The following is a 57,671-nucleotide window of genomic DNA, read 5'->3' on the forward strand; positions in this document are numbered from 1 at the left end:
TCGACAGGCGGAACCCGTCGAGCACGGGCCGCTCGGGGTCGTACCCGAACCGCACGTCGTCGAACTCGACGGTCGCGGGTGCGTCGGCGGGCAGCTCCTTGCTCCCCTCCCGGATCACCGGCTCGGTGTCGATGAGCTCGAAGACGCGCTCCACGCCGGCGCGGGCCTGCTGGCCGACTGTCAGCACCATGGCGAGCATCCGGACGGGGCCGACGAGCTGCGCGAGATACGTCGAGAAGGCGACGAAGGTACCGAGGGTGACCTGGCCCTTGGTGGCCATCCAGCCGCCCAGCGCCAGCATGGCGACCTGGCCGAGGGCCGGTACGGCCTGCAGCGCCGGGGTGTAGCGCGAGTTCAGCCGGATCCCGCGCATCCGCCCGGCGAACAGCCGGCGGCCGGCGTCTCGCAGCTTGCCGGTCTCCTGCTCCTCCTGGCCGAAGCCCTTGACGACGCGGACGCCGGTGACGGCCCCGTCGACGACGGTGGCGACGGCGGCGGCCTGGCTCTGGGCGTACCAGGTGGCGGGGAAGAGCTTCTTGCGGCTGCGCTTGGCGATGAACCAGAGGGCGGGTGCCATGAGCAGCGCCACGACGGTCAGCAGCGGCGAGAGCCACAGCATGATCCCGAGGGATATCCCGAAGAGCAGGAAGTTGCCGATGGTCATGGGCAGCATGAAGAGCAACCCTTGGATCAGCTGGAGGTCGGTGGTCGCCCGCCCCACGACCTGCCCGGTGGACAGCTCGTCCTGGCGGCGGCCGTCGAGCCGGGCGATGGTGGCGTACATGTCGGTGCGCAGGTCGTGCTGCACGTCGAGGGCGAGCCGCCCGCCGTAGTACCTGCGGATGTAGGTCATCACGTAGACGAGGACCGCGGCGCCTATGAGCATCAGGGCCCAGGGCGTCATGGGCTTGCTCTGGTCGCCTATGACGTCGTCGAGGATCACCTTGGTGACGAGCGGCACGAGCGCCATGACGGCCATGCCGCCGAGCGAGGACCCGAGGGCCAGCAGCACATTGGCCTTGTACCGCCAGGTGTAGGCGGCGAGCCGCCTCCCCCACCCCTGTTTGCTTCCAGCCGCCGTTCCCGCCGTCGCCGTAGCCACGTACTGCCTCCCCGTTCGTCCTGCTCTACCGGAAGCGCCAACGCTCCGACCGGCGGATTTCATCCCGCCGCAACAATTCGAACTGGATTGCGCGGGTTCCGCGCGCGGTGCTGGGCCTACGGGGCGTCGAACTCGTACTCCAGTACGTAGGCGGAGGCATCGAGCACCATCTCGTTGACCTCCACCACCCGCCCGTCGGCGTCGAAGGCGGTACGGACGACCAGCACCACGGGCGTCCCGGCGGCCAGCCCGAGGCTCGCGGCCTCCTCGGCGTTCGGCATCCGCGAACGGACCTCCTCGCGGAACCGCGCCGGCTTGAGCTGCTGCTCTCCGAGCTGGTCAGCAACGCCGTACGGCACTCCCGCGCACCGCAGGGCCGCGACCTCGGCATCCGGCTCGCCCGCTACGAGGGACTGCTGCGCGTGGAGGTCGCCGACGCCGGACCCGCCGTGAAGCTCACGCCACAGGTGGTGCCGGACACGGACGAGCGGGGCCGGGGCCTGGCGATCGTCGCCGCCCTCGCCGAACGCTGGGGCTGCTGTCCCCGACGGCACGGCATCGGCAAGGCGGTCTGGGCCGAGGTCACGACGTAGGCGGCGACTTCACCGCGCACCCCTCAGACGTGGGTGGGTGCGAACATCCTCAGCTTGGCCGGAAGGAGCAGGAGCGAGGGGCCCGGGGTCTTCAGGGACTTGGCCAGGTCCTCGCGGAGGGATTCCGGGGTGGTCGTGGTCGCCGGGATGTCGAAGGAGGCCGCCAGCGCCACGAAGTCGGGGCGGGTCAGGGTCGTGCCCGTCTCGCAGCCGTACTCGCGCAGGATGCCGTAGCCGCCGTCGTCCACGATCAGCCAGGTGACGTCCAGGTCGTGCTGGCGGGCGGTGGCCAGGTCGGCGATCGAGTACATCGCGCCGCCGTCGCCGGAGACCGCGAGGACCGGGGTGTCCGGCTCCGCGACGGCCGCGCCGAGGGCCGCCGGGAAGGCGTAGCCGAGGCCGCCCGCGCCCTGCGCCGAGTGCATGGTGTTGGGGTGCTTGGCGTCGAAGGCCGACCAGGCCCAGTAGGCCAGGATCGTCATGTCCCAGAAGGACGGGGAGCGGGGCGGGAGGGCCTGGCGGATCGAGGTCAGGAGCTGCTGCTCCAGCGTCAGTTCCTGGGAGGCCAGTCGGTCCGCGATGTCGGCGAGGAGCAGGCGGACCCGCTCGGGGGCCTGCGGGTCGGGGCGTTCGGCGACCGTTTCGAGGAGTGCCTGCAGGGCCAGGCGGGCGTCCGCGTGGATGCCGAGGCCCGCGTGGTTGGACTCCAGCTTGCCGAGGTCCGCCTCGATCTGGACGACCCGGCCCTCCGGGAAGAACGTGTGGTAGTTCGAGGACAGTTCGCCCAGGCCCGAGCCGACCACCAGCAGGACGTCGGCGTCCTCCAGGAAGTCAGTCATGTGGCGGTCCTCCAGCCAGGACTGGAGGGAGAGCGGGTGGGTCCAGGGGAAGGCGCCCTTGCCGCCGAAGGTGGTGACGACGGGGGCGTTCAGGCGTTCCGCGAGCTGCTTCAGCTTGCCCGCCGCGTCCGAGCGGATCACCCCGCCGCCCGCGATGATCACCGGGCGCTCGGCGTTCTCCAGCCAGTGCGCCGCCAGCGCGGTCAGCTCCGGGCGCGGCGCCAGTTCGTGCGGGGTCGCGTCCATGCCCGTGACCTGCGGGAGGACGGTTTCCGCGCGCAGGACGTCCTCCGGGATCTCCACCCACACCGGCCCGTGCGGGGCGGTCAGTGCCGACTCCCAGGCCTCGGCGATCACGGACGGGATCTGGGAGGGGGTCCGGGCGGCGTGCACCGACTTGACCACGTCCCGGAAGGAGGCCGACTGGTCGCGCAGCTCGTGCAGGTGACCGCGCCGGCCGCCGCCCAGGCCCGGGGTCGGGACCTGCGAGGAGATCGCCAGAACGGGGGCGGAGGCCGCCGCCGCCTCGGCCAGGGCGGGGAGCGCCATGAGCGCGCCCGGGCCCGTGGACAGGAGGAGCGGGGCCGCCTCGCCGGTCATCCGGCCGTACGCGTCGGCGGCGAACCCGGCGTTGTTCTCCGTACGCAGGCCCACCAGGCGCAGGTCGGAACGGCCGACGGCGTCGAAGAGGCCGAGCGCGTGCTGGCCGGGCAGGCCGAAGACGGTGGTCGCGCCGAGGGAGCGCAGCGTTTCCACGACCAGGTCCCCGCCCGTGCGCCCCGGCGGGGGCGCGAGGGCCGCCGCCTTCTGGGCTTCGGTGGGACGGAGTACCAGGTCGTGGTCGTGCGTCACTTCTTGCTTGCCCTTCGGGTTCGCCTTCGCCTGCGCGCTGTGCCTACTTGGCGCCGCGTGCCGCAGAGATCTGACGGCTCATGATCGTGGTCAGCTCGTACGCGGTGTGCGAGGCCGCGACCGAGGTGATCTCCGCGTGATCGTACGCCGGGGCGACCTCGACGACGTCCGCCGAGACCAGGTTGCAGGAGGAGAGCCCGCGGATGATCTCCAGCAGCTCGCGGGAGGTCATGCCGCCCGCCTCCGGGGTGCCCGTACCGGGCGCGTGCGCCGGGTCCAGCACGTCGATGTCGATGGAGATGTACAGCGGGCGGTCGCCGATGCGCTGGCGGAGCTGGTCCGCGACCTCGTCGGCGCCGCGGCGGTAGACGTCGGCCGAGGTGACGATGCCGAAGCCCATCTTGGCGTCGTCGTCCAGGTCCTGCTTGCCGTACAGCGGGCCGCGCGTACCGACGTGCGACAGGGCCTCGGTGTCGAGGATGCCCTCCTCGACGGCGCGGCGGAACGGAGTGCCGTGCGTGTACTCGGCGCCGAAGTACGTGTCCCAGGTGTCCAGGTGGGCGTCGAAGTGCAGCAGCGCCACCGGGCCGTGCTTCTTCGCCACCGAGCGCAGCAGGGGCAGCGCGATGGTGTGGTCGCCGCCGAGGGTCATCAGGCGGGAGCCGTTGCCGATCAGCTCGTCGGCGGCGGCCTCGATCGTGTCGACGGCCTCGTTGATGTTGAAGGGGTTCGCCGCGATGTCGCCGGCGTCGGCGACCTGCGCGAGCGCGAACGGGGAGGCGTCCTGCGCGGGGTTGTACGGGCGCAGCAGGCGGGAGGCCTCGCGGATCGCGTTGCCGCCGAAGCGGGCGCCGGGGCGGTACGAGACTCCGGAGTCGAACGGCACGCCGACGACGGCCACGTCGGCCTTGCCGCCGACCTCGTCCAGGCGGGGCAGCCGGGCGAAGGTCGCGGGGCCCGCGTAGCGCGGGATGCGGGAGGAGTCGACGGGGCCGCGCGGCTGCGTGCTCATGGGGGGCCTTCCGGGGAGGTGTGCGGTGCGGTCCTTCGAGCGTAAACGGACACCCGGGGTGGGCGAAGTGTACGTTTCATCCATCAGGCTCCCCCGATGTGTACGGAGTATCCACTCATGGAAGCCCCTCCCACCCCGCCGGTCGCGCTCGGCCGGCTGCTCGCCGACCACGAACTGGGGCTGCGCCACCTGGCGGGGCCCGCCGAAGCGGAACTGCACGGGGTCCACGCCTCCGAGATGGCGGACCCGTCCCCGTACCTGCTGGGCGGCGAACTCCTCCTGACGGCGGGCGCGGGCCTCGCGGCGGTGGCCTGGCCGGCCGGGGGGACGGAACCCGCCCCGGGCAGCCGGGCGGAGCCCTCGGGGGCGGAGGCCTCGCCGACCCGGGACACGGACCACGCCGCAGGCGGCCAGGCGGAGCCATCGGGGGTGGGCGGCGGTCCGGCGGGAGTCGGGCTCGCCGACGTTCGCCCCGGCCACGGGGGCGCGGGACACGCGGACAGCGGGCGTGCCCACAGCGGGGCGGGCAGTACGGACCAGGCCGGCACCAGGCGCGCGGATGCCGGGCGCGCGGGTGCCGGACACGCTGGCGCCGGACACGCGGATGCCGGGCTGATCGAGGCCGGACCGTACGTCGCGCGGCTGGTCCGGGCCGGGGTCGGGGCTGTCGGCTTCGGAGTGACACCGGTGCACGAGACCGTGCCGCGGTCCCTCGTCGAGGCCTGTGAGCAGTACGGGCTGCCGCTGATCGAGGTGCCGCCCGGGACCCCCTTCACCGCGGTCGGTCGGAGCGTCTGGCGGCTGATGGCACGGGCCCGCACCGCCGAGCTCCGCCGGGTGACCGAGGCCCAGCAGTCCCTGGCGGCGGCCGCCGCCCGCCCGGACCCGGTCCCGGCCGTCCTGCGCCGCCTGGCGGCGGCCCTGGGCGGCTGGGCCGGCCTCCTCCCCACCACCCGGCCGGACGCCCCGGGGGCCACCATGCCGGGGCCCACGGTGGCAGGACCCGCAGCAGCGGGATCCGGGGCGGCACCCACCGAAGCAGGGACGGGGCCCGCACCCACCGGGGCAAGCGCCGATCGGCCCGCGCCCACCGGGACAGGGGCCGGGCCTGCACTCACCGAAGCAGGGACGGGGCCCGGACCCACCGGGGCAAGCGCCGATCGGTCGGCACCCACCGGGACAGGGGCCGGGCCTGCGCCCACCAGGGCAAGCGCCGATCGGCCCGCGCCCACCGGGACAGGGGCCGTCCGGACCGCACCCGCCGGGACAGGAGTCGGGCCGAAACCCACCACAGCAGGGACCGGGGCCGCGCCCACCGCGCCGGAGGGCCCGGACGCCCGTCAGGAGCAGGGCCTCGGGGCGGGCGCCGCCGGGGCGGAACACGGGCCGATGCCCGCAGGACCGGCGGGACCCTCTGGACCGGCGGGAAAGGTGGGAACGGCGGGACTTTCCGGCACGGCCGGCCCGGCCACCCTCGCCACCCTCACCGCCCCCGGCGCCTCCGCCGGAACGGCGCCCGCGCCCGAGGCGCTCGACGTGCTCACCGAACTCGCCCGACGGGTCGCACCCGGCTCCGCCGTCACCGCCACGGCGACCCACGGCGGCCTCCACCTCAGCGTCCACGCCCTGGGCGACGGGCGGGTCCTCGCCCTCGCGAACCCGACGCGGGCACCCGGGGACCACACCATCGCCTCGGTCGCGGCCGTCCTGCTGACGCTGCTCACCGCCCACCGCCCCGCCGGGTCGGAGGCCGCCCTGACCCGGCTGCTGCTCGACGGGGATCCGGCGACGGCACTGGGCCCCGGGCCCTGGTACGCCGTCCACGCCCGCGGCACCGGGGACCCGCGGGCCCTGGCGGCCGCGCTGGGCACCGTACTGCTGGACCCGCGCGGGTCCTCCGTACCCGGGGATCCCCTGCGCGAGGACGCCGCACGCACAGGCTCCGCACACCCAGGCTCCGTACCCCCCGGCTCCGCACGCGCAGGCTCCGTACCCCCAGGCTCCGTACGCCTACTCACCCGCCGCGAGCCCGCCCCGCAACCCGGCTGGCGGCTCGGGGTGAGCGCCGCGGCCGAGCCCGGCGGCCTGCCCGGCGCCGACGCGCAGGCCGGGCGGGCCCTGGAGCGCGCCGAGGCGGCCCGTACCCGGTTGGTCCGGCACCGGGACCCCGGCTTCTCGGGCCTGGTCGGCGCTGCCGAGGCCCGGGCCCACGCCGAGGCCGTGCTCGCGCCCCTCTCCTCCGCACTCCGGGAGACCCTGCACGCCTGGCTGGCCCACCACGGCAGCTGGGACCGCAGCGCGGCCGCCCTCGGCATCCACCGCAACACCGTCCGCCAGCGCATCTCCCGGATCGCCGGCCTGCTGGGCGAAGCCGACCTGGACGACCCGGACACCCGGATGGAGCTGTGGTTCGCGCTGCGCCACACCGACGGCCCGGACGGCCCGTAGGCCGTGTCGCGGCGTGCGACGGACGGGGAGACGCTGGGGACATGAACCGGCCGGACAGCCCCTCGGACCCCTCGGACCCCCCTCACTGGGGACCGCGCCCACCCCAGCAGCCGCAGCCGCACCCGCCGCCCCGGAGGCGCCGCCGATGGCCATGGGTACTCCTGGGCCTGCTCCTGCTCCTGCTCGGCGGCTGCACCGCCCTCTTCGCCGTCTTCGTCGACGAGGTGTCCGAGGAGGCCGCGCGCCCGGCCCGCATCACGTACGCGGCCACCGGCACCGCCTCGGGCGTGGCCATCACCTACTCGACCTGGCGCGACGGGAACCTGTCCACCAGCCAGGTCAGCGACCGGGCCCTGCCCTGGACCGAGGAGCTCACCACGAAGGGCTTCGTCAAGGGCGGCTCCCTCGTCGTCACCCTGGGCCCCGACGGCGGCACCGCCACCTGCTCGGTGACGGTGGACGACGACCCGCCCGTCACGGCGACGGCCACCGGCCCCCTCGCCTCGGCCGTCTGCGACGGCTTCTGACCGGCCTCCGGACCGACGTGCCCGACCTCACTCTGGACAGCACGACCAACTCGCCGGTAACTTAATCTGAGCAAGCGCTTAGATTGGGCGGCTGACTGCCGCGACGAAGGGAGTCGGCCGTGCGCCGTACGGTGTTCAACGAGGACCACGAGGCGTTCCGCGAGACCATCCGCGCCTTCATCGAGGCCGAGGTCGTCCCGGTCTACGACGAGTGGTTCGCGGCCGGCCAGGCCCCGCGCGAGTTCTACTACAAGCTCGGCGAGCTGGGCATCTTCGGCATCAACGTCCCCGAGGAGTTCGGCGGCGCCGGCCTGGACACCCACAAGTTCGAGGCCGTCCTCTACGAAGAGACCTCCCGCGCGGGCGTCAACTTCGGCGGCTCCGGCGTGCACGTCCTGCTCGCCCTCCCCTACATCAAGATGCTGGCGGGCGACGAGCAGAAGAAGCGCTTCCTGCCCAAGTTCGTCTCCGGCGAGGAGATGTGGGCCCTGGCGATGACCGAGCCGGGCACCGGCTCCGACGTCGCGGGCATGAAGACCACCGCGAAGCTCTCCGAGGACGGCACCCACTACGTCCTCAACGGCTCCAAGACCTTCATCACCGGCGGCGTGCACGCCGACCGCGTGATCGTCTGCGCCCGCACCTCCGCCCCCAGCGAGGACGACCGCCGCTTCGGCATCTCCCTCTTCGCCGTGGACACCAAGTCCGAGGGCTACTCGATCGGCCGCAAGCTCGACAAGCTCGGCCTGCGCACCTCCGACACCGCCGAGCTGGCGTTCGTCGACGTGAAGGTCCCGGTCGAGGACCTGCTCGGCGAGGAGAACAAGGGCTTCTACTACCTCGGCGCCAACCTGCCGTCCGAGCGCTGGGGCATCGCCTTCGGCGCGTACGCGCAGTCCAAGGCCGCCGTCCGGTTCGCCCAGCAGTACGTCACCGACCGCACCGTCTTCGGCAAGCCGGTCGCGCACTTCCAGAACACCAAGTTCGAACTGGCCGCCTGCCAGGCCGAGGTGGACGCCGCCGAGGCCGTCGCCGACCGCGCCCTGGAGGCCCTGGACGCCGGTGAGCTCACCGCCGCCGAGGCCGCTTCCGCGAAGCTGTTCTGCACCGAGGTCGCGCACCGCGTCATCGACAAGTGCCTCCAGCTGCACGGCGGCTACGGCTACATGAACGAGTACCCGATCGCCCGCCTGTACGCCGACAACCGCGTGAACCGCATCTACGGCGGCACCAGCGAGGTCATGAAGTCCATCATCGCCAAGTCGATGGGCCTGTAAGGCATCTAGCCTTCCCCCATGAACGAGGCCCTCACGACTCTCCTCGATCTGCTCGACCTCGAGCAGATCGAGGAGAACATCTTCCGCGGTACCAGTCGTTCCGCGCTGGTACCGCGGGTCTTCGGCGGCCAGGTCGCCGCCCAGGCGCTGGTCGCCGCGGGCCGGACCGTCCCCGCGGACCGCACCGCGCACTCGCTCCACTCGTACTTCCTGCGCGCCGGTGACCCCGGCGCGCCCATCGTGTACTCGGTGGACCGGATCCGCGACGGACGCTCCTTCACCACGCGCCGCGTCGTCGCCGTCCAGCACGGCCAGCCGATCTTCCACCTCTCCGCGTCCTTCCAGACGTACGAGGAGGGCCTCGACCACCAGGCCGCGATGCCCGACGCCCCCGATCCGGAGACCCTCCCGACGGCCGCGGAATCGCTCCCGCTCTTCCGCGGGGTCTTCCGCGACCCGGGCACCGTGGAACGCCTGATCGAGGCGCGCGGCGCGGTCGACCTGCGGTACGCGACGGTCCCGCCCTGGGGCAGCGTCGGCGAACCGGTCGAACCGCGCTCGCAGGTGTGGTTCCGCACCTCCGACAAGCTGGAGAGCGACGACGCGCTCCTGCACACCTGCCTGGCCACCTACGTCTCCGACATGACCCTGCTCGACTCGGTGCTGCTCGCGCACGGGAAGGGCGGATGGGCGGTCGGCGACGTGGTCGGCGCATCGCTCGACCACGCGATGTGGTTCCACCGGCCGTTCCGCGCCGACGAATGGCTGCTCTACGACCAGGAGTCGCCCTCGGCGGCGGCCGGCCGGGGCCTCGGCCAGGCCAGGATCTGGACCCAGGACGGCAGGCTCGCCGTGACGGTCATTCAGGAGGGCGTGGTGCGCGTCCCGCGCGCGTAGTACGGCCGTCCGACGTAACGTCACACCATGACCAGCAGCGATGCGATGGTGGACGGAAACGGAACCGACGGCCAGGCCGAGAACGAGAGCATCGGCACGGTCATCGTCGCCGTGGTCACCAACCTCGGCATCGCCGCGGCCAAGGCCGTGGGCGGCATCCTGAGCGGATCCAGCGCCATGCTCTCCGAGGCGGCGCACTCGGTGGCCGACACGGTGACCGAGGTGATGCTCCTGACCGCGCTGAAGCGGAGCGCGAAGCCGGCGGACGAGGCGCACCCACTGGGCTACGGGCCGGAGCGCTACATCTGGGCACTCCTCGCCTCGGTCGCCACCTTCGTCGGCGGCGCGGTGTTCGCCGTCTACGACGGCATCCACACCCTCCTCCACGGCGAGGACCCCGGAAACCCGACCCTCTCCTACATCATCCTGGCCGTCGCCGCCGCCCTGGAGGGATACTCCCTCCTGGTCGCCTGGCGGCAGGTCAAGAGCGAGGCGGCGCGGATGCGGGCGCCGCTGGGGCTGTACGTGAAACACACCCCGGACACGGCGGTGAAGGCTGTCCTCCTGGAGAACGTAGCCGCGCTGATCGGCCTGGCACTGGCGGCGGGCGGCCTGCTGGGAGCACAGCTCACGGGCTCGGGCGTGTACGACGGGGTCGCCTCGCTCCTCATCGGACTGCTGCTGGTGTGGGTGGCGTGGGAGCTGGGGCGCTCGAACGCGCAGTACCTGATCGGGCGGCCGCTGCCGGAGGGGATGCGGGCGCAGGTACGGGAGGAGCTCCTGTCGGTGCTGCACATCGAGGCCGTGCTGGAGCTGACCACGCTGGTGCAGGGGCCGTCGGAGGTGCTGATCGCGGCGAAGATCGACTTCCACGATCTGGCGTCTGCCGCGCAGGTGGAGGCGGCCTGCGAGATCGCCGAAACGCAGCTCCGCGACCGCTTCCCGGCGATCCGCCGCGTCTACCTGGACCCCACCCCCAGTCCTTCCTGACTCCGGCCTCGCACGGCTGCGCGGCGGCGCCCCGGGGGTTCCCGGGGCGCCGCCGTTGCTGGGTGACCTCCTGGGCTCACTTGCCCAGCTTCGCCTTGAGGTCCTTCTTGACCTGGTTCTTCACCACCTGCTTGTCGACCTTGTTCAGGTTCCCACCCGTACCGGTACCGTCGCCGCCCACGGCGGTGGCGTCACCGCTATTGATGGCATCGGCACTGGAGTCCCCACCCCGGGCATCTCCCGTAGTGATCGTGCACTTGCCCTTACAGCTGCCGACACCACTGTCGGCGTTGCCACCCTGCGAGGTCCCGCCGACGGTCGTGTTCTCGGCATTGGCGTCGCCACCCGTACCGATGCCATCCGCACTGTCGTCCTGAAGGAAGGACACCGCGTGCTGCGGAGCGGGGGCCGCCATCGCCGTGGCGGGAAGGGCTATGCCACCACCCAGCAGGGCGACGGAAGCGGAAGCAAGGACAAGGCGGCGGGTCGAAAGAATCTTGAACATGGCCGTTCTCCATTCGGAAAATCAAGAGAGGGAATTCGGGGTGACTTCCTGCCCTCTGGCTCTTCCGGCGTTTCCCGGTGAGGGCGTACTCCAAATAAACCCTCGGCCGGGATCCGCGTCACGCCACTCGCATTCGGGGCTTGACGCACCTGCCCGATCACGCTATGTCGCGTTCCAGCCCGGTGCGCGGATGCGGCTGGGTGGGCCCTGCGGGGCGGAGTTCCCCTACCCGCCCTTCCACCGTTCCCAGGCCTCCGCCCTGACCCGGTCCTCAAACGCCGGACCGGCTGAAGAGCAGGGGTCCCGGGCTGCGCCCGGACCCCTGGGGCTCCGCCCCAGACCCCGGTCCTCAAACGCCGGACGGCTGAAAGGGCGGGGTCGGTGGGGGCTGCGTGCCGGGGTCGGGGACGGGGGCGGGGTGGGGTGTTGGCCGGGACGTAAAGCGTGATTTGTGGCGCCCTACTCGGCATCACTGTCGAAGCAGAGGACAGGGCGCCTAAATCATGCAGTCCAGGCCGACACCCCACCCCCCCCCCCGCCCCCCCCCCCCCCCCCCCCCCCCCCCCCCCCCCCCCCCCCCCCCCCCCCCACCCGCAGCCAGCCCCCACCCAGGCCACCCCCAGCCCCGCCGGCGCTTGAGGCGCAGGGGCCCGGGGACCGGTCCCCGGCAACGGCGCCGCAGGATTCGGGGGCCGGGGGCGCCCCCGAGAACCCGGGAACGGGCCCCGCGCAGGCGGCCAAGGCTGCGAAACCAGCGGCGCGTATTGGCACTCCGCTTGACCGAGTGCTAATCCCCGGAATAGTCTCGCGTCTGGCACTCGCCCCTGGTGAGTGCCAACACGGCGACAGACGGATCCGGCACCCGCGACGACGGATCGACCTGGTCGCCACCTCAGACAATTAACCCCGGATCTCCGAAGCGGAAGGTCAGATCGTGACGACCACCAGCTCCAAGGTTGCCATCAAGCCGCTCGAGGACCGCATTGTGGTCCAGCCGCTCGACGCCGAGCAGACCACGGCCTCTGGCCTGGTCATCCCGGACACCGCGAAGGAGAAGCCCCAGGAGGGCGTCGTCCTCGCCGTGGGTCCGGGTCGCTTCGAGGACGGCCAGCGTCTCCCGCTGGACGTCACCGTCGGCGACGTCGTCCTGTACTCCAAGTACGGCGGCACCGAAGTGAAGTACAACGGCGAGGAGTACCTCGTCCTCTCGGCCCGCGACGTGCTCGCGATCGTCGAGAAGTAATCACTTCTCCAGTTTTGCTTTGAGCTACGCCCCTGGTCACCCCTGCTGATGCCGGGCGGCGAGGGGCGTAGTTCGTGTCTGACAGGCGGTCGCGGTGAGCGGCCGGGGATAGCAACGAGAGGGCTGAACCGCTCCCATGCCGAAGATTCTCAAGTTTGACGAGGACGCCCGTCGCGCCCTTGAGCGTGGCGTCAACAAGCTCGCCGACACCGTCAAGGTGACGATCGGTCCCAAGGGCCGCAACGTCGTCATCGACAAGAAGTTCGGCGCTCCCACCATCACGAACGACGGCGTCACCATCGCGCGTGAGGTCGAGCTCGACGACCCGTACGAGAACCTTGGCGCGCAGCTCGTCAAGGAGGTCGCGACCAAGACCAACGACGTCGCGGGTGACGGCACCACCACCGCCACCGTCCTGGCGCAGGCGCTGGTCCGCGAGGGTCTGCGCAACGTTGCCGCGGGTGCTTCCCCGGCCGCCCTGAAGAAGGGCATCGACGCCGCGGTCAAGGCCGTGTCCGAGGAGCTCCTCGCGACCGCCCGCCCGATCGAGGACAAGTCCGACATCGCCGCCGTGGCCGCGCTCTCCGCGCAGGACCAGCAGGTCGGCGACCTCATCGCCGAGGCGATGGACAAGGTCGGCAAGGACGGTGTCATCACCGTCGAGGAGTCCAACGCCTTCGGCCTGGAGCTCGAGTTCACCGAGGGCATGGCCTTCGACAAGGGCTACCTGTCCCCGTACATGGTCTCCGACCAGGAGCGTATGGAGGCCATCCTCGATGACCCGTACATCCTGATCAACCAGGGCAAGATCTCCTCCATCCAGGACCTCCTGCCGCTGCTCGAGAAGGTCATCCAGGCCGGCGCCTCCAAGCCGCTCCTGATCATCGCCGAGGACGTCGAGGGCGAGGCGCTCTCCACCCTCGTCGTCAACAAGATCCGTGGCACCTTCAACGCCGTCGCCGTCAAGGCGCCCGGCTTCGGTGACCGCCGCAAGGCGATGCTCCAGGACATGGCCACCCTCACCGGTGCCACCGTCATCGCCGAGGAGGTCGGCCTCAAGCTCGACCAGGCCGGTCTGGACGTACTGGGCTCCGCCCGCCGCGTCACGATCTCCAAGGACAGCACCACCATCGTCGACGGTGGCGGCTCCTCCGAAGAGGTCCTCGGCCGCGTCAACCAGATCAAGGCCGAGATCGAGTCGACCGACTCGGACTGGGACCGCGAGAAGCTGCAGGAGCGCCTGGCGAAGCTCGCCGGCGGCGTCTGCGTCATCAAGGTCGGCGCCGCCACCGAGGTGGAGCTCAAGGAGAAGAAGCACCGTCTCGAGGACGCCATCTCGGCGACCCGCGCCGCGGTCGAGGAGGGCATCGTCTCCGGCGGTGGCTCCGCTCTCGTCCACGCCGTGAAGGTGCTGGAAGGCAACCTCGGCCTGTCGGGCGACGAGGCCACCGGTGTCGCGGTCGTGCGCCGCGCCGCCGTCGAGCCGCTGCGCTGGATCGCCGAGAACGCCGGCCTCGAGGGCTACGTCATCACCGCGAAGGTCGCCGAGCTCGAAAAGGGCCAGGGCTTCAACGCCGCCACGGGCGAGTACGGCGACCTGGTCAAGGCCGGCGTCATCGACCCGGTCAAGGTCACCCGCTCCGCGCTGGAGAACGCCGCTTCCATCGCGTCGCTGCTGCTCACGACCGAGACCCTGGTCGTCGAGAAGCCGGCCGACGACGAGGGCGACGCCGGTCACGGCCACGGTGGCCACGGCCACAGCCACTGACCTCGTCAGCAAGCACGGCAAAGCCCCGGTCACCGCTGCCAAGCGGCGGTGACCGGGGCTTTCCCGTCTGCTGTCCGGTGCTGCGCTGTCCAGTGCTGTGCTGTCCGGTGCTATCCGGGCATCATGCCCATCTGGCGCATCAGGCCCGGTGCGTCGTAGTACCACCAGTCCTCGGCGATCTGACCGTTCTCGATCCGGCAGGTCGTACAGCCCGACATGGTGAATTCCCTGCCGGTCGGCGCGACCCCCATGAACTCGCCCTTGTGGGTGCCCTCCCAGTCCCACAGGGTGGTGACGCAGTCGCCTTCGGCGATCTGCCGCGTCATGTCCATGCTCATCTCGAAGGCGCCCCGCCACATGCCGACGGTCTTGCGGATGCCCTCGCGGCCGTTGCCCTCGCCGGCGCTCTCCATGATGTCGTGGGTGACGTAGTCCGCCGCGATGCACTCCTCGACGACGTCGAAGTTGCCCTTGCCCAAGACCTCTTCGAAGAAGCGGTTCACGACGAGCTTGTTGAGGTACTCGTCGCGGACCACGTCGAGGTTCATGAACTTCGGCATGCCCTCGCAGAGCGCCACCATCTCCTGGAACATCCGGTCGGTTTCCGGGAGTTGAGAGTTCCTCATGGCCTCTTCGTACGAGGGGAATTCGACGAGGTCCACATAGTGGGTCCTGGAGTCGCGGTCCCTGCCGATGAGGGTGTGGGTGACCGTGCGCTTGCCGGCGGTCTGCTCGGCATAGCGGTCGATGAGACTGTTCATCTCGTCGAAGCGCTTGGTCTCGTAATCGATCACTTGTACGAATGTCATCGCGTCGCCTCCCGCGCTGGATGGGACACATCCAGTCTAGGGAGATTTCACCCATATGCCGCGTTTACCCACAGGTCACCACGGGACCGGTGGATGCGGTCACTGGGGCCCGTACTTGCGCCCCGTACGCGAGGACATCCCGCCCAGCAGCCCCCGCGGGGTCAGCTTCACCACGCCCATCAGCGCCTTGTACCGCGGATCCGGGATCGACACCGTCTTGCCCCGCGCCAGATCGGCCAGCGCCGCGGCCACCAGCTTGTCGGCGTCCAGCCACATCCAGCCGGGGATGTTGTCCGTCCCCATGCCCGCCCGCTCGTGGAACTCGGTGCGCACGAAGCCCGGGCACAGCGCCATCATCCGTACGCCCGACCCGGTCAGGTCCTTGGCCGCGCCCTGGGTGAACTGCACGACCCAGGCCTTGCTCGCCCCGTACGTGCCGCGCGGCAGGAAGGCGGCCACCGAGGCCACGTTGATCACGCCGCCGCGCCCGCGCGAGCGCATCGGCTCCACGGCCGCCGAGGTCAGCCGCAGCACGGCCTCGATGTGGACCTTCAGCATGGTCAGCTCGTCGGCCATGGACACTTCGAGGTAGCGGCCCTTGTTGCCGAAGCCCGCGTTGTTCACCAGCAGGTCCACCGGGTGCTTGCGGTCGGCGAGGCGCTCCTCGACCGCCGTGATGCCCTCCTCGGTGGAGAGGTCGGCGGCCAGCACCTCGGCCTCGATGCCGTGCCGGTCGTGCAGCTCGGTGGCCTGCTCGCCGAGGCGCTTGGTGTCCCGCGCCACCAGGACGAGGTTGTGCCCCTGGGCGGCGAGCCGCCGGGCGAAGGCGGCGCCGATGCCCGCCGTGGATCCCGTAATCAACGCAGTCGTCATAGGCGCAACCTAGTCGCCCCGGTTCCCGTACTTCTCCACGTGGGCCAGCGCCTTGTCCCGAGCCTCCGGCTCCAGCGCCTCGCCCGCCGCCAGCGTGCGCGGCAGGAGCTCCCGCTCGGTGGTGAAGGCGCGGAACCAGAACTCCACCGTCACCTCGTGGTCCGGGCGGTGCACGACCTCGACGGTGTCCCCGGGGGAGACCGAGCCTTCCCGCAGGACCCGCAGGTAGGCGCCCGGCCGGGCCTCCCGGGTGAACCGCTTGACCCAGGCCCTCTCGCCGAGCATCCCCTGGAAGGTCCGGCACGGGATGCGGGCCGAGGCCACCTCCAGGAGCAGGTCGGGGCCGACCCGCCAGCGCTCGCCGAGCAGTGCGCCGTTCACGTCGAGGCCGGCGGTGGTGAAGTTCTCGCCGAAGATCCCGCCGGACAGTTCGCGGCCGAGCTCCCGCTCCCACCAGTCCAGGTCCTCGCGGGCGTACGCGTACACGGCCTGGTGGTCACCACCGTGATGGCGCAGATGGCAGACGTCGTCCCCTTCGACGCCGCTCGCGCCGACGCCCTTGGGGCCCGGCGCGAAGACCCGTACGGGGCCGGGCGCGGGGATCTTGCCGTGACCGGTCAGCCCGCCCGGGGCATCGGTGTGGTCGACGGCCGTCGCGCGGCCGAGGTTCACGGAGATCAGATGCATGGCACCACGCTAGCCGATCACCTAAAAGGCGAAGGGGGATTATTCGCATCGGGATCAAAGCACCCCTTATGCTCGAAGGGTGATCGAGGCACGTCATCTCCGAGTTCTGCGCGCTGTCGCCGGAACCGGGTCCTTCTCCGCCGCCGCCCGCGAGCTCGGCTGCACCCAGCCGGCCGTCTCCCAGCAGATGAAGGCGCTGGAGCAGTCCGCCGGCACCCCCCTGCTGATCCGCACCGGGCGCGAGATGCGCCTCACCCAGGCCGGTGAGGCGCTGGTCCGGCACGCCGCCGGGATCCTCGCCGGGCTGACGGCCGCGGAGGAGGAGGTGGCGGCCATCGCCGGGCTGCGCGCCGGGCGGGTCCGGCTGGTCTCCTTCCCCAGCGGCAGTTCCACGCTGGTGCCGACCGCACTGGCGGCCATGCGCGCCGAGCATCCGGGGACCCGGATCTCGCTGGTGGAGGCGGAGCCGCCGCGCTCGGTGGAGATGCTGCGCGAGGGCGACTGCGACCTCGCGCTGGCCTTCCGCTACGGCGGGGCCTCCGGGTCGGCGGCCGAGTGGGAGGACCTGGTGGTCCGGCCGCTGCTGACCGACCGGCTCGTCGGACTGGTTCCCGAAGGGCACCGGCTGGCGGGTGCGGAGCGGGTGGGCATGGCGGAGCTGGCCGACGAGCCCTGGATCGCGGGCTGTCCGCGCTGCCGCCGCCATCTGGTGGAGGTGTGCGAGGCGGCCGGTTTCACCCCGCGCATCGACTTCGCCACCGACGACTACCCGGCCGTGGTCGGCCTGGTCGGGGCCGGGCTCGGGGTCGCGGTGCTGCCGGAGCTCGCGGTGGAGTCCGTACGGGCCAAGGGCGTGAGCACCCTCGTCGTGGAACCGGCCGTCGAGCGGGAGGTCGTTGCCCTGACCCTGCCCGACCTGGCCAGGGTCCCGGCGGTGGCCGCGACCCTGGTTCAGCTGGAGCGGGCCGCCCGGCGCTGACCGCCGGACGGCCCGGGCGCCGAGGGGCCGGGTGGCCGGACCCCGCGCCGGACGGGGCCGCCACGCGAAGGACCGTACGGCGGTACGGCCGGTCGGGTGGCAGCCCGGTCCGGTACGCGGCACGCCGGTGTGCTGCGTACCGATGAGATCGGAGAAACGTTCCTTCGGTCGTTTCGTGTGGAGCCCGGTCAGTGCGGAGCGATCGGCGTGCTCGGTCCGATCGCGGTCGTCGCCGGGATCAGGCGATGGCGGGCGCGGCCCATCAGTTCTTCGCGTTCGTCCTCGGTGAGGCCGCCCCACACCCCGTAGGGCTCGCGGACGGCGAGTGCGTGCGCGGCGCATTCAGAACGCACCGGGCATCGCATGCAGACCTCTTTAGCCGAGGTCTCGCGCGCGCTCCTGGCCGCGCCCCGCTCGCCTTCCGGGTGGAAGAAGAGGGAGCTGTCGACCCCGCGGCAGGCAGCCAGCAGCTGCCAGTCCCAGAGGTCGGCGTTCGGTCCGGGGAGGCGGGAGAAATCTGCCATTGGTAGTCCTCTTGGTGCCGGTACTGAGGCGGATACGGTCCATGTCTCCACACCTACTGTCGTAGTAGATGTAAATATGACTCATTGGGAATCTAGCCTCAGACATGCGCCAAACGGAAGGAAAGCCGCCAAATAGGGCATACCGTCATCTGGAGGACACGCGGTGAGTGGCTCCTGCCTCGTGTTCGCTTCCTCACGTAGAGTGCCGAAGGTGTCCGTCCGACCCGTAACTCTTTCGAGTGACCATCGTTGAGAGTGCGAAGGCGGTTGAACCAAGAAGTTCTCGGACATGTGTCCGGGGGCATCGACCGCACAGGTGACGATACGTACCAGCCTGGAGGCTCAAGGTGACGCGCATCAGCAGCTGCGGAGGGCGGTCATGACATCCGTCCTCGTCTGCGACGACTCCCCGCTTGCCCGAGAGGCGCTCCGTCGCGCGGTTGCCACCGTGCCCGGCGTCGAGCGTGTGACGACGGCTGCCAACGGCGAGGAAGTCCTCCGCCGCTGGGGTGCCGACCGTTCCGACCTGATTCTGATGGATGTACGGATGCCCGGGCTCGGCGGTGTGGAGACGGTGCGCCGGCTGCTCTCGGCCGACCCCGGCGCCCGCATCATCATGCTGACGGTCGCCGAGGACCTGGACGGTGTGGCCCTCGCGGTCGCCGCCGGCGCCCGGGGCTACCTGCACAAGGACGCCTCGCGCGCCGAACTGCGGGCCACGGTCACCCAGGCCCTCGCCGACCCGACCTGGAGGCTGGCCCCGCGCCGGCTCCGCTCGGCCGAGATGGGCGCCGCGCCCACGCTCACCGCACGCGAGATCCAGGTGCTGGAGGGCATGAGCCACGGCCGGTCCAACGCGGAGATCGGGCGCGAGCTCTTCCTCTCCGAGGACACGGTCAAGACGCACGCACGCCGGCTGTTCAAGAAGCTGGGTGCGTCCGACCGGGCGCACGCCGTGGCGCTCGGGTTCCGCTGGGGCCTGGTCCGCTGACCGCAGGTCCGCCGGCCCTCACCGGCCGGCGGTGCCGCGGGCGGGCGGGCCCGCCCGGCCCCGGATTCCACGCGGCCGCGGATCCTGTGGCCCCGGATTCCGCGGCCCCGGATTTCGCGGCGGATTCCGCGGCGCCCGGTTCCGCGGCCCCGGCCGCCCTCCGGAATCTCCCGCCGTCCGATCCGCCGCACCCTGTGCGCCCGGGGGATTGACGGTGCACAATCCGGGGGACGTGTCGCTTCGGGCGCGATGCCGCATGCTTGAGGGTGTGGCGCATCCTGGAGATGTCGCCGCGGGGACGATTCGGCCGAGCGGGAGGGGAGGGCCAGACCATGAGTTCCGGTGCACCCACCCCGCACAACCCGTCGACGCATAACGCTTCGACGCACAACACGGGCCGCGGTGCCGCGAATGCCCCGGCGCCAAGGCACCATGGATTGATGCGCGACGACGAGGCCCCGGGGTCACCCGCGACCACAGGGGGCGGCGGCGCCTCCCGGAACAGCGGCGACGGTACCGTCAGCGCGCTCGTGCGCCGTGCGGTGGAGGGCGACGAGCAGGCCACCCACGATCTGCTGGCCTTCGTGCACCCCCTCGCCATCCGCTACTGCCGCTCCCGCCTGTCGCGACTTCCGGGTGACGCTCGTCACTTCGTGGAGGACCTGGCGCAGGAGGTCTGCGTCGCCGTCCTGATGGCCCTGCCGCGCTACCGCGACACCGGACGCCCCTTCGAGGCCTTCGTCTTCGCCATCGCCGCGCACAAGGTGGCCGATCTCCAGCGGGCCGCCATGCGCCATCCGGGCAGTACGACCGTGCCCTCCGACGAGATGCCGGAGCGGCCCGACGACTCCCTGGGGCCGGAGGAACGCGCGCTGCTGAGCAGTGACGCCGCCTGGGCCAAGAAGCTGCTCGCCAACCTTCCGGAGAACCAGCGCGAGCTCCTCGTCCTGCGCGTGGCCGTCGGGCTGACCGCCGAAGAGACCGGGCAGATGCTCGGGATGTCCCCCGGGGCGGTGCGCGTCGCCCAGCACCGGGCGCTGAGCCGGCTCCGCGCGCTCGCCGAGCAGTAGGCCGTACGAGTTCTCCCGTAGGCCGTACGGGGTTTTTCCCGTAGGAAACTACGAATCTTGCCCTTGATCTTGGTCGTGGAATGAGACGCGTCGGGATCCCGTTAGCATGGACATCCGCGCTGAGCAAGACCATCTTGGAAGGTGTCATGACTGTGAACGCCGACGGAGTGCCCGACAAATTCGCCACGCTCGGCCTCACTTATGACGATGTGCTCCTGCTCCCGGGGTCCTCGGACATGTCCCCGGACGCCATCGACACGTCCTCGCTCATCTCCCGCAACGTGCGCGTGAACGTCCCGCTGCTCTCCGCCGCCATGGACAAGGTCACCGAGGCCCGGATGGCCATCGCGATGGCCCGCCAGGGCGGCGTCGGCGTCCTGCACCGCAACCTCTCCATCGCCGACCAGGCCAACCAGGTCGACCTGGTCAAGCGCTCCGAGTCCGGCATGGTCACCGACCCGATCACGGTGCACCCCGACGCGACCCTGGGCGAGGCCGACGAGCTCTGCGCGAAGTTCCGCATCTCCGGCGTCCCGGTCACCGACCCGGCGGGCAAGCTGCTCGGCATCGTCACCAACCGCGACATGGCCTTCGAGTCGGACCGCAGCCGCCAGGTGCGCGAGGTCATGACCCCGATGCCGCTGGTCACGGGCAAGGTGGGCATCTCCGGCGTGGACGCGATGGAGCTGCTGCGCCGCCACAAGATCGAGAAGCTGCCGCTCGTCGACGAGGCCGGCCTCCTCAAGGGCCTCATCACGGTCAAGGACTTCGTCAAGGCCGAGAAGTACCCGAACGCCGCCAAGGACAAGGACGGCCGGCTGCTCGTCGGCGCGGCCGTCGGTGTCGCGGGCGACGCGTACGAGCGGGCCCAGGCCCTGATCGAGGCGGGCGCCGACTTCATCGTCGTCGACACCGCCCACGGCCACTCCCGCCTCGTGGGTGACATGGTCTCCAAGATCAAGTCGAACTCGGCGGTCGACGTCATCGGCGGCAACATCGCCACCCGCGACGGCGCCCAGGCCCTCATCGACGCCGGCTGCGACGGCATCAAGGTCGGCGTCGGCCCCGGCTCCATCTGCACCACCCGCGTCGTCGCCGGCATCGGCGTTCCGCAGGTCACCGCGATCTACGAGGCCTCGCTGGCCGCCAAGGCGGCCGGTGTACCGGTCATCGGCGACGGCGGCCTGCAGTACTCCGGCGACATCGCCAAGGCCCTCGTGGCGGGCGCCGACACCGTGATGCTCGGCTCGCTGCTCGCGGGCTGCGAGGAGTCCCCGGGCGAGCTGCTCTTCATCAACGGCAAGCAGTTCAAGTCGTACCGCGGCATGGGCTCGCTCGGCGCGATGCAGTCCCGCGGCGACCGCAAGTCCTTCTCCAAGGACCGCTACTTCCAGGAGGGCGTGGGCGGCGACGACAAGCTCATCCCCGAGGGCATCGAGGGCCAGGTCCCGTACCGCGGCCCGCTCTCCGCGGTCGTGCACCAGCTGGTCGGCGGCCTGCGGCAGTCGATGTTCTACGTCGGCGGCCGCACGGTGCCGGAGCTCCAGGACCGGGGCCGGTTCGTCCGGATCACCTCGGCTGGGCTCAAGGAGAGCCACCCGCACGACATCCAGATGACGGTCGAGGCGCCGAACTACAGCCGCAAGGGCTGATCGGAGCAGCACCAGCGCAGTACCGGAGGGGCGGGCCCGCGCGGGCCCGCCCCTCCGTCGTGCCCGGTTCGTGCGTCCGTACAGCGGTGCGTGCCTCCGTACGGCCGGTGCGTGCGTCCGTACGGCCGGTGCGTGCGTCCGTACAGCGGTCACCGGAACGCGGCGCGCCGGGGTTCGGGGATACTGGACGGGCAGACCCACAGGAAAGGCCACCACACGTGACTGAGATCGAGATCGGGCGCGGCAAGCGCGGCCGCCGGGCGTACGCGTTCGATGACATCGCCATCGTCCCCAGCCGCCGTACCCGGGACCCGAAGGAGGTCTCGATCGCCTGGCAGATCGACGCCTACCGCTTCGAGCTCCCGTTCCTGGCCGCCCCCATGGACTCGGTCGTCTCCCCGCAGACCGCCATCCGCATCGGCGAGCTCGGCGGCCTCGGCGTGCTGAACCTCGAAGGTCTGTGGACCCGGTACGAGGACCCGCAGCCGCTGCTCGACGAGATCGCGGAGCTGGACGAGGAGTCCGCCACCCGCCGTCTCCAGGAGATCTACTCCGCTCCGATCCAGGCGGACCTGATCCGTCAGCGGATCAAGGAGGTGCGCGACTCCGGTGTCGTCACCGCCGCCGCCCTCTCCCCGCAGCGCACGGCCGAGTTCTCCAAGGCCGTCGTCGACGCGGGCGTGGACATCTTCGTGATCCGCGGCACCACCGTGTCGGCGGAGCACGTCTCCGGCGCCGCCGAGCCGCTGAACCTCAAGCAGTTCATCTACGAGCTCGACGTCCCGGTCATCGTGGGCGGCTGCGCCACCTACACCGCGGCCCTGCACCTGATGCGCACCGGCGCGGCCGGTGTCCTGGTCGGCTTCGGCGGCGGCGCCGCGCACACCACGCGCAACGTGCTCGGCATCCAGGTCCCGATGGCCACCGCCGTCGCCGACGTGGCCGCGGCCCGCCGCGACTACATGGACGAGTCCGGCGGCCGCTACGTGCACGTCATCGCCGACGGCGGCGTGGGCTGGTCCGGCGACATCCCGAAGGCCGTCGCCTGCGGCGCCGACGCCGTGATGATCGGCTCCCCGCTGGCCCGTGCCACGGACGCGCCCGGCAAGGGCAACCACTGGGGCATGGAGGCCGTCCACGAGGACGTGCCGCGCGGCAAGAAGGTCGACCTCGGCACGGTCGGCACCACCGAGGAGATCCTCACCGGCCCGTCGCACTCCCCGGACGGCTCGATGAACATCTTCGGCGCGCTGCGCCGCTCGATGGCCACCACCGGCTACAGCGAGCTCAAGGAGTTCCAGCGGGTCGAGGTCACGGTCGCGGACTCCCAGCACCGCCGCTGAGGCCCGTACCGCACCACACGCCCGAGGCCCGGCTCCCCTTCGGGGGAGCCGGGCCTCGGGCGTACCGGGGTGTGAGGGACCGGGGTCAGGCGGCCTTGCGGGCCGACTGGAATGCGGTGTAACCGCCGAGGGCGAGGAAGAGGTACGTCATCGGGCCCGAGGTTTCCTTCCAGGCGTCGACGAGCAGGGAGGCGCCGAGGTCGAGCACGTCGAGGGTGCCCACGCCCAGCTCGTCCGCACCGATCATGGCGAGGCCGAAGATCTGGCCCCCGAAGACGGCGGCCAGCGAGAGCACGGCGCTGAGCACCGGCAGCAGGGGGTTGCCCCCGCCGAGCTTGCCGGCGGCGAAGCCGACAGCGGCGCCGACGCCGACGGCCGCGAAGCCGACCTGGTACCCGCTCAGCCCGATGATCGCGCCGTAGACGGCGGCGGTGACCAGGGCGGCGCCCACGGCCGCGGCGATTCCGAGGCCCACGTTGGCGGGGCGCGCCGGGGCCGGGGCCTGGGCCTGGAGGAAGTCGGCGCCGGACGGGCCCGGGTAGGGGGCCGGGACGGCGGCGGCTTCGGGCGCGGGCGTGGCGGGCGTGGCGGAGTCCGGCGCGGACGACGGGAACTGCTGGCTCATGGAGAAATCCCCCCAGGGATCGTGGATCGTGGGGCACACGGGGCCCGCACGGCTGACGTGGGGGTGTATGCGCGAGATAAGTCGCCGCAGGCTAGCAGCAGGCTGCGACATCCGTGGAGGGGTTTCGGAGGGGCGGTCCGCGGCCGGGGCGTCCCTTTCGGATCTGGCCGGCCGAGCCCGCGGTGCGGGTCGCCGCGGGCCCGGCGAGATCCGAAAGAGGCGGCCGACAGGCCCTAGACGTACCAGGCCTTCCGCCCGGTGCGGCGAGAGCACGTGCCGGGCGTCGCGCGGCAGGCGGGAGCTTGCCGACAGGCCCTAGAGGCGGTGCGCGGCGCCCGCCGGGCTGGCGCCGCGGGTGTCCAGGAGCAATTGGGCCTTCACCGCGAGGCCTTGCAGGTCGTAGGTGCGGTGGTGCTGGAGCAGGATCGTCAGATCGGCGTTGGCGGCTGCCTCGTACAACGATTCGGCGCGGGGGACGGGCTGGTCCCTGACGCGCCACCCGGCGATGTACGGGTCGTGGTAGCTGATCAGGGCGCCGAGGTCGATGAGGCGGCTGGCGATCTCGCGTGCCGGGGAGCCCTCCTGGTCGGCGAGGTCCGGCTTGTAGGTGACGCCCAGCAGGAGGACGCGGGCGCCGCGCGCGGACTTGCCGTGCTCGTTGAGCAGGGTGGCGCTGCGCTGGATGACGTACTGCGGCATCCGGTCGTTGATCTCCTGGGCCAGACCGACCATGCGCAGCGGGTGGCCCGGGGTGCGGGTGGTGTGGGGGAGGTAGTTGGGGTCGAGGGGGACTCCGTGGCCGCCGACTCCGGGGCCGGGGCGGAAGGCCTGGAACCCGTACGGCTTGGTCTCGGCGCACCGGATGACGTCCCACAGGTCCACGCCCAGGTCGTGGCAGAGCACAGCCATCTCGTTCATGAGGGCGATGTTGACGTGCCGGTAGTTCGTCTCGAGGAGCTGGACCGTCTCGGCCTCGCGCAGGCCGCGGGCGCGCACCACCTTGTCGGTGAGCCGGGCGTAGAAGGCGTGCGCGGACTCGGTGCAGGCGGGGGTGAGGCCGCCGATGACCTTGGGGGTGTTGGCGATGCCGTGCGTGCGGTTGCCGGGGTCGAGGCGGCTGGGGGAGTAGGCCAGGTGGAAGTCCCGGCCGGCGCGCAGGCGGGAGCCCGATTCGAGGATCGGGCGCAGGTAGTCCTCGGTGACGCCGGGGTGGGCCGCCGATTCGAGGATGACGGTGGTGTGCGGACGCAGCCGGGCGGCGAGCGTACGGCCCGCCTCGCCGACCGCGGACAGGTCGAGTGCACGATCCGCGCCGAGCTGGGTAGGGGCGCAGATGACGGCGGTGCGGACCCGGCCGAGTTCGGCGGGGTTGGTGGTGACCCGGAAGCCGGCCGCCGACATGCGGCGGATCTCGGCGGCGGTGAGGGTGGAGTCCGTCGCCGGACCGCTGTCGTAGCCGACCGTCTCGATCCCGGCGGCCACGGCTGCCTGGGCGAGCGGGAGGCCGAGATGGCCGAGTCCGATGACGGCGAGATCTGCGGGCATGGGGGTGCCGTCCCTTCCCTTCCCTGACATGCATGAGGGGGCGGAGCGCGCAAGTCCTGTGGAGGAGGAGAGCTGGCGCAATGTCAGACTAGGCGTATATATGACAGATATGTCGTATTCGGTGGTCTTGGTCGCCTCCGTGTTATCCACAGGCGGTGGCTGATGTGGGTGCGGCCGGTGAGAATCATGAACGGGCGATGTGAGCGGGATCACCCACGACAGGTGGGATGGCCGCACAGGACGGACGGGGCGACCCGCGTCAACGGGAGGCAGGCAGCCGTGAGCACTGGAACAGGGGCAGGGGCAGGGGCACGGATGGGTACGGGCGCCGGGATGGGTGCCGGGATGGGCGGGGGCGGTGGGAGGGCCTCGCTGGGGCCCGTGCAGCGCGCCGAGGCGCTCGCCGGGATGGCCGAGCGGGAGCTGGACGTGCTGGTGGTCGGGGCCGGCGTGGTGGGCGCCGGTACCGCCCTCGACGCCGTGACCAGGGGCCTCGCGACCGGGCTGGTGGAGGCGAGGGACTGGGCTTCGGGTACTTCCAGCCGTTCCAGCAAGCTCATCCACGGCGGGCTCAGATACCTGGAGATGCTCGACTTCGCCCTCGTGCGGGAGGCGCTCAAGGAGCGCGGCCTGCTGCTGGGGCGGCTCGCCCCGCACCTGGTGAAGCCGGTGCCGTTCCTCTACCCGTTGCAGCACAAGGGGTGGGAGCGGTTCTACGCCGGCTCCGGCGTCGCGCTCTACGACGCCATGTCGCTCTCCAGCGGCCACGGGCGCGGGCTGCCGACGCACCGCCACCTCTCGCGCAAGCGCGCCCTGCGGATCGCGCCGGCGCTGCGCAAGGACGCGCTGGTGGGCGCCCTGCAGTACTACGACGCCCAGATGGACGACGCGCGATACGTGGCCACCCTGGTCCGTACGGCCGCCGCCTACGGGGCGCAGTGCGCCAACCGGGCGAGGGTCGTCGGCTTCCTGCGGGAGGGCGAGCGGGTCGTCGGCGCGCGGGTCCAGGACGTGGAGGGCGGCGGCGAGTACGAGATCCGGGCGAAGCAGATCGTGAACGCCACGGGGGTGTGGACGGACGACACCCAGGCGCTGATCGGGGAGCGCGGGCAGTTCCACGTCCGGGCGTCGAAGGGCATCCACCTCGTCGTTCCCAAGGACCGGATCCACTCCTCGACCGGGCTGATCCTGCGGACCGAGAAGTCGGTGCTCTTCGTCATCCCGTGGGGCCGGCACTGGATCGTGGGCACCACGGACACCGACTGGGACCTGGACAAGGCGCACCCGGCGGCATCGAGCGCGGACATCGACTACCTGCTGGAGCACGTCAACTCGGTGCTGGCGGTCCCGCTCACCCGGGACGACGTCCAGGGGGTCTACGCCGGGCTGCGGCCGCTGCTGGCCGGGGAGTCGGACGCGACGAGCAAGCTCTCGCGCGAGCACACGGTGGCGCACCCGGTGCCGGGGCTGGTGGTCGTGGCCGGCGGCAAGTACACGACGTACCGGGTGATGGCCAAGGACGCCGTGGACGAGGCGGTGCACGGCCTCGACCAGCGGGTCGCGCCGTGCGTGACGGAGGACGTGCCGCTGGTCGGGGCCGAGGGGTACCGGGCCCTGTGGAACGGCCGGGCGCGGATCGCCGCGCGGACGGGACTCCACGTGGTGCGGGTGGAACACCTCTTGAACCGGTACGGCTCGCTGACGGAGGAGCTGCTGTCGCTGATCGCGGAGGACCCCTCGCTCGGGGAACCGCTGACGGGCGCCGACGACTACCTCCGCGCCGAGGTGGTCTACGCGGCCTCGCACGAGGGGGCGCGGCACCTGGACGACGTGCTGACCCGGCGGACGCGGATCTCGATCGAGACCTTCGACCGGGGGACGCGATCGGCCCGCGAATGCGCGGAGTTGATGGCTCCGGTGCTGGGCTGGGACGAGCAGCAGATCGAGAAGGAAGTGGAGCACTACGAGAAGAGGGTGCAGGCGGAACGGGAATCGCAGCGCCAGCCGGACGACCAGACGGCGGACGCGGCACGGCTGGGGGCGCCGGACATCATCCCGTTGTAACTCCGTCACTTCGCGGGAGGAACCGCGGACCCGGGGCTCCCGTCCGTTGCGGAGTAAGGGACAATGAGGGTTCTGCCGGGGCGGGTTACCGGGCACCCCGGCCGCTGCCAGGGCAACCGGAGCAGGCGGCACGAACGCAGAGGGGACGCATGTCGAAGCCGGAGCACACCGAGTCGCCGGAGCCGTCTGTCGGGACGGGATCGCCGGTGCCTCCGGCCGCGCCCCCGACGGACCCGAAGCCTCCGGCCGAGCCGCCCGCGGCGGGAGCCGCGAAGCGGGCTGCCGCGGCGAAGCCCGCCGGGACGGGGGCCGCGAAGGCCACGCCGGCCGCGGCCGAAGCCGCCGGTGAGGCCGGCCGTCGAGACGCGGAGCCGGGTGCTTCCGCGGCGGAGCCGGAGCCCGAGCCGCGGAAGGCGGAGCTGCGGAAGCCGGCTGCGGCGAAGGCCACCGGTGGGGCTGAGCCCCAGGACGCGAAGCCTGCGGGTAAGGGTGTCGGGCCCGCGGACGTGAAGCCCGCGGACGTGAAGCCCGCGGGCGGGGCCGCGCCGAAGTCCGCCGCGGTGAGCAAGGCCGACGAGGTGGCCGCCGCCGTCAAGGCCGCCGCGGCCAAGGCGGAAGAGGGCCCCCACGACGAGGGCCGGCTGCTCGCGGGCCGGTACCGGCTCGGCGACGTCCTCGGCAAGGGCGGCATGGGCACCGTGTGGCGCGCCGAGGACGAGACCCTCGGCCGCACCGTCGCCGTCAAGGAACTCCGCTTCGGCAGCGGCGTCGACGACGACGAGAAGCGCCGCCTCATCACCCGCACCCTGCGCGAGGCCAAGGCCATCGCCCGGATCCGCAGCGGCGGCGCCGTGACCGTCTACGACGTCGTCGACGAGGACGGCCGGCCGTGGATCGTCATGGAGCTCATCGAGGGCCCCTCGCTCGCGGAGTTCATCCGCGAGAGCGGCCCGCTGACCCCCCGCCGCGCCGCGGAAGTCGGCCTCGCCGTGCTCGACGTACTCCGTGCCGCCCACCGTCAGGGCATCCTGCACCGGGACGTGAAGCCCTCCAACGTGCTGCTCGCCGACCACGGCAACGGCCGCGTGGTCCTCACCGACTTCGGCATCGCCCAGGTCGAGGGCGACCCCTCCGTCACCTCCACCGGCATGCTCGTCGGCGCGCCCTCGTACATCTCGCCCGAGCGGGCCCGCGGCCAGCGTCCCGGCCCGCCGGCGGACATGTGGTCGCTCGGCGGCCTGCTGTACGCCGCCGTCGAGGGGGTTCCCCCGTACGACAAGGGGTCGGCCCTCGCGACGCTCACCGCGGTGATGACCGAACCCGTCGAGCCGCCGAAGAACGCGGGCCCGCTGACCGAGGTCATCTACGGTCTTCTCGTCAAGGACCCCGCCCACCGGCTCGACGACGACCGCGCGCGGGCCCTGCTCACCGCCGTCATCGACGCGCCCGAGCCGCCGGCCCCCGTAGCCGGTCCGGGCGCCGAGGAGACCCGCCAGATATCGCTCGCCGAGGCCCGCGACGCCGCCGAGCAGGCGGCGGCCGACAAGGCGGCCAAGGCCGCGGAGAAGGCGGAGAAGAAGGAACGCGAGCGCCGTGAGCGCGAGCAGCGCGAGCGTGCCCGCGCGGCGTTGAAGTCGGCCCGCAAGGCGGCGGCCGCCAGCGCCGTCGCTTCGGCCGCCACGGCCACGGCCGCGACCGCCGCCGAGTCCCCCTCGCCGCGCCCGGCGCCCGTAGCGGCCCCGATCACCGACGTCCTGCCGCGCCGCACCATCGCGCTCGCGATCGCCGGCGTGGTCGTGGCGCTCGCCGTCATCGGCTCGGTCATCGCGTACGTCATCAACGGCGACGACGACAAGGGCGGCTCCCCGAAGGACGGCAAGGGCGGCAGCAAGGCCGCCGCGTCGAGCCCCGCGCCCGGTTCCTCGACCCCGGCCCCGGCTTCGCCCGCGCCCTCGCCCTCTCCCTCGCCGAAGACCGGCGAGTCGCCCGGCGCGGGGGCCGCTTCGCCGGACCCGGGCCAGTCGCCCGGCTCGGGCACCGACCCCGGCCAGGGCAGCACGCCCGGGGGCGCCCTGCCCGGGCTGCCGCCCGGGTACGCCCAGGTCAACGACCCCGGGTTCCACTTCGCGATGGGCATGCCCGAGGACTTCAAGCAGACCGGCGTGATAGGGAAGAACGACGGCGTCATCTACAGCCGCGACGGCGGATTCCCGCGCATCCAGATCGACTTCAACAGTTCGCCGAAGGACGATGCCCGCGCCGCCTGGCTGGCGCTGGCTCCGAGCGTGGCGAGCAGCAGCAGCAACTACAAGCTGCTGCGCCTCGAAAAGGTCGAGTACCGCGGGTACCCGACCGTCGCGGACTGGGAGTTCGAGCGGGACCAGAAGGGCTCGCGGGTCCGGGTGCTCGACCGCGGGTTCAGGATGGACGCGAAGCACGGCTACGCCATCATGATCACCTGCCTCGCGGACCAGTGGGACGCGGCGGAATGTACCCAGCTGCGCACCACGGCGTTCGACACCTTCCAGCCGCTGGGCTGACGCGCGCACCGAGCGGGCTCGGGTCAGCCTCGCCAGGGCCGGGACGCGGGCGCCCTGGGCGTCGTATCGTGTCAGCGGGGCCTGGGGGACGGGTCCCCAGCTCTCGGGGGAGGCGATGTGGAGGACTACTCGGGCCGGATCCTGGCCGAGCGCTACCGTCTGCCGTTGCCGCCGTCCGACGCCTACGAACTGATCGAGACCCGGGCCTTCGACACGCGCAGCGGTCAGGAAGTCCTCGTACGGCAGGTGCCGTTGCCCGAGGTCGTCGACGCGGAGCTGCTGGACGGCACGCGGGGCGGGCCGCCCGTGACCGGGGGCCGGCGCGTCCCGCACGGTGAACTGCCCGCCGTACGCAGGGCGATCGAGGCCGCGCAGGCGGCGGCGTCCGTGCCGGACCATCCGCGGCTGGACCAGGTCTTCGACGTGTTCGCGGAGGGCGGGTCGCTGTGGATAGTGAGCGAACTCGTCCCGGCCCGACCGCTGGCGGCGCTGATCGCCGACGAACCGCTGAGCCCGTACCGGGCGGCGGAGGTGGCGGCGGACGTGCTGACCGCGCTGCGGGTGCTGCACGCGCACGGGTGGACGCACCGGAACATCACCATGAGGACGGTGCTGATCTGCGAGGACGGGCGGGTCGTCCTGACGGGTCTGGCGGCGGGGGCGGCGGAGGACGCCCTGTGCGGGTACGACCCGGTCCCGCCGCGGGACGGTACGGACCCTTCCGCGGAGCACTGGCCCTGGCCGGGCGGTGAACCGGGCGATCGGGGTGGCCCGGGTGGCCCGGGGTTCGCGGCGGGCCGGCCCGAGAGCGGCGGCGGGTACGGCCGCGGCGCCCTGGCCGGGCCGGAGGCGGGCTCGGGGTACGGCGGCGGTTCCCCGGGGGGCTCCTGGAGCGGGCCGGGGGCGGATGCCGGGTACGAGCCGGGGGCCGGGCTCGGTGCGGGCCTCGCCGGCGGGCAGCAGGGCGGGGAGCCTGGCGGGGAGCTGCGCGGTGAGCTGCGCGGGGAGTTCGGCGACCGGTACGACGACTCGTACGACGCACCGTACGGGGGCGGGCCCGGGGAGCGCTCCGGGCGGTACGACGCTGGGACCGGTGCGGACACGGCCGGTGTCCGGCGCGGCGGGAACGCGGCGGAGTACGCGCCGCTCGTGGCTCCCGGCTACGACACCGGGCCGCGCTACCGGGACCACATAAACCCCGGTACCGGGAGCGGCCCCGACGGCCCCTACGGCCCCGGCAGTTCCGGTACCCCCGGGGCTCCGAGTGCGCCCGGCGCCTCCGGTGGCCCTGGCGCGGCCGACACCCATGGCGTCTCCGGAGCCCCCGAAATCTATGGCGCGGCCGGTGCCCCGGGCGTCCCCGGTGCCCCGGGCGCCCGTGCCGTGCCCGGCGTGCCCGGTGCTTCCGGCGCCCTCGAGCCTGCCGGTACCCCCGGGACTTCCTCCACCCCGGGTGCCGCCGGGGAGCGGCCCGACCTGAAGGCCGCAGCCCGGGCGGGGGCCATCGCCGCGTACCGGGCCGGGGCCCAGGCCGCCGCGCGGATCACCGAGCAGCGCAAGACCGGGTCCGGGGCCGGGCCCGCGCCGGAGCCCGAGGCGGAGCCGAGGCCGGAGGGGTCGAAGCTGCCGCAGGGGTACTCGTACCCGTACGGCGGCCCCGACAGCGGAGCGACCTGGCACGGCGCCACCCCGCGCCGCCAGGCCCTGCCGCCGGCCGAAGCGGAGCCGCCGGCCCGTGCGGCGCTGCCGGCGCAGCTCGCCCTTCCCCAGGGCTACCACCAGGCGGACACCCCGGACGGCGGCACGCCCCGGGTCTCCCCCGACGGCCAGCCGCATCCGCAGGGCGGCGGGGAGCACGGGCCCGGCTACGGGCCGACCTCGCCGGGACCGGGCCACCCGGCCCGGGATCAGGCGGGCCTCGGCCGGCCGGCCGGCCGGGACGGCGCCGGGTACGGCGGGCAGCTCCAGCTCGGGCCGGGCCGCCCGGATCCGGCGGACCCCGACCACGGCGGCCCGCAGGCCGGACAGCAGGCCACCGCCGGGAACGCGAACGCTGCCGGGGCAGGCGGCTACGGGCAGCCCGGCCCCCAGACCGGCGCCGGGTACGCAGCGGATCCCGCGGCCCGTGAGTACGGCCAGGGCGGCGGCCCGCAGACCGCTCCGCACGGCGCTGCCGGATACGCGGCGGCCCCCGGGACGGGCGGCTACGGCCAAGGCGGCCCGCAGAGTGCTTCGCAGGCCGAGGGAGCGGGCGGTTACGGCCAGGGCGGCCGGCCGGCCGGTCCGTACGGCGGTGCGGGATACCTGGAGGTTCCCGGCGTCCGTGGCTCCGGCCGGACGGGGCCGCAGGGCGGTTCGCAGGCTGGGCCGCAGGGGCGTCCGCAGGGTGCCCCCGGGTACGCGCCCGCCCCCGGAGCCGGTGGCTCCGGGGCGGGGCGGGGCGGGGGCGGGGCCGGCGGGTGGGGGAGCGGGCCGCGGAGCGGGCTCGATGCCGAGCGGGCCCGGCAGACGCGGATGGCCGTCGTCGGGGCCGTTACCGAGCGGTGGGCTCCCGAGCAGGCGCAGGCCGTGCACGGGCCGTGGCAGTTGGCCGCGCCGGTCGGGCCGGCCACCGACCTCTGGGGGCTCGGCGCGCTGCTGTACCGGGCCGTGCAGGGCCATGCCCCGTACCCCGAGGACAGCGTCGCCGAGCTCGTGGAGATGGTCTGCGCGGAGCCCCCCGCCTTCGCCGAGGAGTGCGGCCCGCTGCGCCCGATCGTGGAGTCCCTGCTGCGCCAGGACCCCACCGAGCGCCCCGACTTCGAGGAGCTCCGCGGCTGGCTGCGCTCCCTCGTGCGCTCCGCCCCGGAGCCCGACGGCGGCTTCGCCATGCTGCCGCCGGTGGTGGAGGATCCGGCCAGGCTCCCCATCGCACGGCGGCGAGCCGATCTGCACGGCCGGCACCGCAGCGCCGAACACCCCCGCAAGCCGCGCTCGCTGGGCCGTTCCCTGTTACTGGGGATCCTCGTCCTCCTCTCGGGAGCCGTGGCCTACGCCCTGTTCTTCATGCCCCGCTCCGCCGATCCGCAGGGCGGCGGGCAGAAGGCGGCCGGAATGAGGCCGCCCGCCGCGCCCCAGTCGCAGAACCCGAATCCGAACCCGAGCCCGAAGCCGAGCCCGAAGCCGAGCGGGTCCGGCCAGGGCCCGAGCCCCTCCGCGAACCCGAGCCCGCCCGCGTCCGGGCCGGCCCCGCAGCCGGGCGTCCCCGCTCCGTCCGGGTACACCACCCAGCAGGACGCCGAGCACTTCTCGATCAACGTTCCGAACGGCTGGGAGCGCCGCGGAATGAACGAGTCCGGTCAGGTCCGCTACACCGAGGGGGACTTCGTCCTGACCGTCGTCCCCGGCCGGGACAAGGTCCAGGGCACCCCCGACCCGGCGACCTACCAGAAGGACAAGGAGCCCGAGCTGGCTCCGTACCGCTCCTCCACCTGGTCCAGCGTGAGCGACATCAGGTCCACCAAGGTCGGCAACCAGCTCCGCGTCACCGGCCGGTACACCTGGATCGACGGCAACGGCCGTTCCGTCGTGGCCCGCAACTTCGTCGTCGCGCTCGGAGGTTCCTACCACGTCGTGATGGTCACCGGCCCGCAGGACCAGGAGGGCAAGGTCACCGAGACCTTCGAGCAGGCGACGGCCAGCTACAAGAGCGGCGGCTGACGCGGTATCAGTACGGCGATTGCGTCACAGTGCGGCCGAACCGCCTCCGAGTGGTTCCGCCGTCACCCGCGATCTCCGTAGTCTGACCGGAAGTGCACAGAGCGGCGGCGGGGATTCGTGGAACAGCAGACAGGTGCGGGTGCGGTGCTCGCGGGCCGGTACCGGCTCGTGGAGCCCATCGGCAGGGGCGGCATGGGCAAGGTGTGGCGCGCGCACGATGAGCTGCTGCACCGGACGGTCGCCGTCAAGGAACTGACGGCCGGGCTGTACGTCGCCCAGGCGGACCGGGACGTCCTGCACGCCCGGACGCAGAAGGAGGCCCGGGCCGCGGCCCGGATCCAGCATCCGGCGGTCGTCACGGTCCACGACGTACTGGAACACGACGACCGGCCCTGGATCGTCATGGAGTACATCGACGGTCCCTCCCTCGCGGACGCGGCGAAGACGGCGGGCCGCATCGAGCCCCGGGAGGCGGCCCGGATCGGGCTGCACGTGCTCGGCGCGCTGCGCGCCGCGCACGCGGTCGGGGTGCTGCACCGGGACGTGAAGCCGGGCAACGTGATGCTCGCCAAGGACGGGCGGGTGATGCTCGCCGACTTCGGCATCGCCGCGATCGAGGGCGACTCCTCCATCACGCGCACCGGTGAACTCATCGGTTCCATCGACTACCTGGCCCCCGAGCGGGTCACCGGCGGTTCCCCCGATCCGGCCTCCGACCTGTGGTCGCTCGGCGCGACGCTGTACACGGCCGTCGAGGCCCGCTCGCCCTTCCGCCGCACCTCGCCCATCTCGAGCCTGCAGGCCGTGGTGAACGAGGAGCCGCCCGCCCCCACGCACGCGGGCGCGCTGGCCCCCGTCATCACGGCGCTGCTGCGCAAGGACCCGGCGCAGCGGCCGTCGGCGGACGAGGCCGAGCAGATGCTGCTGCAGGCGATGGAGGGCCGGGAGCCGAAGTCGGCGCAGGCGTACGTACCCACGCGCGCGATGGGCTCCGAGGAGCTGGGCGCCGCCCGGAGCGAGCCGGCGGACACCGCCGAGCCGTCCGGTGGAGGAGAGCCGGGGCGGGGGGCGGAGCCGGGGCCGGAGCCGGTGTTCGCCGCGCGTTCCGAGGCCGGACCGGGCGGGCGGGGCGGCCGCGACACCGGAGCCCCCGGCCGGATCAGGCGGGCCGCGGCCGTGGCGGTGGTGGCGGCGCTGCTCGGCGGCGGCGGGGTGTTCGGGATCCTGAAGTACACCAGCGACTCGACCACGGACGGCGGGATCCCGGGCCGGACGGCCGGTACGCAGGGCGCGTCGGCGGGCGGTTCGGCCGGCGCGTCGTCTGGTGGGTCGGCCGGCGCGTCGGCCGGTGCCTCGTCCGGCGCCGGGGACGCCAAGGGGCAGGTGGAGAAGGCTCCGCCGCCGGGCTGGGTGAAGGCGGTCGACAGGGCGGGCTTCTCCCTCTTCGTCCCGGACGGCTGGAAGCGCCGCGAGGACGGGACGCAGATCGACTACACCCGGGACGACGGCAAGCACTTCATCCGGATCGCGGTGGACCGCGATCCGAAGTTCAAGGACCCGTACGCGCACCTGCTCGACCTGGAGAAGCAGGTGCAGAAGCGCTCCGACTACGTGCGTCTGACCCTGCACCCGAACACCTTCCGGGGGCAGGTCAAGGCCGCCCTGTGGGAGTTCGTCTGGACGGAGAGGACCGGGGCCTTCACCGGGCCGCGCAAGGCCATCGAGCAGATGTACTACGCGCCGGACGGCACCGAGTACGCGGTGTACATGTCGGGTCCGGTCGCGGACTGGGACATCACCCGGGAACAGTTCGACATCGTGCTCAGCGGCTGGCAGCCGGCCCCGGCCTCCTGAGGCGGCCCCCCCCAGCCTCCTGAGGCGGCCGGCCCCGGCCCCTGAGGCGGCCGCCCTCCCAAGGGCACCGGAGCCCGGATTTCCGCCATCCCGCCAGTGAGCACTGGCAGAAATGGCAAAATCCGGTTACCGGCGGGTACCCAAAGCGCCCCCCGGCGGAATACGCTCACGCCCATGACGGACACGCAGGCCCCGGCCCCCCTCCGCAGCGCCCCGCAGCCCACCAACCCGGTCGCCCCCGCCCCGGCCGGCGCCCGGAGCGCCGCCGACGTGGTGACCCCCGAACTGGTCGCCCGGCTGACCCGCGGAGTGGCCGGCTCCGGCCGCACCGCCAACCACAGCCCCTTCACCGGGGACCGGCTCGCGGAGCTCCCCGAGGCCACCCCCGAGGACGTGGAGGGCGCCTTCGCCGCCGCCCGCGCCGCGCAGCCCGCCTGGGCCGCCGTGCCCGTCCGCGCGCGGGCCGCCGTACTGCTGCGCTTCCACGACCTGGTCCTGTCCCGGCAGGCCGAGGTGCTCGACCTGATCCAGCTGGAGACCGGCAAGGCCCGTCTGCACGCCCACGAGGAGGTCCAGGCCGTCTCGATCGCGGCCCGGCACTACGGCCGCAAGGCCCCCTCGTACCTGCGCCCCAAGGGCCACACGGGCGCCATGCCCACCCTCACCAAGGTCACCGAGCTGCGCCAGCCGCGCGGGGTCATCGGCCAGATCGCCCCCTGGAACTACCCCCTCGAGCTGTCCATCGGCGACGCCCTGCCCGCCTTCGTCGCGGGCAACGCCGTCGTGATGAAGCCCGACACCGAGACCGCGCTCACCGCGCTGTGGGCCCGCGACCTGATGATCGAGGCGGGCCTGCCGGCCGAGGTGTTCCAGATCGTCCTCGGCGAGGGCCCGGTCGTCGGCCCCGAGCTGGTCCGCCGCGCCGACTACGTTTCGTTCACCGGCTCCACGCGTACCGGCCGCGAGGTCGCCCAGGGCGCGGCCGCCCGCCTGATCGGGGTCTCCCTCGAACTCGGCGGCAAGAACGCCATGCTCGTCCTGCGCGACGCCGACGTGGAGAAGGCCGCCGCCGGCGCCGTCCGCGCCTGCTTCTCCTCCGCGGGCCAGCTCTGCATCTCCATCGAGCGGCTGTACGTGCACGCGTCGATCGCCGACGAGTTCGTCGCCCGGTTCGCCGCCCGCACGAAGGCCATGCGCCTCGGCTCCTCCCTCGCCTACGGCGCGGACATGGGCTCCCTGGCAGGCGAGCGCCAGCTGGAGGCCGTACAGCGCCACGTGGACGACGCCGTCGCCAAGGGCGCCACCCTCGTCACCGGCGGCGTCGCCCGCCCCGACATCGGCCCGCTCTTCTACGAGCCGACCATCCTCGACGGCGTCGAGTCCGCGATGGCGGTGTGCGGGGAGGAGACCTTCGGTCCGGTCGTCTCCATCTACCGGTTCACCGACGAAGACGAGGTCATCGAAGAGGCCAACGGCACCTCCTACGGCCTGAACTCCAGCGTGTGGACGAAGGACGCCCGCCGCGGCCACGCCGTCTCGGCCCGCCTGCGCACCGGCACCGTCAACATCAACGAGGGCTACGCCCCGGCCTACGGCAGCGCCCAGGCCCCCATGGGCGGCATGAAGGAATCCGGCCTCGGCCGCCGCCACGGCTCCGAGGGCATCCTCAAGTACACCGAGGCCCAGACCGTCGCCCACCAGCGGCTGCTGCCGATGGGGCCCTCGCTGGGGATGGACGACGAGAAGTACGCGGCCTTCATGACCCGCAGCCTCCAGGTCATGAAGGCCTTCCGGCTCCGCTAGTCAGTTCCGTTCCGTCCGTTCCGTTCCGTTCCGTCCGTTCCGTTCCGTTCGGGGAGGCACCGCAGTGTCGTACGACTACGACGTCATCGTCATCGGATCGGGTTTCGGAGGGTCGGTCTCGGCGCTGCGGCTCTCCGAGAAGGGGTACCGGGTCGGCGTCTTGGAGGCAGGGCGCCGCTTCACCCGCGAGAGCCTGCCGAAGAACAGCTGGGACCTGCGCAACTACCTGTGGGCCCCGGCCCTCGGCCTGTACGGGATCCAGCGCATCCACCTCCTCGGCAACGTGATGGTCCTCGCGGGCGCGGGCGTCGGCGGCGGCTCCCTCAACTACGCCAACACCCTCTACGTGCCCCCCACCGCCTTCTTCGAGGACCGGCAGTGGGCCTCCATCACGGACTGGCGGGACGAGCTCGCCCCCTACTACGACCAGGCCAAGCGGATGCTGGGGGTCCGGCTCAACCCGACGACGACCCCCTCCGACGTCCACCTCAAGGCGGCCGCCGCCAAGATGGGCGTCGCGGACTCCTTCCACATGGCCCCGGTCGGCGTCTTCTTCGGGGACGGCGACGATGCCGAGTGCCAGGACAAGGTCCGCCCCGGTGACGAGGTCGCCGACCCGTACTTCGGCGGCGCCGGACCCGCCCGCAAGGCCTGCACCGAGTGCGGCGAGTGCATGACCGGCTGCCGGCACGGCGCGAAGAACACCCTCAACGAGAATTACCTGCACCTCGCCGAGCGGGCCGGCGCCGTCATCCACCCCATGACCACGGTCACCGCCCTCTCCGACCACCCCGACGGCGGCTACCGCGTCCGCACCGTCCCCACCGAGGGGCGACGCCGCGCCCAGCCCACGGTGCTGCGCGCCCGCTACGTGGTCGTCGCCGCGGGTACGTACGGCACCCAGACCCTCCTGCACACGATGAAGGACCTCGGCGAGCTGCCCCGCCTCTCGGACCGCCTCGGCGATCTGACCCGGACCAACTCCGAAGGCCTCGTAGGAGCGCAGACCACTGACCGCCGCTACCGCAAGCGACACGGCAAGGACAAGCGGGCGGACTTCACGCGGGGCGTGGCCATCACCTCCTCGGTGCACCCGAACGCCGACACGCACATCGAGCCGGTCCGCTACGGCAAGGGCTCCAACGCGATGGGGTTCATGACCATCCTCCAGGTGCCGTACTCGGGCCACCGGGTCCGCGCCTGGCTCGGGCGCACCGCCCGGCACCCGCTCCAGCTGCTGCGGTCCCTCTCCAACCGGCGCTGGTCGGAGCGGACCATCATCGGCCTGGTGATGCAATCCCTCGACAACTCCCTGACCACCTACCGCAAGCCCGGCGGCATAGGGAAGGGGCTACTCACCGCCCGGCAGGGCCACGGCGCGCCCAACCCGGTGCAGATCGCCGAGGCCACGCGGGCGGCGACCCTGCTGGCCGAGGAGATCAACGGGTTCCCGGGCAGCAACATCGGCGAGCTGATGGGCACCCCGCTGACGGCGCACTTCCTCGGCGGCTGCCCGATCGGCGCCTCGCCCGAGGAGGGCGTGGTCGACCCGTACCACCGGCTCTACGGACACCCGGGCATCTCGGTGGTGGACGGCTCGGCGGTCTCCGCGAACCTCGGGGTCAACCCGTCGCTGACGATCACCGCGCAGGCGGAACGCGCGATGTCCTACTGGCCGAACAACGGCGAGCGCGACCCGCGCCCGGAGCAGGGGGCGGCCTACGCCCGTCTGGCGGCCGTGGAACCGGCCCGTCCGGCGGTGCCGAAGGAGGCCTTCGGGGCGCTGCGCCTGCCGTTCCTGGCGGTACCCGAGGTCCCGCCGCGCGCGGCCTCGCCCGCCGAATAGCCGCCGGTGGCCGAAGCCGTTCGGCAGCGCACCGCCGCCGAACGACTTCGGCGGGCACCGCGCTCCCCCTCCGAGCGCGGTACCCGCCGAACTACATACATGACAGCCGTGGGGCCCGGATGGTTGTAGCCGAATCCCGCGACGGAGGTGTGGTGTGCGTCACAGGGTGAAGGGGGCAACCAGGGAGGGTCCTCGCTGGTCAAGGACGGCATGAGAAAGCGCATCTCCCTGCTGGCGGCAGCCGGCCTGGTGGCCGTCGGTCTGGCCGCCACCCCCGCTAACGCGGCGGATCCGGTATTCACGCTCACCAGCCCGGCGGAGATCGGTCTGCACCCGCACCCCGGGGGCGCGGGCAAGCCGCAGACCACGACGGTCGGCTTCGGCGTCGAGAACGAGACCGGCGAGTACTTCGGCGAGCACAGCACCTACACGATCGACCTGACCCCCCTCAAGGGCGTCGCCGACGTGAAGCTCACCCCGGAGCGTTCCGACGACTGCACCCTCACGGCGGCGAAGGTCACCTGCACGGACTGGTCGGTCTGGACGTACGGCAGCGAGGTCGTGTCCCTGGACCTCACCGCCGCCAAGGGCAGCAAGAACGGCACGGTCGTCGACCTGACGATGACCGCCTCGGCGCAGGGCGCCACCTTCACGCCCACCACCACCAAGGTCAGGGTCGGCGGCCCGGACCTGGTGCTGGAGAAGGCCAAGCTGAAGGCGAAGCTCGTGCCGGGCGAGACCCAGCCGCTCCCGATCGTCTTCGCCAACGCGGGCACCGAGTCCGTCAAGGGCGTGGCACTGGAGATGATCACCACGCACGGCGTGGGCCTGGTCGAGCAGTACGACAACTGCGCCTTCAGCCAGAACGAGGACGCGGGCCAGCCCTGGAACGTGAGCTGGGGCACGACGGTCTGCACCTTCGACAACGAGATCAAGCCGGGCGAGGTCTGGGAGATCGCCGGCGCGCTGACCCTCAAGGCCGCCCCGCACGCCTTCCTCGACGGGCTGCTCTACGGCGTGCACGAGGCCGGCTCCGAGCCGAAGACCACGCAGAAGCTCAGCACGCCCCGCACGGGCAAGAAGCTGGGCCTCAAGACGCGCTCGGCCAAGGCCACCCCGCGCGGGGTGGACCTGGACCCGTGGAACAACCGGCACGAGTTCGATTTCTCGGTGAAGAACACCGCCGACCTGGTGGCCGAGCCCCTCTCCGTGAAGGGCAAGGCGGGCGAGACGGTCAAGGCCGCCATCGGCTTCCGCAACGACGGCCCCGCGTGGGTCGCCTACCTCCGCTCGGGCGAGGACGTCGCCATGGCGGACATCGTGATCCCGGCGGGCGCGAAGGTCACCAAGGCGCCGAAGGCCTGCAGCGCCGTCACGGCATCGGGCGGCCACCGCGAGGGTCAGCTGGGCGCACCGCGCTACTTCTGCCCGACCTCGCACGTCATCGGTGAGAAGCAGAAGTTCGCCTTCCCGTTCGAGCTGAAGATCGAGAAGGTCATCGCGGAGGCCACCGGGTCCGTCACCGTCGGCAGCTGGTCCCCCAACGGCGCCGCGCCGATCAGCTGGGACCCGAAGCACGCCAACGACAAGGCCGCCTTCGTGATCAACGGCAAGCAGATCACGCCCACGCCGACCCCGACCACGACGACCCCCGGCCCGAAGCCGACGTCTTCCACGAGCCCGACGGCCACGCCGAGCACGAGCACCACTCCGAGCCCGGGCGCCAGTACCGGTGGCAAGACGCCGAGCGGCGGCCTCGCCGAGACCGGCGCCACCGCCGGTCCGATCCTGATCGCCGGTGCGGTCCTCGTGGCCGCGGGCGGCGCGGTGTTCCTGGCGTTCCGGCGCCGGTCCACCGGCCGCGCGTAACGGCGTAGTCGGGGGAACGACGGGGGATCCACGGGGGACCCGCGGGGGAAGCAGAAGAACGGCCGGTCCGGGGCGTCCCCCGGGCCGGCCGTCCTTTGTGTGGTGACCGGGCTGCTGTCCCCTGCCGTCCGGTCACATAGAAGGAGCGAGGTCCCACGACGCACGCCCCGCAGGGGGTACGTCTCATCGCTCCAGCGGAGCCACGCGTGGTGCTGCGGTCCGCACCTGGCTGGCACGGTCATCCGCATCAACGAAGGGCCGTGGGGGCGGTCACGGTCCGGACGGGTGACGAACAGGCGTCACGGGCACCGCGGCGAGGTTCAGACCCGGCCGCGGCACAGCTCCAGCAAGGTCATCGCGAGCGTGGTGCCGGGCTTGCCGAGGGCGTCGCTCCAGTGGGTCAGGACCTCCATCTCCCGCGACAGGTGCACCCGGCGGCCGCCCGAGCCGATCCGGGCCTCCTGGATGACGGTCGAGACGGCCATCCGTTCCTGGATCAGACCGATGATCCGGTCGTCGATGGCGTCGATCCGCTCGCGGGATCCCGCGATCAGCTGCTCGGGGGCCGTGGCCGTGGCCGTGGCGGTGGTGGCGGTCGCCGTGGTCGTGGTCGTGGCCGTGGCGATCGTGGTCGTGCTCATGTCGGTCTCCTGTGGGTGAGGGCCCGACCGGAGCGGGAACGCCAGAGCGCCCCGGTCCTGTCGGACCGGGGCGCTCTGGGAAGTCAGTGGCTCAAGCGAGCATCACGATGACCCATGGCGACCGGACCGGCCGGTGCCATAGGTAAAGAGGAAGCTCAGCTGCTTGCGCATGGAGGGATTATGACCCTCTGTCCCGCTCCGTGCCAAGCCGGTTCGGACGGTGAGACGAAGAGGGGTATCCGTCCCCCGTTAGAATCGACAAAACAACCCCCTCTTTCCGCCGGAAGGCCTGCCCCGTGCCAGAAGCCACCTTCGCCACCCACGACAGCGCCCCGGACACGGTTCTCGTCGTCGACTTCGGCGCCCAGTACGCGCAGCTGATCGCCCGCCGCGTCCGCGAGGCACGGGTCTACTCCGAGGTCGTGCCCAGCACGATGCCCGTGGCCGAGATGCTCGCCAAGAACCCGAAGGCGATCATCCTCTCCGGTGGCCCGTCCTCCGTGTACGAAGAGGGCGCCCCCCAGCTCGACGGCGCGATCTTCGAGGCCGGCGTCCCCGTCTTCGGCATGTGCTACGGCTTCCAGCTCATGGCGGTCACCCTCGGCGGCACCGTCGACAACACCGGCTCGCGCGAGTACGGCCGCACCCCGCTGGCCGTCTCCAAGGCCGGATCCACCCTCTTCGAGGGCACCCCCGAGAACCAGTCGGTGTGGATGTCCCACGGCGACGCCTGCTCCGCCGCTCCCGAGGGCTTCACCGTCACCGCGTCGACCGACGTGGTCCCGGTCGCGGCCTTCGAGAACGACGAGAAGAAGCTCTACGGCGTGCAGTACCACCCCGAGGTGATGCACTCCACGCACGGCCAGCAGATCCTGGAGCACTTCCTCTACCGCGGCGCCGGCCTCCAGCCCACCTGGACCCCCGGCAACATCGTCGAGGAGCAGGTCGCGCTCATCCGCGAGCAGGTCGGCGACAAGCGCGCCATCTGCGGCCTGTCCGGCGGCGTGGACTCGGCGGTCGCCGCGGCCCTCGTGCAGAAGGCCATCGGCTCGCAGCTCACCTGCGTGTACGTGGACCACGGTCTGATGCGCAAGGGCGAGACCGAGCAGGTCGAGAAGGACTTCGTCGCCGCCACCGGCGTGCAGCTGAAGGTCGTCGACGCGCAGGAGCGGTTCCTGAACGCGCTGGCCGGGGTCTCCGACCCGGAGACCAAGCGCAAGATCATCGGGCGCGAGTTCATCCGCGTCTTCGAGGCGGCCCAGCTGGAGATCCTCCAGGAGGACGGCCCGGCGGTCGCCTTCCTGGTCCAGGGCACCCTGTACCCGGACGTCGTCGAGTCCGGCGGCGGCACCGGCACCGCCAACATCAAGTCCCACCACAACGTGGGCGGGCTCCCCGACGACATCGAGTTCGAGCTCGTCGAGCCGCTGCGCCAGCTGTTCAAGGACGAGGTCCGGATGGTCGGCCAGGAGCTCGGCCTGCCCGCCGAGATCGTCCAGCGCCAGCCGTTCCCCGGCCCCGGCCTCGGCATCCGCATCGTCGGCGAGGTCACCAAGGAGCGCCTGGACCTGCTCCGCGAGGCCGACGCCATCGCCCGCCACGAGCTCACGGCGGCCGGCCTGGACCGCGAGATCTGGCAGTGCCCGGTCGTGCTGCTGGCCGATGTCCGCAGCGTCGGCGTCCAGGGTGACGGCCGCACCTACGGCCACCCGATCGTGCTGCGCCCCGTCTCCTCCGAGGACGCGATGACCGCGGACTGGACGCGCATGCCGTACGAGGTGCTCGCGCGGATCTCCACCCGCATCACCAACGAGGTGCCGGACGTCAACCGCGTGGTCCTGGACTGCACGAGCAAGCCCCCGGGCACCATCGAGTGGGAGTAGGCCCACCCGGAGTGGGAGTAGTCCCGCCCGCCCGCACGTAGGTGACAAGGCCGCCGCTCCCTGCCGGGGAGCGGCGGCCTTGTCGCGTGTATGGCCTCTTGGCCCGCCCGCCGGTACCTTGCGCGCGACCTTGGAGGAGGAGCCATGTCCGAGCAGCCGGCCAGCGTATCCGCACCCGCGCCCGTGCCCGTCGAGCGGCTGGGCTTCGAGATGCCGCCGGTGTTCGCCACCGCCGGGGAGGAGCGCGCGCACCGCAAGGAGCGGCTCGCCGGGGTGCTGCGGCTGCTGGGGCGGCTCGGGTACGAGGACGGGGTGGGCGGGCACGTCAGCGCCCGGGACCCGGAGTTCGAGGACTGCTACTGGGTGAACCCCTTCGGCCGGGCCTTCGGCGCGATCGGCCCCGAGGACCTGCTGCTCGTCGACGGGGAGGGGCGGGTCAGACAGGGCGGGCGCAGGGTCAACCAGCTGGCCTTCGCCGTGCACGCGGCCGTCCACCGGGCCCGGCCCGCCGTGGTGGCCGTCGTGCGCACGCAGGCCCCGTACGGCAGGGCGCTCGCCGCGCTCGGCGAACTGCTCGCCCCCGTCACCCAGGAGGCCTGCGCCTTCTACGAGGACCACGCGCTGCTCGACGAGTTTCTGGGCGGCGGGGCCCTGGGCAGCGGGGCCGCGGGCGGCGGGGACGCCGAGCGGATCGCGGCTGCGCTCGGCCCCTACAAGGCGCTGGTGCTGCGGAACCTCGGGCTGCTGACGGTCGGTGACTCGGTGGAGGCCGCCGCGTGGTGGTTCATCGCGGCGGAGCGGGCCGCGCAGGTCCAGTTGATCGCGCGGGCGGCCGGGAAGACGGTGCTCATCAGCCACCACAGCGCGCTCGCGACCCGGGAGCGGTTCGGATCCGATCTCGCGGCCTGGGTGAACTGCCAGCCGCTGCTGGAGGCCGCCGGACCGGGTGCGTCAACATCATGAACGGTTAATCACCTGCTCTGACATCGTGCGCAATCCGGAACACTGCCGCAGTGGTGCACAATTCGCTGGCATCGCACCGGAGTTCAGAGAGGCGGCACGTTCGTGGCTGTCCAAGAGATGTCCAGAAGCACCCATACCGCGGCCTGTGCCTGCGAGGACTGCACACGAGAGGGGCACCGCCGCGCGGTCGCCGCGTTCCTGGAGAAGCGCGACGAGTTCGCCTCCGGGCACGGGGTGCCGGACGCGGTGGCGCACTCCCTGGGGGCCTCCCGGCAGTGGGTCTCCGACGAGCTGACCCTGTCGGCCCGGACGGTCGCCGACCGGGGCCGGGAGGCGGGCAGCTCCTGGCTCTACCTGTTCTCCCGGCGGGCCGTCCTCGCAGTGTGGATCGCCGCGGGGGTGCTGCTCCTGGTCCAGGTCGGCACCGCGCTCGGCACCGGCTGGTCCACGACGCGCACCGCCGGGCTGCTGGCCGCGCTCGTGCTGGCCGCGCTGCTGACGGTGGCGGCCCGTGCGCAGACGTTCCGGGGCGGCCTGCTGGCCCCGCTCGTCGGCGAGGACAACCGGCTGTCCACCTCGAAGGTGGTGCCGAGCGCCTGGCTGGTGCTCACCGCCTTCGCGACGCTGCTGCCCGCGCTGCGGCTCGCGGCCTCCTCGCCGGGACCCGAGCGCCAGGCGCTGTACGAGGGACTCGCCTTCGACCGGGCGCTGCCGCTGCTGGCGGTGCTCGGGCTGACCTCGGGGGTCGCGGTGCTGGTGCGCCGGGTGGTCTCCGTACGGATCATGGGGCAGCGGCTGCAGAAGCTGCCGGCGGACCGCCCGACCGGGGCGGACCTGCTGACGGACGACGCGGGCCGGGGCTCCTTCCCGGACGCCCAGTACGTGCTGGTCTCCACGGTGGTGCTGGGCTTCGCGGGGGTCTCGCTGGCCCGGTTCCCGGACCGGCTGCCGGCGCTCCCGTGGGCGCTGGCGCTGCTGGTGGCGCTGTCGGCGGCCGTGTACCTGGCGGCGAAGTACGCGGAGGGCAGCCGCCCGCTGGTCCTGTCGGTGGTGCGCAGACGCGAGCCCGGGGATCTGGACGCGGCGATCCGCCCCGGCGACGACATCGAGATCCGCGGAGTGGGCTTCGTCCCGCCGGGGGCGCAGACGCCGGAGATGCTGGCCCGGCTGGTGGTCCGGGTGGGCGCGGTCCATGTGCACGTACCGCTGGTCCCGGTGGCGGGCGGTTTCACCAACCCGTCCGACGCCGTACTGACCGTGCCCGTCCCGGCCGAAGTGGAGCCGGGACGGATCGAGATCCAGGTCGTCACCGCCGCGGGGGTGGAATCAAACCGGTGCACCATCGACGTGGCGGAGTGAAGCGGGTACACATGACGCGTGACCCGAACTGACGTCCCCTCCGGCGCCTCTGACGCACCCACCGGATCCACCGGACCGAACGGCCCGCGCGGCCCGCGCGGCCCGCGCGGCCCGCGCGGTCTGCGTGAGCTCGCCGCCCGCCACGCCCTCCTGCCCCTGCGGATCTTCCTCGGGGTGACCTTCGTCTACGCGGGTCTGGACAAGCTGACCGACTCGGCGTTCCTCTCCGCCACCGGCAGCGGCTCCATCGGCGAGCTGATGCAGGGGGTGCGCGACACCTCGGCGATCCAGGCCATGGTGGACCTGGCCCTGAAGGCACCCGTCGGCTTCGCCGTGGCCCTGGCCATCGGGGAGCTGCTGGTCGGCCTGGGGGTCCTGGCCGGACTGCTGACCCGGATCGCGTCCGTCGGCGGGGCGCTGATCTCGCTCAGCCTGTGGCTCACCGTGTCCTGGGCGGTGACCCCGTACTACTACGGCAACGACTTGGTCTACCTGCTGGCCTGGACCCCGCTGGTCCTCGCCGGGGCGCCCTACCTCTCGCTGGACTCGCTGATCCGCTCGCGCTGGTCGCGGCGCACGGCGTAGGTCACCAGCCCGACGACGGCGGCGAAGACGAGACCGCCCGCGGTCATCATGAGGACGAAGAACCAGGGTGGATCGGCCTCGCCCGCCGCGCCGAGGAGATAGAGCACCCCGGTCGCCATCAGGGCCAGTCCCGCGATCAGCCGGCCCGGCTGGAACTCATGACGCGACACGGGTCACCTCCACCTGTCCCACACCCGCGCTGAGGTGCAGCTCGATCGTGCCTCCGGCCTTGGTGCCCGAGGCGGGGGGCAGCGTCACCCTCCGGGTCTCGTCCTGGCTCTGTATGCGTACGTCCTCGCCGGTGTCGCCCGGCATCTGGATGTCGCCCAGCCTGATCGTCGCCACCGTCTTCGCGGTGACCTCCCTCGGCAGGATCACCCGCAGCCGGCCCGCGTCGATGGAAGCGCGGACGGGCACGGTGGTGCCCTTGGGCACGTCCACGTGGCTGAGGTCCAGGGTGGCGAGCCCGGTACCCGCCTCGTACACCGGGGCCACCTCGGACACCGCCGTCGGATGCCAGTCCACGACGCGCCAGTCGGTACTGATGTCCTTGGGCAGCGCGACCGCCCCGGCCAGCAGGACGGCCGTGATCACCGAGAGCAGGATGGTGCCGAAGCCCGTGCGGCCCTTGACCGAGCTCACCGCGAGCCCCAGGCCGAAGACGGCGAGGCCGGCGGCGAAGCCGACCTGTAGGGCGTGGCTCAGGGTGCTGCCCTCCCAGACCGCGGCGGTGGCGGTGCTCCCGGCCAGCGCGGCCAGGACGAACACCCGGCCGCCGATGCCGCCGCGGGGCTTCCAGGGGAGGCGCTCCCCGGACGGCGGAGCCGCCGCCGGACCGCCGCCGGGGCCGGCGGGCACCGAGTCCTCGGGACCCCACAGGTACCCCGTCGAGCCGACCGGCCCCGTGGTGCCGTCCTTGACCAGCGGATCCCGCCACCACGACGGGCCGCCGGGCGCGGGCGGCGCCTGGGTCTCCGGCGGCGCCGGACTGTGCGCGGTGCGGTGCCCCGTCCGGGTCGCCGCCGGGTACACGAACTCCGCGCCCGCGGCCGCCACCTTCTCCTCGGGCGCAGCGCCGGATCCGCTCCGCCGGCGCTGCGACCAGTACGCCGCGCCGCCCAGGGCCAGGACGGCCAGGACGGAGAAGACCGCCAGCCCGCCGTTGTCCAGCATCGACAGGAACAGGGCGCAGCCCACCAGCGCGGCGAAAACCGCCGCCAGCGTCGAGCCCTCGACCCGGCCGGTCAGCAGCTTCTTCGCCTCGCTGTCCTCCTCGCCCTCCTGGGGCAGCAGCAGCCAGGCGAAGCCGTAGAAGATCAGACCGACGCCGCCGGTGACGGCGAGGACCCCGAGCACGATCCGGAAGATCACCGGGTCGAGACCGAAGTACCGGCCCAGCCCGCCGCACACGCCCGCGAGCACCTTGTCGCGCTTGCCGCGCCGCAGGGGAGGGCGCTCGGCGAGCGTCGAAGCGGAGCCGGCGCCCGCGCCGGCCGCGCTCCTGCCGGCTCCTGCGTCCGGCGGCGGGGAATCGTCTACTTCGGTCATGCGTACATGGTGACGGTCCGGGGTCGCCGCGGGCATCCGGATCTACCCTGGCGCAACCCTGATATCCCCCCGAGAGAACTGGGGGGCTGCCCTGATGTCACGGGCGCCGCAAGCGTGTGACCATCGGTGACATGCCCGTAGCAGCCGCCCCCCGCCCGCCGTACGCACCGGACTCCGACGAGACGCCGCAGCGCAAGCTCTACCGCAGCGCCGACGGCCGGATGCTCGGCGGAGTCGCGCGCGGCCTCGCCGGGCACCTGGGCCTGCCCGTCGTCTGGGTCCGGCTCACCTTCCTCGGCCTGTTCATGTGGGGCGACGGACTCGGTGTGCTGCTCTACGCCGCGTTCTGGGTCTTCGTACCGCTGGGCGTCGGCGGCCGCAGCGGCCACCGCTCCTACTTCGACACCCTCCCCGACGGCACCCGGCGGCTGCGCAAGCCCGAGCGGGGCCAGATCATCGCGCTGATCGCGCTGTGCGTCGGCGCGGGCATCTTCATCTCCAAGGTCCAGGTCGGCGGCAGCTCCGGACGGTACGTATGGCCGACCCTGCTCGTCGGCGCCGGCGTGGTCCTCGTCTGGCGCCAGGCCGACAACGCCCGCCGCGCCCACTGGAACGCGGCCGCCGGCCGGCACGCCCGGCTGCTGCAGGCCGCCCGCGCGCTCGCCGGCGTCGCCCTGGTCGGCGTGGGCCTGACCGTCTTCATCGTGGTCCGCGGTTCCGCCGCCCAGCTGGGCAACGTCCTGACCGCCACCCTCGCCGTCCTCGTCGGCGTCGCCCTCCTGGCGGGACCCTGGCTGATCCGGATGACCCAGGACCTCTCCGAGGAGCGCCTGATGCGCATCCGCGCCCAGGAGCGCGCCGAAGTGGCCGCCCACGTCCACGACTCCGTGCTGCACACCCTCACCCTGATCCAGCGCAACGCCGAGGACCCCGGCGAAGTGCGCCGCCTCGCCCGGGCCCAGGAGCGGGAGCTGCGCAACTGGCTGTACAAGCCCGAGGGCACCGGCAAGGACGAGGGCGAGGAGCCCACGACGCTGGCCGAGGCCGTGAAGAAGACCGCCGCCGAGGTGGAGGACCACCACGGGGTGCAGATCGAGGTGGTCGTCGTCGGCGACTGCCCCCTCGACGAGAAGCTGGCCGCACAGATGCAGGCCGCGCGCGAGGCGATGGTCAATGCCGCCAAGTACGGTGGCGACGGCGGCCCCGTCCAGGTGTACGCCGAGGTGGAGGGCCAGACGGTGTTCGTGTCCGTACGGGACCGCGGACCCGGCTTCGACATCGACGCGGTACCGGACGACCGCATGGGCGTACGAGAATCGATCATCGGCCGGATGCAGCGCAACGGCGGGACCGCTCGACTGCGGTCCGCGCCCGACGGCGGCACGGAAGTCGAGCTGGAGATGGAGAGGGCGGCGAAGGCAGCATGACCGAGGACAGCGCGAGCACCGGCGGCGCGACCAGGAGGGTCCGGGTGGTGCTCGTCGACGACCACCGGATGTTCCGCACCGGGGTACAGGCCGAGATCGGCGAGACCGAGCGGACCGGGGTCGAGGTCGTCGGCGAGGCCGCCGACGTGGACCAGGCCGTCACCGTCATCACCGCCACCCGCCCCGAGGTGGTGCTCCTCGACGTGCACCTGCCCGGTGGCGGCGGCGTCGAGGTACTGCGCCGCTGCGCCCCGCTGATGGGCGCCGTCGAGGACCCGGTACGGTTCCTGGCCCTGTCGGTGTCCGACGCCGCCGAGGACGTCATCGGAGTCATCCGGGGCGGCGCCCGCGGCTACGTCACCAAGACGATCACCGGCACCGACCTGGTGGACTCGGTCTTCCGCGTCCAGGACGGGGACGCGGTGTTCTCGCCGCGCCTCGCCGGCTTCGTGCTCGACGCCTTCGCCTCGACGGACGCCCCGCCGGTAGACGAGGACCTGGACCGCCTCACCCAGCGCGAGCGCGAGGTGCTGCGGCTGATCGCGCGCGGGTACGCGTACAAGGAGATCGCCAAGCAGCTGTTCATCTCGGTCAAGACGGTGGAATCCCACGTCTCGGCCGTGCTGCGCAAGCTCCAGCTCTCCAACCGCCACGAGCTGACCCGCTGGGCGACGGCCCGCCGGCTGATCTGAGCCCGGCAGGGTCTCCATCCGGGGGTCAGGCGGGCCGGGAGGCTCCGGCCCAGGGCATCGAGTCGATCGGCGCGACGCGGACCGTGGAACCGGGGCGCGGGGCGTGGATCATCTGGCCGTTGCCGATGTACATCCCGACGTGCGTGACGCCGGAGTAGAAGAACACCAGGTCGCCGGGGGCCAGCGCGTCGCGCGAGACCCGCTGTCCCGCGTTGATCTGCGTGTAGGTGGTGCGCGGCAGCGACACCCCGGCCGCGCGCCACGCCGCCTGGGTCAGACCGGAGCAGTCGTACGAGCCCGGGCCCGTCGCCCCCCATACGTACGGCTTCCCGATCGCCCCGTACGCGAAGGCCACCGCGCGGGCCGCGCGGGAGCCGTCGGCGGGCAGCGGGGCCCGGGTGGCGGGGCCGCTCGGGGCGGGACCGGCCGAGCGGGCCTCGTAGGCCGCACGCTGCTCGGCCGTCAGCTTGGCCAGCAGCCGCTGCGCGGCGGTCAGCTTCTGCTCGATCTCGGCCTTGTGCCCGGCGAGTTCGCGCTGTTGGGTCCGCAGGTCGGCGAGGCGCCCGGCGGCCTGGTCCTTGAGCTTCCCGACCTCGTCGAGCCCCCGCCGTACGGCCGAGATCTCGGCCGCCCTGCGGTTCCCGGCCCGGGTGATGAGCGCGACCCGGTCCAGGTACTCCTGCGGATCGTCGGACATCGCGAGCTGTACGGCGGCGCCCAGCGTGCCACTGCGGTACTGGGTCGCGGCCAGCGAACCGAGCGCGCTGCGGGCCGTGTTGAGCCGGTCGGTCTTCAGAGCGGTCTGGTCCCGCAGCCCGTCGAGCGCGCGCTGCGCCTCGTCGGCCTTCTCCTTCGCCCCGTTGTACCGCTCCGTCGCGGCCTCGGCCTCCTCGTAGAGCCGGTCCATCTCCGCCTTGACCTGCGAGGGCGTCTGCTGCGGATCGGCGTGGGACGTGCCTTCGAACGCGGTGGCGGTGGCAGCGCCCGCGAGGGCGAGGGTGGCGGCGGTGGTGCGTACGGTGCTCCGTGCCGTGCCGCCGTTGAGCGGGCGCTGCCTGGGCTTTCGATGACTGGCCACGAGGGCCTCACGTCCTTCCTCCGTCGGTGCTTGGGGGAGGACGCTAGACCCGAAGGTTACGACTGGATGACGAGATGATCGAAAGTGGCCGTACGTGACCGGACCTGGTGCGTCGGGTGTCCGTACCGGGGTCGGCTCTATCCGCGGATCTCCGTCAGGCGGGCGAAGACGACCACGTTGCCGTCGTAGCCCTCCTGCTTCGAGAAGCCGCCGCCGCAGGTGATCACGCGCAGTTCCGGAGCGCCCTTGGGTCCGTAGATCCGGGCCGCCGGGAAGTCTTTTTTACCCACGACCTCGATGCCGTACACCGTGAACACGGCGGTACGGCCGTCCCGTCGGTCCACCTCGATGTGCCGGCCCCGCTTGAGCGAGCCGAGGGTGTAGAAGACGGCCGGACCCAGGCTGTTGTCCACGTGACCGTCGATCACCGCCGTGCCCTGGGCGCCGGGGGCGGGGGAACCCCCGTACCAGCCGGCCAGGTTCCCGTCCTGCGGCGGCGGCGCGTCCACCCAGCCCTCGGCGTCGAGTCCGACGCGGGTGACGGGGGCGTCGACCTGTACGGCGGGGATCCGGATCCGGGTCGGCGGTGAGGACTTCAGCGGCCGCGGGGCGGGCGGGAGGCGGCGGGCTGCCTCGTCGTGGGCCGGGTCGCTGACCAGGGAGGCGGCCTGCGCGGGCTGCGGCGGACCGCCGTTGAGGTCGAGCCCGTTGGTGAGGAGGAACGTGCCGCTGAGGGCGACCACGGCAACGACGCCCCAGCCGCCGCGAGGCCTCGTGCGCTCCTGGGGGCGGGGCATGATGCGCGCTCCTTCCGTGGTGCGGTGGCGCCGGGGGCTGTGGGGCGGGGGCTGTGGGGAGGGCGACTGTGGGGAGGGCGCTGGACCGGGCCCGTCCGGTGGCCAGGGGCGGGTCGGGCGGGCCCGGCGGTCAGGGGGTGAGGGGTGAGGTGTCAGGGGCCGGCGGTCAGGCGCTGCCGTCGGCCCGGCGGCGCATGAGGTACACGCCACCGCCGAGTGCACCGGCCAGCAGCGCGGAACCGGCCGCGATCTCGGTGCCGTTCAGGCCGCCGGCGCCGCCGCCGAGGCCGGCCTTGACACCCTTGGAAGGAGTGGTCGTTCCGGTCTCGGTGCCGGTGCCGGTGCCGGTGCCGGTGCCTGTGCCGGTGCCGGTCGAGTGGCCCGCGACCGTGAGGGTGGTCGTGCCCTTCTCGCCCTTGCAGTCGAAGGTGACCTCGTACCGGGCACCCGCCTTGGCATCCGCGTCCACCTTGACGGTGGCGGACTTGCCCTCATTGAGCTCGACCGCGTCGAAGACGCCGGAGGAGACCTTGACCAGGGGTTCCTCGCAAGCGGTGGCGTTCAGGGTGGCGGTGCCACCCGCGGCGACGGTGGTGGGGGAGACGGTGAAACCGAAGGACGTGACGTTCGGCGTGGTCCCGCCGTCGTTGGCCGAGGCCAACGGCGCGGCGAGCGCGCAGGCGGCGGTGGACAGCAGGGTTACGGATGCGACGCGTATCGCACGCATGGTGGATCCTCCGGGTCCCCGAGGCGCAGCCCCGAACATTTTGTCCGCAAAAGGCAGTAAATACTCCTCGATGTGCTCGACGCTAGGTCCGGTTGGCGGAACCTGCGAATCGAGCGGCACAAACGGACCAACGGGGAGGGTGAGTTGGCGGGCGCTCCGCCAACTCCTCTGATACGGACGGTGAGCACCACGCCGGAGGCCCTGCCGCTCGGTGGCGCTGAGTGACGGACACGCCGGGGGCGCGTTCACCCCGGCCGGACGCTCCCGTAGATCGGCTGGTAATAGACCGAGTCCTCGCGGACGGACGACCCCGGCCGCGGGGCGTGGACCATGCGGCCGCCGCCGATGTAGATCCCGACGTGGCTGATGTCCGCATAGAAGAAGACCAGGTCCCCCGGCCGCAGATCCTTGGTCGCGATCCGCGGCGCCGCCTTCACCTGGTCCCAGGTGGTGCGCGGCAGCGTGATCCCGGCCGCCCGCCAGGCGGCCTGGGTCAGGCCGGAACAGTCGTACGAGCGCGGGCCGGTCGCGCCCCAGACGTACGGTTTCCCCAGCTGGGCCCGGGCGAAGGCCACCGCCCTGGCGCCGGACGCCGACGCGGGGGCGTCCCCCGGCCGCGGTCCCGGGGCGGCCGGGGCCCGGGGGGCCAGGGCCCGCGCCCGCTCCGGCGCGGTGAGCTGCGCGAGCAGCGCGTTCGCCTCCGAGAGCCGGGACTGCACCTCCTGCTTGCGCCCGCGCAGCTGCTCCTGCGCCCGCTCCAGCTCCGAGACCACGACGGCCGCCTCCCGGCGCTTGCCCGCCGTCTCCGCCCTGGCCCGGGTGTACTGGGTGAGCAGTGCGTCCTCACGGCCGCCGAGCCGGTTCAGCAGGTGCGTCTGGGCGAAGAAGGCCTGCGGGTCGTCGCCGAGCAGCAGGGTCGCGGTCCCGCCGAGCCCGCCGGCCCCGCGGTACCGGTCGGCGGCGTAGCTGCCGAGCAGCCGCCGGGTCTCGTTCAGCTTCTGGGTGGTGGCGGCCACCTGGTCCATGAGCGCCGAGAGCAGGGCCCGCTGCTCCTCGGTCCGCCCGGCCGCCGCGTCGTAGGCCTGGGTGGCCGTGCCCGCCTGCCGGTGCAGTTCGTCCACCCGGGTCCGTACCTCCTCCACCGAGGGGCGGGGCGCCGGCGCCGCCGCGGCCTGGTGGGGGAGGAGCAGGCCCAAGGAGGAAAGGGCCGCGGTCGTGACGACCGCGGCGGGGGCGTTCGGATGTCTTCGGGTGCGCGGCTTGCGGTGGTGGGGGGAGGGGTGGGACGAGGGGAATCCGTACGTGTACACGGGCCGGCACCTCCTTCCGGTTGGCGGAGCACGCTAGCGGCGCAGGCGTTTCCCCGGAAGGGGGCGGGAGGGTCCGCAGGGCATATGCCGCCGAAATTTCGCGGGGGGCGGGACCGGATCTTCCGGTGGCGGCACCGGATTTTCCCGGGGCGGGACCGGATTTTCCCGGGGCGGGACCGGCTGTCGGTCCCGCCCTCTAAACTCGGAAGGCGATGAGCAGCCTCTTTGACGACAGCTTCCTGGCCGACCTCTCCCCCTCCGAAGAGGTCCCCCCGCCGCCCGAAGACCACGCCGCGCCCGAGTCGGGCGCGGACGATCTCTTCGGGGGCCGGTTCGACGATGCCGACGGCCGAGGGGTGCGCGGGGACGCGTACTACCGGGACGGCGCCCCCAGGCCCGTCATCGACCCGGCGGCCCTCCTGGAGGGGCTGAACGCGGAGCAGCGCGCCGCCGTGGTGCACGCGGGCTCCCCGCTGCTCATCGTGGCCGGAGCCGGCTCCGGCAAGACGCGCGTGCTGACCCACCGCATCGGCCACCTGCTGGGCGCGCGCGGGGTCCACCCCGGCCAGATCCTGGCGATCACCTTCACCAACAAGGCCGCCGGTGAGATGAAGGAGCGCGTCGAGGGCCTGGTCGGCCCGCGCGCGAACGCCATGTGGGTCTCCACCTTCCACAGCGCGTGCGTGCGCATCCTGCGCCGCGAGTCGAAGCGGCTCGGTTTCACCTCCTCCTTCTCGATCTACGACGCGTCCGACTCGAAGCGCCTGATGGCGCTCGTCTGCCGCGACCTCGATCTGGACCCGAAGAAGTTCCCGCCGAAGGCCTTCAGCGCCAAGATCTCGAACCTCAAGAACGAGCTCATCGACGCGGACGCCTTCGCCGGGCAGGCCGCGGACGGGTTCGAGAAGACCCTCGCCCAGGCGTACGCGATGTACCAGGGGCGCCTCGGCGAGGCCAACGCGCTCGACTTCGACGACATCATCATGACCACCGTCCACCTGCTCCAGGCCTTCCCGGACGTCGCCGAGCACTACCGGCGCCGCTTCCGGCACGTGCTGGTCGACGAGTACCAGGACACCAACCACGCCCAGTACACGCTCGTGCGCGAGCTGGTCGGCACCGGTTACCCGGACCTGCCGCCCGCCGAGCTGTGCGTGGTGGGTGACGCCGACCAGTCCATCTACGCCTTCCGCGGCGCGACCATCCGCAACATCCTCCAGTTCGAAGAGGACTACGCGGACGCGACCACGATCCTGCTGGAGCAGAACTACCGCTCCACCCAGACGATCCTGTCCGCCGCCAACGCGGTCATCGAGCGCAACGAGAACCGCCGCGCGAAGAACCTGTGGACCGAGGCCGGCAGCGGCGCCGTCATCACCGGCTACGTCGCGGACACCGAGCACGACGAGGCGCAGTTCATCGCCGACGAGATCGACCGGCTGACGGACGCGGGCGACGCGAAGGCCGGCGACGTCGCGATCTTCTACCGGACCAACGCGCAGTCCCGCGTGTTCGAGGAGATCTTCATCCGCGTCGGACTGCCCTACAAGGTCGTCGGCGGCGTCCGGTTCTACGAGCGCAAGGAGGTCCGCGACGTCCTCGCGTACCTGCGCGTCCTGTCGAATCCCGAGGACAACGTCCCGCTCCGCCGGATCCTGAACGTGCCCAAGCGCGGCATCGGCGAGCGCGCCGAGGCGATGATCGACGCGCTCGGGATGCGCGAGAAGATCACCTTCCCGCAGGCGCTGCGCCGGGTCGACGAGGCCTTCGGCATGGCCGCCCGCTCGACCAACGCCGTCAAGCGCTTCAACGTGCTGATGGAGGAGCTCCGCACCATCGTCGACTCGGGTGCCGGCCCCGCGGTGGTCCTGGAAGCGGTCCTGGAGCGTACGGGCTACCTCGCCGAGCTCCAGGCCTCGACCGACCCGCAGGACGAGACGCGCATCGAGAACCTCCAGGAGCTCGCCGCCGTGGCGCTCGAATTCGAGCAGGCACGGGTGGCGGCGGCGGCCGAGGCCGCCGAGAACGGCGCCCCGCCGGTCGGCCCGGGCACCCTCGCCGAGTTCCTGGAGCAGGTCGCGCTGGTCGCCGACTCCGACCAGATCCCGGACGAGGACACCGACGGCAACGGGGTCATCACCCTCATGACCCTGCACACCGCCAAGGGCCTCGAGTTCCCGGTGGTCTTCCTGACCGGCATGGAGGACGGGGTCTTCCCGCACATGCGCGCGCTGGGCCAGACCAAGGAACTGGAGGAGGAGCGCCGCCTCGCCTACGTCGGCATCACGCGGGCGCGCGAGCGGCTGTACCTGACGCGGTCGAGCATGCGCAGTGCCTGGGGCACCCCCTCGTACAACCCGCCGTCGCGGTTCCTGGAAGAGATCCCGGCCGAATACCTGCAATGGAAGCGGACGGGCGCGGCGCAGAAGCCGGCGGGCCCGATGCGCAGCTCCGGGTACGGGTCCTCGGGCTCGGGCGGCGGCGGATCGAAGGCCACCTTCGGCACCTCGCCGGAGGCCTTCCTGTCCTCGTCGCGCACGAAGTCGGGCCCGTCGGGGTTCGCGACGCGGCGGGCCGCCGACAAGCCGGTCATCGCGCTGGTGGTCGGCGACCGGGTCACGCACGACCAGTTCGGGCTGGGCACCGTCATGGAGGTCAGGGGAGCGGGCGCGGACGCGCAGGCCACCATCGACTTCGGGGACGAGAAGCCGAAGCGGCTGCTGCTGCGGTACGCGCCGGTGCAGAAGCTCTAGCGGGGCGGGGCGGGGCGGGGCGGGGCGGGGCGGGGCGGGGCGGGGCGGGGCACGGTGCCGCGCCGCGCGGTCCGGTCCGGTCGGGTAGACGACGTGGAAGGGCCCGCCTCTCAGGGGGCGGGCCCTTCCACGTCGTGCACTGTCCTACTAGTTCGGGTTCAGGCCCTTGGAGCGCAGCCATGCCTGCGGGTCGACCGGGGATCCGCCGCCCGGTCTCACCTCGAAGTGGAGGTGCGGGCCGGTGGAGTTGCCGGTGTCGCCGGAGTACGCGATGACATCGCCGGCCTTGACCTTGCCGGACCGGATCTTGGCGCTGCTGAGGTGGCAGTACCAGGTCTCGGTACCGTCGGGCGCGGTGAGTATCACCATGTTGCCGTAGGCGCTGTTGAACTGGCTGCGCACGGTGCCGTCGGTGGCGGCCATGACCGAAGTCCCGTAGCCCACCGGGAAGTCGATGCCGGTGTGCACGGACATCCAGTTGACGCCCGCCTGGCCGAAGCCGGCGCTCAGACCGTGCCGTGCGACGGGGAGGGCGAACTTGGGGCGGGCCGCTTCCCTGGCCGCCGCCTCCTGCGCCTTCCGCTTCTTCTCCTCGTCCTGGCGCAGGCGCAGGTCGATGCGTTCCTGGGTGCGGCTCGCGCGGTCCGCGAAGTCGCCGGCGTCGGCGCTGAGGGCGGCGAGCTGCGTGTCGAGCTTGCTGTTCGCCGCGACCGGCTTGATGGAGGCCGGGTCGGGCGCGGCCAGGGTGGTGGTCTCCTCGGTCGGCTTCTCCGTGCCGGTGAGCCCGCCCACGGAGGCGGCGGCCACACCCGCGACGCCCATCACGCAGGCGGAGGGAACGGCCACGGTCAGCAGCGCGGAACGCTTGGCCGGGGTGCGACGGCGGTTGTTGGCACCGGCCTTGGCGGTGCCCGCCTTGCCCGCCTTGGCGACGGGCTTGGAGCTGGGCTTGGAGCCGGCGCGGCGCGAGGGGCGCGGACCGTCCGGCGCGGCCGGGGTGACGGGCATGGTCTGGGTGGGGAGATCGTGCACCTGGGCGTCCGGGTTCAGGTCCAGGTCCAGGTCGAGTTCGCGGTCCTTGT

At 72.5% G+C, this 57,671-nt stretch carries 45 protein-coding genes and 1 pseudogene (2 of these 46 only partly in view); 27 read left to right on the forward strand and 19 right to left on the reverse strand.

The features are described 5' to 3' along the window. Both ACIQV3_RS33750 and ACIQV3_RS33755 read right to left on the reverse strand, forming a co-directional pair. Positions 1-1,165, reverse strand: partial view of an ABC transporter ATP-binding protein gene (locus ACIQV3_RS33750; protein ID WP_403719189.1) — the start only. 2,693 nt of this gene lie to the left of the window's left edge; the window shows 1,165 of its 3,858 coding nt (coding positions 1-1,165); the start codon lies at positions 1,163-1,165; its stop codon lies off the left edge, out of view. Between the two features lie 53 nt (positions 1,166-1,218). Then, positions 1,219-1,419: pseudogene (locus tag ACIQV3_RS33755) on the reverse strand (UTRA domain-containing protein); the annotation flags it as partial. Positions 1,420-1,437: 18 nt separating this feature from the next. Here ACIQV3_RS33755 and ACIQV3_RS33760 point away from each other — a divergent pair. Continuing rightward, complete coding sequence (locus tag ACIQV3_RS33760; protein WP_403719290.1) at positions 1,438-1,695, forward strand: ATP-binding protein; 258 nt, start codon at positions 1,438-1,440, stop codon at positions 1,693-1,695. 23 nt (positions 1,696-1,718) lie between these two features. Here ACIQV3_RS33760 and ACIQV3_RS33765 read toward each other — a convergent pair whose 3' ends face one another. Next, complete coding sequence (locus ACIQV3_RS33765; protein ID WP_403719192.1) at positions 1,719-3,386, reverse strand: thiamine pyrophosphate-binding protein; 1,668 nt, start codon at positions 3,384-3,386, stop codon at positions 1,719-1,721. 43 nt (positions 3,387-3,429) lie between these two features. After that, complete coding sequence (gene speB / locus ACIQV3_RS33770; protein ID WP_327306617.1) at positions 3,430-4,398, reverse strand: agmatinase; 969 nt, start codon at positions 4,396-4,398, stop codon at positions 3,430-3,432. 117 nt (positions 4,399-4,515) lie between these two features. Here speB and ACIQV3_RS33775 point away from each other — a divergent pair, with 117 nt between their 5' ends. The 5 genes from ACIQV3_RS33775 to ACIQV3_RS33795 all read left to right on the forward strand — a co-directional run bounded on the left by ACIQV3_RS33775 (position 4,516) and on the right by ACIQV3_RS33795 (position 10,537). Continuing rightward, a complete protein-coding gene (locus tag ACIQV3_RS33775; RefSeq protein WP_403719195.1) occupies positions 4,516-6,846 on the forward strand; it encodes a helix-turn-helix domain-containing protein in 2,331 nt (776 codons plus the stop codon). Positions 6,847-6,887: 41 nt separating this feature from the next. Continuing rightward, a complete protein-coding gene (locus ACIQV3_RS33780; protein WP_403719198.1) occupies positions 6,888-7,373 on the forward strand; it encodes a hypothetical protein in 486 nt (161 codons plus the stop codon). A 119-nt stretch (positions 7,374-7,492) separates the two neighbouring features. Beyond that, on the forward strand, positions 7,493-8,650 hold the full coding sequence (locus tag ACIQV3_RS33785) for an acyl-CoA dehydrogenase family protein (RefSeq protein WP_389434692.1): 1,158 nt from the start codon (positions 7,493-7,495) through the stop codon (positions 8,648-8,650). 18 nt (positions 8,651-8,668) lie between these two features. Further along, positions 8,669-9,547 (forward strand): acyl-CoA thioesterase, encoded by an 879-nt coding sequence (locus tag ACIQV3_RS33790; RefSeq protein WP_403719201.1) that lies wholly within the window; start codon positions 8,669-8,671, stop codon positions 9,545-9,547. A gap of 27 nt (positions 9,548-9,574) precedes the next feature. After that, positions 9,575-10,537: a cation diffusion facilitator family transporter gene (locus ACIQV3_RS33795; protein WP_403719204.1), complete on the forward strand. Its 963-nt coding sequence runs from the start codon at positions 9,575-9,577 to the stop codon at positions 10,535-10,537. A 76-nt stretch (positions 10,538-10,613) separates the two neighbouring features. Here the strand turns inward: ACIQV3_RS33795 and ACIQV3_RS33800 are convergent, their stop codons facing one another. Further along, positions 10,614-11,042 (reverse strand): hypothetical protein, encoded by a 429-nt coding sequence (locus ACIQV3_RS33800; RefSeq protein ID WP_403719208.1) that lies wholly within the window; start codon positions 11,040-11,042, stop codon positions 10,614-10,616. A 934-nt stretch (positions 11,043-11,976) separates the two neighbouring features. Here ACIQV3_RS33800 and groES point away from each other — a divergent pair. Then, the gene (groES, locus tag ACIQV3_RS33805; RefSeq protein ID WP_008739621.1) at positions 11,977-12,285 is read left to right on the forward strand and encodes a co-chaperone GroES; all 309 of its coding nucleotides are present in this window, start codon (positions 11,977-11,979) and stop codon (positions 12,283-12,285) included. Between the two features lie 136 nt (positions 12,286-12,421). After that, positions 12,422-14,053, forward strand: coding sequence for a chaperonin GroEL (gene groL, locus ACIQV3_RS33810; protein WP_403719211.1), 1,632 nt, complete (start codon positions 12,422-12,424; stop codon positions 14,051-14,053). 110 nt (positions 14,054-14,163) lie between these two features. Here groL and ACIQV3_RS33815 read toward each other — a convergent pair whose 3' ends face one another. The 3 genes from ACIQV3_RS33815 to ACIQV3_RS33825 form a co-directional block, all read right to left on the reverse strand. After that, entirely contained in the window at positions 14,164-14,862 is a 699-nt protein-coding gene (locus ACIQV3_RS33815) for an ester cyclase (protein ID WP_403719215.1), read from the reverse strand. A gap of 99 nt (positions 14,863-14,961) precedes the next feature. Further along, a complete protein-coding gene (locus ACIQV3_RS33820) occupies positions 14,962-15,735 on the reverse strand; it encodes an SDR family oxidoreductase (protein ID WP_327305058.1) in 774 nt (257 codons plus the stop codon). 9 nt (positions 15,736-15,744) lie between these two features. Continuing rightward, on the reverse strand, positions 15,745-16,422 hold the full coding sequence (locus ACIQV3_RS33825) for an MOSC domain-containing protein (protein WP_403719218.1): 678 nt from the start codon (positions 16,420-16,422) through the stop codon (positions 15,745-15,747). A 79-nt stretch (positions 16,423-16,501) separates the two neighbouring features. On the opposite strand from ACIQV3_RS33825, the gene ACIQV3_RS33830 reads away from it, so the two are divergent. Further along, the gene (locus ACIQV3_RS33830; RefSeq protein ID WP_327305056.1) at positions 16,502-17,401 is read left to right on the forward strand and encodes a LysR family transcriptional regulator; all 900 of its coding nucleotides are present in this window, start codon (positions 16,502-16,504) and stop codon (positions 17,399-17,401) included. Positions 17,402-17,589: 188 nt separating this feature from the next. Here ACIQV3_RS33830 and ACIQV3_RS33835 read toward each other — a convergent pair whose 3' ends face one another. Further along, complete coding sequence (locus ACIQV3_RS33835) at positions 17,590-17,925, reverse strand: WhiB family transcriptional regulator (RefSeq protein WP_250744119.1); 336 nt, start codon at positions 17,923-17,925, stop codon at positions 17,590-17,592. Between the two features lie 379 nt (positions 17,926-18,304). Between ACIQV3_RS33835 and ACIQV3_RS33840 the strand changes: the two genes are divergently transcribed. The 4 genes from ACIQV3_RS33840 to ACIQV3_RS33855 all read left to right on the forward strand — a co-directional run bounded on the left by ACIQV3_RS33840 (position 18,305) and on the right by ACIQV3_RS33855 (position 22,981). Then, positions 18,305-18,916 carry a response regulator transcription factor gene (locus ACIQV3_RS33840; protein WP_003948568.1) on the forward strand — a complete coding sequence of 204 codons (612 nt, stop codon included), beginning with the start codon at positions 18,305-18,307 and terminating at the stop codon, positions 18,914-18,916. A 440-nt stretch (positions 18,917-19,356) separates the two neighbouring features. After that, complete coding sequence (locus ACIQV3_RS33845) at positions 19,357-19,986, forward strand: sigma-70 family RNA polymerase sigma factor (protein WP_403719223.1); 630 nt, start codon at positions 19,357-19,359, stop codon at positions 19,984-19,986. 146 nt (positions 19,987-20,132) lie between these two features. Then, positions 20,133-21,638 (forward strand): IMP dehydrogenase, encoded by a 1,506-nt coding sequence (gene guaB / locus ACIQV3_RS33850; protein ID WP_403719226.1) that lies wholly within the window; start codon positions 20,133-20,135, stop codon positions 21,636-21,638. A 218-nt stretch (positions 21,639-21,856) separates the two neighbouring features. After that, complete coding sequence (locus ACIQV3_RS33855; RefSeq protein ID WP_403719229.1) at positions 21,857-22,981, forward strand: GuaB3 family IMP dehydrogenase-related protein; 1,125 nt, start codon at positions 21,857-21,859, stop codon at positions 22,979-22,981. A gap of 85 nt (positions 22,982-23,066) precedes the next feature. Here ACIQV3_RS33855 and ACIQV3_RS33860 read toward each other — a convergent pair whose 3' ends face one another. Together ACIQV3_RS33860 and ACIQV3_RS33865 are read right to left on the reverse strand one after the other, a co-directional pair. Further along, positions 23,067-23,606 (reverse strand): hypothetical protein, encoded by a 540-nt coding sequence (locus ACIQV3_RS33860; protein WP_403719230.1) that lies wholly within the window; start codon positions 23,604-23,606, stop codon positions 23,067-23,069. 315 nt (positions 23,607-23,921) lie between these two features. Then, positions 23,922-25,151 (reverse strand): nucleotide sugar dehydrogenase, encoded by a 1,230-nt coding sequence (locus tag ACIQV3_RS33865; RefSeq protein ID WP_403719233.1) that lies wholly within the window; start codon positions 25,149-25,151, stop codon positions 23,922-23,924. A gap of 345 nt (positions 25,152-25,496) precedes the next feature. On the opposite strand from ACIQV3_RS33865, the gene ACIQV3_RS33870 reads away from it, so the two are divergent. From ACIQV3_RS33870 to ACIQV3_RS33900, 7 genes are all read left to right on the forward strand, one after another. Then, positions 25,497-27,215, forward strand: a complete 1,719-nt coding sequence (locus ACIQV3_RS33870) for a glycerol-3-phosphate dehydrogenase/oxidase (protein ID WP_403719292.1) — start codon at positions 25,497-25,499, stop codon at positions 27,213-27,215. A 149-nt stretch (positions 27,216-27,364) separates the two neighbouring features. After that, positions 27,365-29,755, forward strand: a complete 2,391-nt coding sequence (locus ACIQV3_RS33875; RefSeq protein ID WP_403719236.1) for a serine/threonine-protein kinase — start codon at positions 27,365-27,367, stop codon at positions 29,753-29,755. 117 nt (positions 29,756-29,872) lie between these two features. After that, complete coding sequence (locus tag ACIQV3_RS33880) at positions 29,873-33,454, forward strand: hypothetical protein (protein ID WP_403719239.1); 3,582 nt, start codon at positions 29,873-29,875, stop codon at positions 33,452-33,454. Between the two features lie 117 nt (positions 33,455-33,571). Continuing rightward, entirely contained in the window at positions 33,572-35,308 is a 1,737-nt protein-coding gene (locus tag ACIQV3_RS33885) for a protein kinase (RefSeq protein ID WP_403719242.1), read from the forward strand. Positions 35,309-35,482: 174 nt separating this feature from the next. Continuing rightward, positions 35,483-37,111, forward strand: coding sequence for a succinic semialdehyde dehydrogenase (locus ACIQV3_RS33890; protein ID WP_403719243.1), 1,629 nt, complete (start codon positions 35,483-35,485; stop codon positions 37,109-37,111). 64 nt (positions 37,112-37,175) lie between these two features. Beyond that, positions 37,176-38,957 (forward strand): GMC oxidoreductase, encoded by a 1,782-nt coding sequence (locus ACIQV3_RS33895; RefSeq protein ID WP_403719245.1) that lies wholly within the window; start codon positions 37,176-37,178, stop codon positions 38,955-38,957. Positions 38,958-39,167: 210 nt separating this feature from the next. Continuing rightward, positions 39,168-40,826, forward strand: coding sequence for a peptidase (locus ACIQV3_RS33900; protein WP_403719247.1), 1,659 nt, complete (start codon positions 39,168-39,170; stop codon positions 40,824-40,826). Between the two features lie 320 nt (positions 40,827-41,146). Here the strand turns inward: ACIQV3_RS33900 and ACIQV3_RS33905 are convergent, their stop codons facing one another. Beyond that, on the reverse strand, positions 41,147-41,467 hold the full coding sequence (locus ACIQV3_RS33905; protein WP_403719249.1) for a chorismate mutase: 321 nt from the start codon (positions 41,465-41,467) through the stop codon (positions 41,147-41,149). A 296-nt stretch (positions 41,468-41,763) separates the two neighbouring features. On the opposite strand from ACIQV3_RS33905, the gene guaA reads away from it, so the two are divergent. The 4 genes from guaA (at position 41,764) to ACIQV3_RS33925 (ending at position 46,257) form a co-directional block, all read left to right on the forward strand. Continuing rightward, a complete protein-coding gene (gene guaA / locus ACIQV3_RS33910; RefSeq protein WP_266905358.1) occupies positions 41,764-43,350 on the forward strand; it encodes a glutamine-hydrolyzing GMP synthase in 1,587 nt (528 codons plus the stop codon). A 144-nt stretch (positions 43,351-43,494) separates the two neighbouring features. Next, entirely contained in the window at positions 43,495-44,313 is an 819-nt protein-coding gene (locus ACIQV3_RS33915; protein WP_403719253.1) for a class II aldolase/adducin family protein, read from the forward strand. A gap of 102 nt (positions 44,314-44,415) precedes the next feature. Continuing rightward, a complete protein-coding gene (locus tag ACIQV3_RS33920) occupies positions 44,416-45,672 on the forward strand; it encodes a hypothetical protein (RefSeq protein ID WP_403719256.1) in 1,257 nt (418 codons plus the stop codon). A gap of 120 nt (positions 45,673-45,792) precedes the next feature. Further along, the gene (locus tag ACIQV3_RS33925) at positions 45,793-46,257 is read left to right on the forward strand and encodes a DoxX family protein (protein ID WP_403719295.1); all 465 of its coding nucleotides are present in this window, start codon (positions 45,793-45,795) and stop codon (positions 46,255-46,257) included. Here ACIQV3_RS33925 and ACIQV3_RS33930 read toward each other — a convergent pair. Then, complete coding sequence (locus tag ACIQV3_RS33930) at positions 46,203-46,427, reverse strand: hypothetical protein (protein WP_403719262.1); 225 nt, start codon at positions 46,425-46,427, stop codon at positions 46,203-46,205. The genes ACIQV3_RS33925 and ACIQV3_RS33930 overlap by 55 nt on opposite strands. Continuing rightward, complete coding sequence (locus tag ACIQV3_RS33935; protein WP_403719265.1) at positions 46,414-47,805, reverse strand: PspC domain-containing protein; 1,392 nt, start codon at positions 47,803-47,805, stop codon at positions 46,414-46,416. Before ACIQV3_RS33935 ends, ACIQV3_RS33930 begins: the two co-directional genes overlap by 14 nt. 131 nt (positions 47,806-47,936) lie before the next feature. On the opposite strand from ACIQV3_RS33935, the gene ACIQV3_RS33940 reads away from it, so the two are divergent. After that, on the forward strand, positions 47,937-49,232 hold the full coding sequence (locus ACIQV3_RS33940) for a PspC domain-containing protein (RefSeq protein WP_403719268.1): 1,296 nt from the start codon (positions 47,937-47,939) through the stop codon (positions 49,230-49,232). Further along, the gene (locus tag ACIQV3_RS33945; RefSeq protein WP_327305035.1) at positions 49,229-49,924 is read left to right on the forward strand and encodes a response regulator transcription factor; all 696 of its coding nucleotides are present in this window, start codon (positions 49,229-49,231) and stop codon (positions 49,922-49,924) included. The genes ACIQV3_RS33940 and ACIQV3_RS33945 overlap by 4 nt, the downstream gene beginning before the upstream one ends. A 25-nt stretch (positions 49,925-49,949) precedes the next feature. Here the strand turns inward: ACIQV3_RS33945 and ACIQV3_RS33950 are convergent, their stop codons facing one another. The 4 genes from ACIQV3_RS33950 to ACIQV3_RS33965 form a co-directional block, all read right to left on the reverse strand. After that, a complete protein-coding gene (locus ACIQV3_RS33950; RefSeq protein WP_403719270.1) occupies positions 49,950-51,002 on the reverse strand; it encodes an NlpC/P60 family protein in 1,053 nt (350 codons plus the stop codon). Positions 51,003-51,139: 137 nt separating this feature from the next. Then, positions 51,140-51,799 carry a class F sortase gene (locus ACIQV3_RS33955; RefSeq protein ID WP_403719272.1) on the reverse strand — a complete coding sequence of 220 codons (660 nt, stop codon included), beginning with the start codon at positions 51,797-51,799 and terminating at the stop codon, positions 51,140-51,142. Between the two features lie 166 nt (positions 51,800-51,965). Continuing rightward, a complete protein-coding gene (locus ACIQV3_RS33960) occupies positions 51,966-52,526 on the reverse strand; it encodes a hypothetical protein (protein WP_403719275.1) in 561 nt (186 codons plus the stop codon). Between the two features lie 245 nt (positions 52,527-52,771). After that, on the reverse strand, positions 52,772-53,836 hold the full coding sequence (locus ACIQV3_RS33965) for an NlpC/P60 family protein (protein WP_403719277.1): 1,065 nt from the start codon (positions 53,834-53,836) through the stop codon (positions 52,772-52,774). Between the two features lie 212 nt (positions 53,837-54,048). On the opposite strand from ACIQV3_RS33965, the gene pcrA reads away from it, so the two are divergent. Continuing rightward, positions 54,049-56,589, forward strand: coding sequence for a DNA helicase PcrA (pcrA, locus tag ACIQV3_RS33970; protein ID WP_403719279.1), 2,541 nt, complete (start codon positions 54,049-54,051; stop codon positions 56,587-56,589). A gap of 147 nt (positions 56,590-56,736) precedes the next feature. Here the strand turns inward: pcrA and ACIQV3_RS33975 are convergent, their stop codons facing one another. Next, on the reverse strand, positions 56,737-57,671 hold the 3' portion of the coding sequence (locus tag ACIQV3_RS33975) for a peptidoglycan DD-metalloendopeptidase family protein (RefSeq protein ID WP_403719281.1). Its footprint extends 661 nt past the window's final position; 935 of the gene's 1,596 nt are visible here — the last part of the coding sequence; its start codon lies off the right edge, out of view; it ends in the stop codon at positions 56,737-56,739.

Source organism: Streptomyces sp. NPDC099050 (assembly GCF_044759865.1).
Taxonomy (GTDB): domain Bacteria; phylum Actinomycetota; class Actinomycetes; order Streptomycetales; family Streptomycetaceae; genus Streptomyces.

Coding starts and splice junctions, on each gene's coding strand:
- speB (WP_327306617.1), bottom strand. CDS start 4,398: ATGAGCACGCAGCCGCGCGGCCCCGTCGACTCCTCCCGCATCCCGCGC.
- ACIQV3_RS33775 (WP_403719195.1), top strand. CDS start 4,516: ATGGAAGCCCCTCCCACCCCGCCGGTCGCGCTCGGCCGGCTGCTCGCC.
- ACIQV3_RS33780 (WP_403719198.1), top strand. CDS start 6,888: ATGAACCGGCCGGACAGCCCCTCGGACCCCTCGGACCCCCCTCACTGG.
- ACIQV3_RS33790 (WP_403719201.1), top strand. CDS start 8,669: ATGAACGAGGCCCTCACGACTCTCCTCGATCTGCTCGACCTCGAGCAG.
- ACIQV3_RS33795 (WP_403719204.1), top strand. CDS start 9,575: ATGACCAGCAGCGATGCGATGGTGGACGGAAACGGAACCGACGGCCAG.
- ACIQV3_RS33800 (WP_403719208.1), bottom strand. CDS start 11,042: ATGTTCAAGATTCTTTCGACCCGCCGCCTTGTCCTTGCTTCCGCTTCC.
- groL (WP_403719211.1), top strand. CDS start 12,422: ATGCCGAAGATTCTCAAGTTTGACGAGGACGCCCGTCGCGCCCTTGAG.
- ACIQV3_RS33815 (WP_403719215.1), bottom strand. CDS start 14,862: ATGACATTCGTACAAGTGATCGATTACGAGACCAAGCGCTTCGACGAG.
- ACIQV3_RS33820 (WP_327305058.1), bottom strand. CDS start 15,735: ATGACGACTGCGTTGATTACGGGATCCACGGCGGGCATCGGCGCCGCC.
- ACIQV3_RS33825 (WP_403719218.1), bottom strand. CDS start 16,422: ATGCATCTGATCTCCGTGAACCTCGGCCGCGCGACGGCCGTCGACCAC.
- ACIQV3_RS33835 (WP_250744119.1), bottom strand. CDS start 17,925: ATGGCAGATTTCTCCCGCCTCCCCGGACCGAACGCCGACCTCTGGGAC.
- ACIQV3_RS33840 (WP_003948568.1), top strand. CDS start 18,305: ATGACATCCGTCCTCGTCTGCGACGACTCCCCGCTTGCCCGAGAGGCG.
- ACIQV3_RS33845 (WP_403719223.1), top strand. CDS start 19,357: ATGCGCGACGACGAGGCCCCGGGGTCACCCGCGACCACAGGGGGCGGC.
- guaB (WP_403719226.1), top strand. CDS start 20,133: ATGACTGTGAACGCCGACGGAGTGCCCGACAAATTCGCCACGCTCGGC.
- ACIQV3_RS33860 (WP_403719230.1), bottom strand. CDS start 23,606: ATGAGCCAGCAGTTCCCGTCGTCCGCGCCGGACTCCGCCACGCCCGCC.
- ACIQV3_RS33865 (WP_403719233.1), bottom strand. CDS start 25,151: ATGCCCGCAGATCTCGCCGTCATCGGACTCGGCCATCTCGGCCTCCCG.
- ACIQV3_RS33870 (WP_403719292.1), top strand. CDS start 25,497: ATGGGCGGGGGCGGTGGGAGGGCCTCGCTGGGGCCCGTGCAGCGCGCC.
- ACIQV3_RS33875 (WP_403719236.1), top strand. CDS start 27,365: ATGTCGAAGCCGGAGCACACCGAGTCGCCGGAGCCGTCTGTCGGGACG.
- ACIQV3_RS33890 (WP_403719243.1), top strand. CDS start 35,483: ATGACGGACACGCAGGCCCCGGCCCCCCTCCGCAGCGCCCCGCAGCCC.
- ACIQV3_RS33900 (WP_403719247.1), top strand. CDS start 39,168: ATGAGAAAGCGCATCTCCCTGCTGGCGGCAGCCGGCCTGGTGGCCGTC.
- ACIQV3_RS33905 (WP_403719249.1), bottom strand. CDS start 41,467: ATGAGCACGACCACGATCGCCACGGCCACGACCACGACCACGGCGACC.
- ACIQV3_RS33915 (WP_403719253.1), top strand. CDS start 43,495: ATGTCCGAGCAGCCGGCCAGCGTATCCGCACCCGCGCCCGTGCCCGTC.
- ACIQV3_RS33935 (WP_403719265.1), bottom strand. CDS start 47,805: ATGACCGAAGTAGACGATTCCCCGCCGCCGGACGCAGGAGCCGGCAGG.
- ACIQV3_RS33940 (WP_403719268.1), top strand. CDS start 47,937: ATGCCCGTAGCAGCCGCCCCCCGCCCGCCGTACGCACCGGACTCCGAC.
- ACIQV3_RS33945 (WP_327305035.1), top strand. CDS start 49,229: ATGACCGAGGACAGCGCGAGCACCGGCGGCGCGACCAGGAGGGTCCGG.
- ACIQV3_RS33955 (WP_403719272.1), bottom strand. CDS start 51,799: ATGCCCCGCCCCCAGGAGCGCACGAGGCCTCGCGGCGGCTGGGGCGTC.
- ACIQV3_RS33960 (WP_403719275.1), bottom strand. CDS start 52,526: ATGCGTGCGATACGCGTCGCATCCGTAACCCTGCTGTCCACCGCCGCC.
- pcrA (WP_403719279.1), top strand. CDS start 54,049: ATGAGCAGCCTCTTTGACGACAGCTTCCTGGCCGACCTCTCCCCCTCC.